This window comes from Salipiger sp. 1_MG-2023 (assembly GCF_030547555.1).
Lineage (GTDB): Bacteria > Pseudomonadota > Alphaproteobacteria > Rhodobacterales > Rhodobacteraceae > Salipiger.
Genome location: NZ_JAUOQN010000030.1, coordinates 1 through 56465 on the forward strand (window position 1 = coordinate 1; position 56465 = coordinate 56465).

The window sequence follows — 56465 nt, forward strand, 5'->3', positions numbered from 1 at the left end:
CAGCGCGACTGACAAGCTCGGCCCGCCGGTGAGCGCGAGGCCCGTCGTGAGCTACACCATCAGTTGGGACATCATCGATGCTGCTTGCCGATCCTTGCCTAGCAGACGGGTGCGCGCCGCACCGGTAGCAGCTGACGGCGGCCCACCGCTCGGGCGATTCCCTTCCAGAACTGGCGTTGTCCGGCACACAAGGTGCTTTGCCTTCGGGCCGCTGCTGCGTCACAAAGGGCAGGCCCAGACACGCCCAAAGGACCGCGCTCGCATGACCTTTGCCACCTTCCACTGGCACCCCGAAAGCCGCCTGTGGCGACATGGCGATGCGTGCGCGATGCATTTGCTGGACAGGCTGCAGGCTGCGCTGGCGCAGGGCGCTTCGCTCGCCATCGGACCGAACGGGATCGACGCCCTGCCCGGCGCGCCGCGCGGGCTGTTGCAGACCCGATCCTCGGGGACGACTGGCAGGGCCAAGGCGATCCGGCGCAGCCATGGCTCGTGGATCTCCAGTTTTGCGGTGAACGCTGACGCGCTGGGGATCACGCCGCGCGACAGCTATGGCATCCTTGGCACGCCCGCCCAGTCGCTGGCGCTTTATGGCCTCGTCGAGGCGGCATTTCTGGGCGCGGATCTGCACTGCCTTCAAGGGCTGCGACCGGCGCGGCAGGCCGCGCTTATGGTAGAGGGTAGCGTGACCATCCTCTATGCCACGCCGACCCAGCTGCGGCTGCTGTGCGAGGTCGGCCACCCGATGCCGAGCCTGCGGCACATCCTGTGCGGCGGCGGGCGGATGCCGGACGGGCTGCGCGCGCGGGTTGCGCAGCTGTGCCCCGGCGCGGCGCTGCGCGAATTCTACGGCGCGGCCGAGACCAGCTTCATCGCCTGGGGCGACGCGGAGACGCCAGAGGGCGCCGTGGGCCGCGCCTATCCCGGAGTCGAGATCCGCATCGACGCCGCGCCGGGCGGCTTTGGCGAGATCTGGGTGCGCAGCCCCTATCTGTTCGACGGTTATGCCGAGGGCGACAGCGCCGACACCCGCTGGCAGGACGGATTCCTCACCGTGGGCGAGATCGGTCGGATCGAGGGCGGTGTTCTAACCGTCGCCGGGCGGCGCTCTCGCATGGTCACCATTGCCGACACCAATGTCTTTCCCGAGGACATCGAGGCGCTCTTGCTTGGCGATCCGGCTGTCAGCCATTGCGCGGTGATCCCTCGCCGTGATCCGCGCCGCGGCACGCAGCTGGTGGCAGTGATCGCCGGCAACTGCCCTCCTGCGCTCGAGGATCATTTGCTGAGGCTCTGCCGCGCCGGGGTCGGGGCGCTTGCCGCGCCGCGCCGGGTGATCGGCATCAGCGACTTTGACTTGACCGCGACAGGCAAACCCGACCTGCGCGCCCTCGCAAGGCGGCTGGAGGATCTGCCATGAGCGGCGTGCGCATCGTTGCGGCGCTGCGCACGCCGGTCGCCCCGCGCGGCGGCGCGCTGTCGCGGATGTCGTTGCATGAGCTTGCAGCGCCCGTCTTGAACGCGGCTTTGGCGGCGGCAGGGCTGGCGCCAGAAAATGTGGATGAGCTGGTGCTTGGCAATGCGCTTGGCGCAGGCGGCAACCCGGCGCGGCTGGTGGCGCTTGCCGCCGGGCTGCCCGAACGCGTCGCAGGCCTGACCATCGACCGGCAATGCTGCGGCGGGCTGGATGCGCTGGTGCTTGGGGCGGCGCTGATTGCCTCGGGGCAGGCGGAGGTGGTGGCGGCTGGCGGGGTGGAATCCTATTCCCGGCGACCCTTGCGGCTGCGCACCGATCCGGATGGCGGCACACCGCAAGCTTACGACCGCCCGCCTTTCACCCCCTTTCCAGAGCGTGACCCGGATATGGACGCCGCCGCTGATACGCTGGCGCAGCAGGCTGGCTTTGATCGCGCCGCGCAGGACGATTGGGCCGTGGGCAGCCATCGCAAGGCCCGCGCCGCCGATCTTCGGGACGAGATCGTGCCTCTGGCGGGGCTTGCGCGCGATGCCTTCACCCGCGATCTGTCGCCTCGGCTTGCGGCGCGGGCGCGGGTGCTGACCGGCAGCATCACTCCGGCCAATGCCGCCGTCGCGGCTGATGGCGCGGCGATCTGCATCATGGTGTCGGATCGCGTCGCCGCGCGGCTGGGGCAGGGCGGCCTGCGCTGGTGCGGTGGTCTGACCCTTGGCGCGCGCCCCGATCTGCCCGGCCTTGCGCCGGTTGCCGCCATCAAGGCCTTGCTGAATCGCAACCGGCTTCACCCGCAGGACTTGCGCGTGGCCGAGATCATGGAGGCCTACGCCGTGCAGGCGCTGGCCTGTATCGCGGGCGCGCAGATCGACCGGCAGATCGTCAATCCCGGCGGCGGCGGGCTGGCGCGCGGCCATCCGGTTGGCGCTTCGGGGGCGATCAACGCGGTGCGGCTGTTTCATGAACTGCGGGGCAGGGGGGGCAGCGGCATCGCCGCCATCGCGGCGGCGGGTGGGCTTGGTAGCGCGGTGCTGATGTCCGCCGACTAGAACCCCCTGAGAGTTGCGAACTCTTCAAGGGGCGCGCGCTCGGTTCGCACGGTATTGGCCGGGGCGTCCGGATCGGCCCGCCCGAGCGCGAGGCCGCATACCACCATCTCGTCAGCGCCAAGGCCAAGCGCTGCGTGGGCGACATCGGCATGATTGGCCAGCGCGCCGATGCCGCAGCTGGCGTAGCCCATGCCTTCGGCGGCGATCATCAGCGCCATCAGCGCCAGGCCCAGATCCATGAAGCAGCCCTTGCCCATCGCCGGGTCGATGGTCACGACGATACCGACCGGCGCATCGAAGAAGCCGTAGTTGCGGGCAAACTGGGCGCGACGCCCCGGCAGGTCGCGCCGTTCGATCCCCAGCGCCGCGTAAAGCGCATGGCCCGCCGCGCGCTGGCGGGCCTTCAGGGCGGGCGGCATTGGCTGCGGAAAATACGAATATTGCGACACTTGCGCCCGGCCCGCGCTGGCCGCATCAACCAGCGCCGCGCTGAGCTTTGCCAAGGGCGCACCGGTCAGTGCATGGAACCGCCCGGGCTGTAGATTGGCCCCGCTTGGCGCGGTGCGCGCGGCGCGCAACATGCGTTCGACATCGCCGCGCGGCACTGGACCCGGCAGAAACCCGCGGACAGAGCGCCGCGCGAACAGCAGCGCCTCCGCCGCGTTCAGGCTCATGCGCGCGACAGCACGCTGGCCGGGCGCGCCCGCGCCAGCGCCGAGGTGATCAGCCCGGCCAGAACCGCCTTGATGACATCGCCCGGCAGGAAGGCGGTGACCAGAAGCGCGGCCTCGGGGAGGGTCTTGCCAAGCGTCACCGACATGCCGACGATGCCGAAAGCGTAGACCACAGCGATGCCGCCGATCAGCGAGGCCACCGCCGCCACCAGCGCCAGCTTGCCGCGCCAGCGTTCGACGATCAGCCCGGTGACAAAGGCGGCAATCGGCCAGCTCACCAGAAAACCCACGGTGGGCGAGGCAAACACCCCAAGCCCGCCGCGCCCGCCCGCCAGCAGCGGCAGCCCCAGCGCCACCAGCGCCACGAACAGCAGCGCTGCCAACGCGCCGCGCCGCGCCCCCAGCACCGTGCCGCACAGCATCACGCCCAGCGTCTGCGCGGTGATCGGAACGCCAAAGGCGAGGGTGAATTTCGGGATCAGTCCGAGCCCGGCGATCAGCGCGGCAAACAGCGCGATCATGGTAAGATTGCGTTCCAAGGGCGGTCCTCCTAACGGTTCATATCAGGCGGCTCCAGCCCGCCCCGGGCGCGCAGCGCCTCGGCGACCTGTTCTGCATCATCGATGGCCAGTGCCGCAAGGGGCATTACGATGCGCCAGCCTGCCCGCCGCCGCGACCGCGCCCGCCATGCGTCGGACAAAAGCCCGCCCTTGCGGGCGATCGCCGGGGTGAACCGCACCACCAGCGCCACCGACAATTCCAGCGCGCGGGTCGACAGGCCGAAGCGGCGCAGCGGCGCCAGCACTGCGGATGCCACGGCGATCATGTCGGTCAGCCGCGTCGTCATGGTGACGAAATTGGCAAGGCTCAGCGCCGCCATCAGGCGCAGCGCCACCTTGATGCCTTCGCCGATCTGCCCGGTCAGCCCGTGCCACAGCGCGATCAGCGCAAGGAACGGCAGCAGGATGCGCAGGCTGGCCGCGGCGGCGCGGGCAAAGCGCCACCCGCAGCTAAGGATCAGCGCCAGCACCGCCGCGCAGGCCAGCGCCAACGCGCCGGGCGAGGGCAGGGCGAACAACCCCACCGTCGCCGCCGACAGCGCCGCCAGCTTGAGGCCGGCGGGCAGCCGGTGCGCCCATGTGTCAACCGGCGAGGTCAGAGAGATCATCGCAGCCCCCCCAATCGCGCATCTGCGCTTCGAACCCGGGCAGCACCGCGCCGGGCGGGCCATCAGCCCGCAGCGCGCCGTCGTCGATCCAGATGATCCGCTCGTAATCGCGAACGCTGTCTGGATCATGGGTGATCTGGATCAGCCGGGCCTCTGCCTGATCAAAGGCACGCGAAAGCTGCATCCGTGTCGGGATATCCAGCCCCGAGAACGGCTCGTCGAGCAGGATCAGCCGAGGGCGCATCGCCAGCACCGCCATCAGGCAGACCAGCTGCTTTTGCCCCTGCGACAGCCCGTGGGTCGGCGCATCGGCCCAATGCGCCTTGCCAAATTGCGCAAGGATTGCGGCGGTCTGCGCCGCAGCATCCGGTTTCGACTGGCCAAGCTGGGTCAGGCCAAAGGCGATCTCTTCGCTGACGGTGGGAAAGATGATCTGATGGTCGGGGTTCTGGAACAGGATGCCAACGCTGCGCAGCGCCGCCTTGCGATCACGCGCCATGTCGCGCCCGTCGATGCGGGCGCTGCCGGTGTCCGGGGCCTGAAGCCCGGCAATGATCCGCGCCAGCGTCGTCTTGCCCGATCCGTTGCGCCCGACGATGCCAATGCGCCGCTCGTCCGCACGCAGCGAGACGTCGCGCAGGGCCAACGTCTCTCCGAGGGTCACCGAAACGTTGCTGAGTTCCAGCATTTGCGTCGTGTTCCTTGCGCTGCACAGACCGCCCGCGCGCCGCGAAGATCCGGGCGCAACCGCAAGCCTGCAGGGTCGCGACCGCTTATGCCCCGCAGCGTTGGCAAGGCCAAGGCAGAACGCGCGATGCAGGGGGTCAGAAACTCAGCCGGTAATTCGTCGTCAGTTTCAGCGGCTGGGCCGGGTCGAACACCTGCCGCCCGTCCAGTTGCACCGACACCGAATGTTTCTGGCGCGACCACAGCAACCCGGCAGCAAGGGTCTGCGCGCTGTAATCGCCTCTGCCGTCGGCGTTGCTCCACTGGCCCTGCGTCATGCCGAAATCCACATAGGGGCGCAGGGCGTTCTGCGGCAGAAAGGTGGCGCGGGTCGACAGCGTGCTGTCGAGCTTGGTGATGCCAAACCCCCCGAGGCTGCGGCGCCCCGGCGTCACCTGCCGCGAGAATTGCAGGGTCGCGGTGCTGCCCAGCCGGACATCGCCGAAATCGCGTTCCAGCCTTGCGCGCGCTCCGGCGCCGAAGCGGGCGGCACGCAGGGTGGCTCCGGCAATGCGGTAGACAGGGCGCGAAAAGCTGGCCCAGCTTTTGAGATTCAGATACTTGCCGACCGGTGTCTTGAAATAGGGGCCAAAGGAAAAGGTGCGGCTCTGCACGGTTTCGCCGTTGCTCAGCTCGGCGCTGCCAAGGCTGGCCACAAGCCCAAGCCGACTGGCATTCATCACCGGCACATCGTAGCCCAGCAGCAGGCGGCGGCTGACCCCGTGCGGGGTGCCGTCGTATTCGGTCATGCGAAACGCTGTCCAGGCGCGGGCGGTGTTGGCCCCGGCCTGCGTTGCAAGATACAGCCCGTTGCCGTTGAGGCTGACATGGCCAAAACCATCCATCACATGCCCCAGCGCCGCCTCATGCGCGGCGATATCGGCGGCCAGCGTGGTTGTCGCCCCGAGCCGGAGCGCGGCGCGCAACTCGGCATCTTCCGCGCGGAGCGGCAGGGGGGCAAGCGCCAGAAGGACGGCGCACATGGCTTTGGCGCTCAGCGCGTGCATGACAGCGGGGCTCTTTTGGTCTGGGCGTTGGGTCTTCGGGGTGTCCTGTAGATACCCGCCGCGCGGCGTGCGATCAAATCACAATGCCGGCCTGTCTGGTGATACCGTTTGGTAACGTAACGTTAACCATGCTGCCGGGTCGCATCGCAAGATGTCGCCTTGCGGGATAGGCCAGATACAAAGGGGGCGCCCCACGCACAGAGAGGCGACCCCGGAACGCACAGGCGCGGGTGATCAGACCAGCGGATCGCTCAGCACGAAGGTCATGCTCAGATCGGTTTGCGTGGTCAGCACGCCGCTCAGGGTGACGGTGGCACCGTCGCCATAGGACACGACGGTGTCGCCAGCCAGTTGCGCGACATCGTCAATCCCCACGTCGAAGAAGCTCAGCACATCGGTTGCCACGTCGAAATCGGTGATGGTGTCATCGCCGCCAGCGGTCTCGAAGACAAAGACATCGACGCCGGTGCCGCCGGTCAGGATATCATCGCCGGTGCCGCCGGACAGCAGGTCATCGCCGATCCCGCCATCCATCCGGTCATCGCCGCCGCGCCCGTACAGCATATCGTCGCCGGCATAGCCTTGCAGGGCATTGCGGTAGTCGTTCCCCGACAGCGCGTCGTCATGGATCGTGCCGCGCAGCGCCTCGATCGACAGCAGGATGTCGCCCGCCGCATCGCCGGTGTTGGCGCTGGCATCGGCAAGATCGACGGTGACGCCGCTGCTGGCGCCCAGATAGCTGGCCACGTCGCGCCCGATGCCGCCGCGGATCAGGTCAGCGCCGCTGCCACCGTTCATCGTGTCGTTGCCGAAGGAGCCGATCAGCGTGTCGTCGCCTTCCCGGCCTGTCAGGCTGTCATCGCCCGCAAGGCCGATCAGCCGGTTGTCCTCGGCATCGCCTGCGATGGTGTCGGCCAGATCGCTGCCCCGGATGTTCTCTATGCCGGTCAGCACATCCCCAAGCGCTGCGCCAGCGTTGGCCGCGCTGTCCTGAAGATCAAGCATCAGCGACATCGTCTGATCGTCATAGGCGGCCAGATCGATGCCCAGCCCGCCATCCATGCTGTCGGCGCCCACGCCGCCCACCAGCGTGTCGTTGCCCTCGCCGCCGATCAGCGTGTCGTCGCCGATCCAGCCCGACAGGAAATCCCGCCCGCCGCGCCCGTCGAGCAGATCGTCGCCGATCCAGCCCAGCAATTCGTTGCGATAGGCGTTGCCCGAAAGGTCATCGTTCGCGGCTGTGCCAAGCAGGGTTTCGATACTGCTCAGAACGTCGCCCGCCGCGGCCCCGGCATTCAGCGTCTGGTCGTCAAGGTCGATCACCGCAGCCTGGGCTGCGCCGGAATAATCTGCCGTATCCCAGCCATTGCGCCCGTAAATCATGTCGGCACCGGCGCCGCCGATCAGCGTGTCGGCGCCGCTGCCCCCCCGTAGGGTGTCGTTGCCATTGCCGCCGCGCAGCAGGGCGGAATTGCTCCAGCTTGTCAGGTCGTCGTCCCCGTCACCGCCGTTCAGCGTGTGCTCACCCCAATCTGCGTAAAGCGTGTCATCGCCGCCTTCGCCGAACACTGCGCTGCGGGAGCCATATGCATAGATCTCATCGCCGCCGTCGCCGCCAAGGGCGATGGTGTTGGTGCCGCTGGCATAAATGGTGTCATCGCCCGCGCCGCCCTCGATGTGGTCGGTGCCGCCATTCGAATCGATTTGGTCGTTGCCGTCGCCGCCAAGCAGCACGTCGTTATCGCTGCCGCCGATCAGCGTGTCCTTGCCATCGCCGCCGATCAGCGTGTTGTTGCCGCCCGCATAGCCCGCAAGCGAGTCATCTCCCGCGCCGCCATCAAGCAGATCGTCGCCCGTGCCGGACAGCAGGCGATCGTTGCCGTCGCCGCCCAGCAGCGTGTCATCGCCGTTGAACCCGGCAAGCAGATCATCGCCTGCGCCGCCGTCAAGGCTATCGTCCCCGGCCTGGCCACGCAGTGTATCGTCAGCGTCCGAGCCGATCACCGTGTCATTGCCCGCCAGCGCATCGACGTCGCCGCCCCCGGCCTCTGGCATCTCGTAGAAATCGTCGCCATTGGTCAGGCTGAGCTGGGCGGTTGCCTGCAGCACATAGGCGCCCGTGCTGCTGCTGTAGCCACCGGCGGCGATATAATAGGTGCCGGTATAGCCAGTGGTGTAGACGATGCGCGAATTCAGCCCCGGCCCGGAGTCGTCGTTCTGGGTGAGCAGATTGCCGCTGCTGTCATAGAGATAAAGATACGGGTCGCTCATCCATTGGCTGTAAGGGGCGTAGGTGCCATCCAGCGTGATGGTCACCTCTCGCCCCTCGGTGAGTTCAATGCCGACCCAGTCGGTTTCACGCGACGTTTCCACAATGCCGTAGAACCTGTCGTTCAGGTTTATGGAATAGGGGGTTGTGATATCGCTCGGCGCGTCGCCGGCGTCTTCGTTTACAATCGCCATTTTGATTAAATCCTCCGCTAATTGAAAGGATCATGGGCTCAAGCTTGCAATTTTTTCAACCTAAAGTTTATTGCGCACACTCTATGGTTCATCATTTTGCGCTTATTATTTGTCGGTTCGGATCGCGCGCGTGATGTCTGGCGTCAGCACGGTCGCAACGATGCGGTCGCGAAACAGGTCGACATGGTCGGCGGCAACCCGTTCGGCTGCGGCGGCATCGCGGGCGCGGATATGGGCGATCAGCTCACGGTGGTGACAATTGGTCTGGGCAAGATGTTCGCGCAGGCGGGTCTCATGACCGGCATGTTCGACAAAGCTGACATGGCCGACCCGCATCCCCTCGATCAGTGCGCGCTCGTAGGAATCGTGCAGATGCGATGATCCGGCGGCGGCGCTGATGGCGAGATGAAAGGCGCAGTTGGTCTCGTTGATCTCTTCGACATCGCGAGCGGTGGCGGCGGCTTCAAAGGCATCCTGCGCCGCTTCGATGGCGGCCAGTTGCGCGTCGCTGCGGCGCAGGGCGGCAAGATGGGTCTGGGCGCGCTGCAGCAAGTCGAGCGCCTCGAAGAAATCGCGCAAATCGAACAGGTTCATCGCCGCGACCCGCGCGCCGCGCCCGCGCACCACCTGCACCAGCCCTTCGGAGCCGAGCCGGATCAGCGCCTCGCGCACCGGCGTGCGCGACACCTCGTAGCGGGCCGAGATCTCCAGCTCGTCGAGATCCGATCCCGGTGTCAGTTCCATGCGCAGAATCGCGCGTCGCAGCATCCGGTACACATGTTCCGCCCCGCGCGCCGCGCCGGGGTCTGCCGGTTTGCGTGCCATTCCTGATCCCTTCCTGCCCGGTTTTGATGCCTTTGTATGCGCAATGCGCGGATGATGCGTGGGAAAACGACCGTCACTCGATATTTGGTTTGACTCATTCTTTGCATACTTTGTGTATTACAAAGCAATACCGAAGGAAGACAGACGATGGCGGAACACTGGACAATCGGCGTGGACGTGGGGGGCACCTTCACCGACCTGTGCGCGATCGAAGCGCAAACCGGGCGTATCGCGCTGCACAAAGTGCCCAGCACCCCGGCGAATCCGGCGCTGGCCATCGTTTCGGGGCTGGATGGGCTGGCCGACAAGGCGGGGTTCGATCTGGGTGATGTGCGCGCCATTGGCCATGGCACCACGGTGGCCACCAACGCGCTGATCCAGCGCACCGGCGCGCGGGTGGCGATGCTGACCACCCAGCATTTCCGCGATCTGGTCGAGATCGGCCGCCAGACCCGCCCGCTGATGTATGATCTGCGCGCCGATTACCCCGCGCCGCTGGCCCCGCGCCACCTGCGGCTTGAAATCACCGAACGCATCGGCGCTGCGGGCGAGGTGGTGACCCCGCTGGATATGGCCACGGTCGATGCCGCCATCGAAACGCTGAAGGACGAAGCGGTCGAGGCGGTGGCCATCGCCTTCCTGTTCTCCTATCTCAACCCGTCGCACGAACAGGCCGTCAAGGCGCGCCTGACCAAGGCGCTGCCCGGCGTCGCCATCAGCGCCTCGTCGGACGTGATGCCCGAATTCCGCGAATACGAACGGTCTTCGACCACGCTGCTCAACGCCTATCTGCAACCGGCCTTCGGCGATTACATGCGCACGCTGTCGGCCGAGGTCGCCGCCCGCTCGCCGCGCGCCAGCCTTGGGGTCAACCAGTCGAGCGGCGGCCTGATGTCGGTGGACAAGGCCCGCGACTTCCCGATCCGCACCGCCATGTCGGGCCCTGCGGCGGGGGCGAATGGCGCGATCCACACCGCGATGCAATCGGGCATCGAGAATGTCATCACCTATGACGTTGGGGGCACCAGCGCAGACGTGGCGCTGATCAAGAGGCAGGCCATCGGGCTGGCCTTTGACCGCGACGTAGCGGATTTCCCGGTGCGCATGCCGATGGTCGACATCAACACCGTCGGGGCCGGGGGCGGCTCCATCGCATGGTTCGACCGGGGCGGGTTGATGAAGGTCGGCCCAGCCTCGGCGGGCGCCCGGCCCGGCCCGGCCTGCTATGGCCACGGCGGCAGCCGCGCAACCGTGACCGACGCCAACGTGGTGCTGGGCCGGCTATCGACACGCGGCCTGCTGGGCGGCGACATGTCGCTGGATGTCGAGGCCTCGTTTCGCGTGGTGGGCGAGGTGGCCCGCCAGCTTGGTTGCCCGATCGAAACCGCGGCGCGGGGCATTCTGGATATCATGGCGGCCAATTCGGTGCGCGCGATCCGGGCGATTTCGGTCGAACGCGGCCATGATCCGCGTGATTTCGCGCTGATGCCCTTTGGCGGCGCCGGCCCGCTGCATGCCGAAGCGGTGGCGCGGGCGCTTGGCATCCGCACCATCCTCGTGCCGCTGCTGCCCGGCATTCTCTGCGCCGAAGGTCTGCTGGTCGCGGGCCGCTCCGAAGCGCTGGTGCGCTCGCAGCGCCTGCCGCTCGACGCCGCCGCGCCGGATACGCTGGCCGCCCTGTCGGCAGAGCTGCGCGCCGAGGCCGAGGCCTGGTTCGACGCCGAAGACATCGCGCCGCAGGACCGCAGCGTCAGCCTTGTGGCCGACATGCGCCATGCCTCGCAGAATTACGAATTGCAGATCCCGGTGGGGGCGAATGTCGGCGATCTGGAGGCGCTGAAAAACGCCTTCTTCGAGGCCCACACCCGCGCCTACGGTTTTCACAACTCTGAAGATCCGATCGAGATCATCGCCCTGCGCATGACCCCGCAGGGGGCAAAGCCACAGGTCGGAACGCCGCCGCAGGGGGCAGGGGCCTCGACCACCCCCGCGCCGCGGTCGCGCCGCCCAGTCTGGTTCAACGGACCCGAGGCCATCGACACCCCGGTCTTTGATCGCGCCGATCTTGCGCCCGGAACCGCGCTGCACGGCCCCGCCGTGATCGACCAGTTCGACAGCACGCTGCTGCTGTTCCCCGGCGATGCCGCCCGCATCGACGACGCGCTCAACATTCTCATCACCCGTGGAGGCCTCGACCAATGAGCGCGCCCGATCCAATCACCGTCGAAATCGTCGCCTCCGCCTTTCGCTCGGTGGTGGATGAAAGCTTCATCGCGCTGATGAAAAGCGCCTATTCGACCAATATCAAGGAACGGCACGACCATTCCTGCGCGATCTGCGATCCGCGCGGACGGCTGATCGTGCAGTCGGAACAATCGCTGCCGATCCATCTGGCCTCGATGACCGGGCTGATGCAGGCGGTGCTGGCGCGCTACCCGCTGGACCAGATCCACGAGGGCGATATCTTTGTCGCCAATGACCCGCATGTGGCGGGCGGCACCCACCTGCCCGATATCAACTACGCCGCGCCGATTTTTGCCGAGGGGCGCATCCTTGGCTTTGTCTGCAACATCGCCCATCACGCCGATATCGGCGGCATGGTGCCCGGCTCGATGGCGGGCGGCATGTCCGAGATCTGGCAAGAGGGCCTGCGCATTCCGCTGGTGCGCCTGTTCCGCGCCGGGCAATTGCAGCAGGACATTCTGGATATCCTGCTGCTGAACGCGCGCATTCCAAGCGAGCGCCGGGGCGATCACTTTGCCCAGATCGCCGCCTGTCGCCTTGGCCTGCGCCGGGTGGACGAGATCGTCGCCCGCTACGGCGCGCCGCTGATCGAGGCGGTCTGGGATGAATTGCTGATCCGCACCCACACGCGGATGCGCGCGGCGATTTCAGACCTGCCCGACGGGACCTACCGGTTTCAGGATGTGATGGACGACGACGGGTTTGGCACCCGCGACATTCCTCTGAAACTGGAAATCCGTGTCAGCGGCGAACGCGCGGAGTTCGACTGGACCGGCAGCGCGCCGCAGGTGCGCGGCAACATCAACCTGACCTTCGGCGCGACCAAGGCGGCGGTGGCCTATGCGCTGCGCACCTTGCTCGATCCGGAAATCGCCAACAACGAAGGCGTGCTCGATTGTTGCGAGCTGGTGACCCAGCGTGGCAGCATCGTAGATTGTGTCGCGCCCGCGCCGGTGGCGCAGCGGCTCAACACCTCGCAGCGTCTGGTCGACATCATCATCGGCGCGCTGGCGCCCGCCATCCCCGATGCGGTGGTTGGTGCCTCGAACGGGGCCAACACCACCGCCGTCTTTTCCGGCACCGATCCGCGCAATGGCCAGCCCTATCTCTATCTGGAAACGCTGGGCGGCGGGGCCGGAGGGCGGTCTGACCGCGATGGCAAGGACGGGGTGCAGGTGCACATCACCAACACCTCGAACCTGCCGATCGAAGCGATCGAAACCGAATATCCGCTGCGCGTTCTGGCCTATGGCTTTGCCCCCGACAGCGGCGGGGCAGGGCGGTTTCGCGGCGGCGCGGGGCTGCGCCGGGTGATCGCGCCGGTGGGCCATGATTGCACCTTCAACGGCGCGGGCGAGCGCTTTGCCAACGCGCCATGGGGGATCTTTGGCGGCGGCGAAGGCCGCCCCGGACGCTTCGTGCTGCAGACCGGCGCGCAGGACCAGCTGCTGGCGTCGAAGCCCACGGCGGTGCCGCTGCCCGAGGGCAGCGCCATCGTTGTCGAAACCCCCGGTTCGGGCGGCTACGGCCCGGCGCAGGACCGCCCGCAAGAAGAGGTCGCCGCCGACGCGCTTGCCGGGAAGTATTCTGATGAGTTTCTCGATCGCAATTACCCCGCGCAACGACGCGGGCAAGACCGGGCCTGACCCGGAAATCCAACCAACAGGGAACCAACACCATGAAATACATCGCTTTTGCGGCCATGACCCTTGCCGCGCCCGTCTCAGCGCAATCGATCAGCTGGGATCTGGCCAATGAATACCCGCCCAATTCGGTGCACGCCCAATCCGCCGACACCTTCATCGCCGCGCTGGCCGAGGCCTCGGGCGGCGACATGAAGATCACCGCGCATCACGGTGCGGCGCTGGGGTATAAATCGCTCGATCAATACGATGCGGTGGGCGACGGTGCGCTGGACCTTGCCTCCAGCTTTGCCACCCCGTGGTCGGGGATCGATCCGGTGTTCATCCTGTCGTCGATCCCCTTCCTCGTGAAGACCCCCGCCGAAGAGCGCCAGCTTTATGAGATCGCCAAGCCCTATTACGAAGCCGTGCTCGAGGCCGACAACCAGGTGCTGCTGTTCGCCACGCCCTGGCCGCCGTCGGGCCTGTGGGGCAACAAGGCGCTCGACAGCCTCGAGGCGCTCGATGGGGTCAAGCTGCGCACCTATGATGCCAATGGCACCATCAGCTTTGGCAACACCCCCGCAACCCCGGTGCAGCTAAGCTGGGCCGACACCGTGCCGCAGCTGTCCACCGGCGCGGTCGATGCAGTGCTGACCTCGGCCGATGGCGGGGCGTCGGCGATGCTCTGGGAGCAGCAGTCGCATTTCACCGAAGTCAACTACGCCATGCCGCTGCAATTCGTGCACCTGAACCGCGATGTCTATGACGCGCTGTCCGATGAGCAGAAGGCATGGATCGCACAGGCCACCAAGGCAGCCGAGGATTTCGGCTGGGGGCTGCTGGAAAACCGCGTGGCGCAGAATTACGCCGACATGGAAAGCCACGGCATGACCATCGTCACCGATGTCGATCCGGCCTATCTCGCGGCGCTGTCCGAAGCGGCCGCCCCGGCGCTTGAGCAGTGGAAGGACAAGATGGGCGAAGACGCCGAGTCTATCCTTGCCGCCTTCGAGGAAAGCCGCGCGCAATGAGCGAGGCCAAGCCTGTCGCCGGCCCGATCGGGCTGGCGATGCGCGTCGTCTGGGGCCTGTCGCAGGCGGCGGCAATCATCGCGGCGGGTCTTGTCGCCGCGATGACGCTGCACATCCTGCTGGAAATCGTGCTGCGACTGCTCGACCGCTCGACCTTCGTGCTGGACGAGATGGTTGGCTACGCGGTGGCCGGGGCCACGTTCCTGTCGCTGGGGTATGCGTTCGAACATGGCGCGCTGGTGCGGGTCGGCCTGCTGATCGACCGCTTTTCCGACCGCCCCCGCCGCCTGATCGAGGCGCTCTGCGGCCTGCTCACCTGCGCCATCGCCGCTGGCATCGCGCAGGTCATCGCCAAGACCGCGCTGCGCAGCTTCGAGCGTGGCCGCACGTCAAGCTCCATCGCCGAGATCCCGCTGTGGATCCCCGAGGCGATCTGCGCCATCGGGCTTGGCATCTTTGCCCTGCAGGTCGCGGCCTATGTGCTGCGGCAGCTGCTCGGCCTGCCGGGGCCGGTGGCGGCGCCCGCCCAACCTTCGGACCTCTAAGGACATCTCATGGACCCAGCTGTTTCCGGGCTCGCCCTTGTGGGCTTTCTTATCGTAACGCTAGGCAGCGGGGTCTGGATCTTTGCCGGGCTGCTGGTCGTGTCGTTCCTCGGGCTGTATTTCCTCGTGGACATGCCGCTGAGCCGGGTGCTGTCGGTGGCGGGTTCGATCACCTACCGCAGCGCCTCGACATGGGAACTGGCGGCGGTGCCGCTGTTCATCTGGGTGGCCGAGCTGATCTTTCGCTCGACGGTGTCCGAACGGCTGTTCCGGGGGCTGGCGCCGTTTGTCGACCGGGTGCCGGGGCGCTTGCTGCACACCAACGTGCTGGGCTGCACGCTGTTCGCGGCGGTCAGCGGATCGTCGGCGGCGACCACGGCGACGGTGGGCAAGATCACCTCGAGCGAACTGGTGACCCGCGGCTATGACGCGCGGCTGGCGGTGGGGTCTCTGGCCGGGGCGGGCAGCCTCGGGCTGCTGTTGCCGCCGTCAATCGCGATGATCATCTATGGCATTCTTGCCGAAGTGTCGGTCAGCCGGCTGTTTGCCGCCGGCGTGCTGCCGGGGCTGATGGTGGCAGGGCTCTATTCGGGGTTCATCATGCTGATGGCGCTGGTGAAACCGTCGATTGCCCCCGCCGGGCACGAGACCTATCGCCTGCGCGACTACCTGCGCGGGCTGGTCGATCTGGCGCCGGTGATCACGCTGATGGGCATCGTTCTGGGAGCGATCTACAGCGGCATCGCCACGCCGTCCGAGGCGGCAGCCGTGGGCGTCTTTGCCGCCTTCGTGGTGCTGGGGCTGATGCGCGAACTCAGCTGGGGCTTGCTGCGCGACAGCCTGATGGGCACGGTGCGCACCTCGGTGATGGTGTGCATCATCCTTGTCAGCGCCTCGCTGCTGTCGACCACGCTGGGCTATCTGCACCTGCCGCAGGAACTGGGCGCGGCCATCGCTGGCATGGGGCTCGACCCGCTGACCCTGATCGCGCTGCTGGCGTTGTTCTATCTGGTGCTGGGAGTGTTCGTCGACGGGGTGGCGATCATCGTGATGACGCTGCCGATGACGCTGCCGCTGATCGTGGCGGCGGGCTATGATCCGGTGTGGTTCGGGGTGTTCCTGATCCTGATGGTGGAAATCGGCCTGCTGACGCCGCCGGTCGGCATCAACCTGTTCGTGCTTCAGGGGCTTACCGGCTGGACGCTGGGCCGGGTGTCACGGGCAGCGGTGCCGTTTTTCCTGCTGTTCGGGCTGGCGGTGGCGATTCTGGTCGCCTTTCCGCAGATCGCGCTGTGGCTGCCGGGGTTGCTATATGATTGATGCGCGATCCGCGCAGCTGATGGCGGAAGGATGCATGATCTGCGCATCCTGACGCCCTAAAGCACCGCAACACGCGCGCCACGTGCGGCGCCGCCGCGCTATCCTTGCCCCAAAGCAAGGAGCGCCCCATGTACGATCAGCAGACCGCCACCATCCCGACCCATCAGGCGCTGGCCCGGGGGCTGCATCACCACGGCATCGACACGATGTTCGGCCTGATGGGCGATGCGAACCTGTTCCTTGCCGATTACTTTGCACGTGAGTGTGGCGGGCGTTTCGTTCCCGCCGCGCAAGAGGGCAGCGCCGTGCTGATGGCGCTGGCCTATGCCCATGTTACCGGCCTCCCCGGCATCGCGACGGTGACCCATGGCCCGGCGCTGACCAATTGCATGACCGCGCTGACCGAAGGCGTGCGGGGCAAGCTGCCGCTCGTGCTGCTGGCCGGAGACACCCCCGCCATCAACCCCCGCCACCTGCAAGGCATCGACCAGCGCGCCGTGGTTGCCGCCACCGGCGCGGGGTTCGAACAGCTGCGCGCCCCGGAAACCGCCGCCCGCGATCTGGCCCGCGCCATCTGGCGGGCGCGGGTGGAAAAACGGCCCGTGGTGCTGAACATGCCCGCCGATTTCATGTGGGCCGAGGCCGAATACGTTCCGCATAAGCTCGACGTGTTCGAAACCCGCAGCTTCGTGCCCGAAGGCGATGCGCTCGATCAGGCCATCGGCATGATCGCCAGCGCGCGCCGCCCGGTGATCCTTGCCGGGGGCGGCGCGGTCGATGCGCGCGCGCAAATCCTGCGGCTGGCCGAACGGCTTGAGGCTCCGGTGGCCACCACGCTGCGCGCCAAGGGGCTGTTTCGCGGGCACCCCTATGATCTGGACATCTTCGGCACGCTCAGCACACCCGCCGCCTATGATGTCATCGCCAAGGCCGATTGCATCGTCGCCTTCGGCGCGGGGCTGCATGATTTCACCACCGACCGGGGCAAGCTGATGGCGGGCAAACGGCTGGTGCAGATCGACACCGATGCCTCGGCGATGGGGCGCTCGGTGCATCCGCACGCGGCGCTAGTGGCCGACGCCCGGCTGACCGCCGACAATTTCGTGCATTGGCTGAACGAGGCCGAGATCGCGCCGTCGGGCTTCACCCCCGAACTGGATCCGGACAGGCTGCGCCAGCACGTGCCGGGGCGGCGATCCAAGACCTGTGTCAGCTATGTCGAAGCGCTTGAAAAGCTTGAGGCCGCCCTGCCGCAGGATCGTATCCTTGTCACCGACGGCGGGCGTTTCATGACCGAGGTCTGGTGCCGCATCGGCGTGCGCGACCCGCAAAGCTTTGTGGTCACGGCACATTTCGGCTCGATCGGGCTGGGCCTGCCCGAGGCGATCGGCGCGGGCATCGCCGCACCGGATCGCCCCGTGGTGCTGTTTTCCGGCGATGGCGGCTTCATGATGGGGGGCTTGGGCGAATTCAACACCGCCGTGCGGCTGAAACAGGATCTGGTGGTGATCCTGTGCAACGATGCCGCCTACGGCGCCGAGCATATCCAGTTTCTGGACCGGCAGATGGACCCGTCAATGACCGAATTCGACTGGCCGTGCTTTGCCGAGGTGGCGCGCTCGCTGGGCGGCAAGGGGATATTGGTCACCGACGATGCCGGGCTCGATGCGGCGCTGGACGCCATCGCCACCCGCGACGGCCCGCTATTGATCGAGCTCAGGCTTGATCCCAACGATGTTCCCCGGATGCGGATCTGAGCATTCGGCGACAAAGGCATCCAGCAGCGCCACCAGTTGCGCGTAGCGTTCGGGGCCGAAGCGCGCGGTGAACGCATCGGTCACCGCGCGCGACACTGGCGCAAATTCGTCGATGATGGCGCGGCCCTCGGCGGTCGCCGTCACCACCTGCCGCCGCCGGTTGGCGCTGTCCTGCCGACGCAGGACAAGCCCGCGCTCCACCATGGATTGTAGGATGCGCGACACCGACGTGGCTTGCAGACAGGCCTCTGCCGCCAGATCCTGCACCGACAGCGCACCGCGCTGGGTCAGCACCCGCAGGATGCGCCATTGCGGTTCCGACAGCCCCGCCTTGGCCAGCATCGGGCGCAGTTCGCGCAACATGGTTTCGCGGGCGAGGATCAGCAGGATCGGCAGCGAGGCCCGGATCGGGGGCAGATCGCTCAAAGCAGGCATAGCGACACCCAAGGCACCAGCACCAGCAGCGCAAGCCGGAAGATATCGGCGATCCAGAACGGCAGGATGCCGCGAAAGATCGTCGACAGCGCGATGTCGGGCATGACGCTGCGCAGAACAAAGACGTTCATCCCGACCGGCGGGGTGATCAGGCTGATCTCTGTCACCACGACCACCACCACCGCGAACCATGTCAACAGCATCTCGGGGTCGGACAGCAGCCCGGTGCCGAAATCCAGCTGGATGATGATCGGGTAGAACACCGGCACCGTCAGCAGGATCATCGACAGGCTTTCGAACACGCAGCCCATGATCAGGTAGATCAGCACCATGATGCCGATCACCGTCCACGGGCTGACGTCGAGCTCGTAGATCATGTCGACCAGCCCGTCGGGCAGCCCGGCGAAGTTGACGAAGGCGGAAAAGATCTCGGCCCCGATGATGATGGCGAAGATCATCGCAGAAGCCAGCAGCGTCTCGCGGCAGGCGCTGACAAACCCTTTCCAGCTTAGCGCCCGCATCGCCATCGCCAGTGCCAGCGACGCAATGGCGCCCATGCCAGCCGCCTCGATCGGGGTGAAGAAGCCGCCGTAGATGCCGATCATGATGAAGGCGAACAGCCCCAGCGTGCCGGCGACGCCCAGCTTGTCGGTCTTTGACATGGGTTGCGATTGCCCCGCCTCGGGGGCCAGCGACGGGTTCAGCCGCACCGCGACCATGACGGCGATCAGATAGAAGATGATGCCGATGGCGCCCGGGATCAGCCCGGCGATGAACAGCTTGCCGATGTCGCTTTCGGTCAGCAGCCCGTAGATGATCATGATCACCGACGGCGGGATCAGGATGCCCAGCGTGCCGCCGGCGGCGATGGACCCTGCCGCCAGACTGTCGGAATAGCCGAACTGGCGCATCGGGGGCATGGCGACGCGGCTCATGGTGGCGGCGGTGGCCAGCGAAGACCCCGACACCGCCGAGAACCCGCCGCAAGACAGCACGGCGGCCAGCGCCAGCCCGCCCTTCATGCGACCAAACAGCCGGTCGGCCCCGGCGAACAGCCCATGCGCAATCCCCGAGCCCGCCAGCACGTTGCCCATGAAGATGAACAGCGGCACCACCGACAGCGAATAGCTCAGCCCGGTTTCGAACACCGCCGCGCCGACCATGGCGCTGGCCGGTTGCCAGCCGCGCAGCAGCGCAAAGCCGACACCGCCGACCAGCGCCATGGCAAAGGCGATGGGCACGCGGGCAAAGACCAGCATCAGCAGGATGATGATGGCGATCAGCGATTCAATCATTGCGCAACCCTCTCAAGACGCCGAACAGCGCCGCCAGCAGGCAGGCCGCCGCCCCCAGCCCCGCGAATGGCGCCAGCGGCACCCCTAGCGACACCGAGCGCGCGCCATCCGCCGCCTGCGTTTGCATCAGCGTCAGCAGTGTCCATGCGAACCAGCACAGCATCGCGGCCGAGACCAGCGCCGCGAACACCCCGAGCGCGCGATTGACCCCGCGCGGCAGCAGGGTTGCGACCAGATCGACCTCGACATGCGCACCGTGGTGGCTGACCAGCGGCAGCGCCATGAACACCAGCGCGCCCAGCAGCAATTCGGTCATCTCGAACGCGCCCGACAGCGGCGCATTCAGCAGGTAGCGCCCCACCACATCGATCCCGGTCACCGCCATCAGGGCCAGCAGCAGCAATGCCGCCAGCCCCAGCAGGACCGTTTCCAGCCTTTGAAGGGTCATTGTGTCGCTACGGTCCCCAACCCGGTCATCGACCGGAAGCGTTGCAGCGCGGCGGTGCCGTCCGCGCCTTCGGGCAGCGTTGCGGCCCAGGCGTCTTCGTGGATCGTTGCCGCGGCGCGCACCGCCTCGACCACGGCATCCGGGGCTGGGTACAGGTCAATCCCTGCCTCGTTGATCTCGGCTTCGGCGGCGGCATCGGCATCGTTCCACGCCTGGCCGACGCGTTCGGCAAAGGCTTCGCCCGAGATGGCGTCGATGGCGGCCTGATCTTCGGGCGAGATCTTGTCCCACTTGTCCTCGTCCATCACGAGGAACCAGCTGGTGTTGTAGAGGCCCCCCGGCACGGTCATCGAATATTTCAGATCGTCGGTCAGCTTGAACGCGGTCAGCGCCTCGTAGGTAAAGGTGACCCCGTCGATCACCCCGCGCGAGAGCTTTTCATAGACCTCGGGCGAGGACATGAACAGCGGCGTCGCCCCCAGATCTTCCATCAGCGCGGCAACATAGCCGCCCGGCACGCGGATCTTCATGCCTTGCAGGTCGGCGGGGGTTTCGATCTTGCGCAGGTTGTTGTGCAGCAGGCCGGGACCATGGGTGAACAGGCCCAGAAGATGCGTGCCCTCATGTTCGGCGCGGGCGTTCAGATCTTCGGTGTAGACGGTCCAGAAGGCCTTGGACGCGGCGATGGCATCATCGCCAAGGAACGAGAACTGCCCCAGCTGCGAGCCGGAAAAGCGGTCGTCCTGGGTAAAGCTGTGCAGCCCGTAGGTGATGTCGGCCACGCCGTCGCGGGCCATGTCGAAATGCGCCGGCGGGCTGCCCAGCGGCTTGCCAAGCACGCGCACGCGCACGCGCCCTTCGGTGACCTCTTCGATCTGCTTGGCCCATGGCTTGATGGCATTGACCACGATGGGATGGCGCGGCGGCAGCCAGCTCGACAGCGCCAGCGTCACGTCGGCGGCCTGCGCCGCGCCGCTCATCGCCAGCAGGGCAAGGGCCGACAGGCCGGTTTTCAGATATGTCATTGTGTTTCCTCCCTTATGGGCGTTCCTCTCGCCCGAATTGGTTCAGGTCGTCTGCGGTGCGCGGGCTTCGGCCTTTTGAAACGCATCGAGCGTCGCGCAATGCGCCGCCACGCGGGTCAGGCGCGGCAGGTCATTGGTTTGCACGCCCCAGCGGGCGGCGTTGTAAAGCTGCGGCACGATGCACAGATCGGCCAGCGTCAGCGTGTCTCCCATGGCAAAGGGGCCTTGCGCGTCCAGCATCGCCTCGATGGCCTCAAGGCCGGGGCGGATGAAGGCGCGCATCCATTCTGCCTTGGTCTCGTCGCGTCCACTCAGCGCGGCGGCATGGGCCACAACGCGCAGATTGCACACCGGGTGAATGTCGCAGGCGATGCCAAGCGCCACGGCGCGGGCGCGTGCCGCCTGCGCCGGATCGGCCGGGGTCAGGGCGATCCGCCCCGTCGCTTCGAGATAATCAAGCATCGCAAGGCTTTGCGTCAGCCGGATGCCGTCGATGTCCAGCACCGGCACCAGGCCCTGCGGGCTGCGGGCCAGATGCGCCGCCGCGCGTTGATCGCCGTGCAGCAGATCGACGGCGCGGCTTTCAAAGGCGATCCCCGCCAGATGCAGCCCGATGCGCACCCGCCATGACGCGGTGCTGCGCCAGTAATCGTAAAGCACAACCTCAGCCATCGGCGGCGACCGTCAGCAGATCCTTGAGCGTATCGACATCGCCGATCCGGTTGGCAAGGATCAGCACGATCCGCGCGTTGAGCGCATGGCTCTCTGGCTCCTCTAGCCCGTCATGCACCGCCATCAGCGCCTCGTAGAATTCATCTCCGCGGGCGCCAAGGCCCATCTCCTGCACACTCATGCCGACACCTTTTCAGCCCGTTTCCCCATGGCGCGGGCCAGTGCCGCCCGCGCCTCCCCGGCGGTGCAGCGGCCCTCGAAGCTGGCCGCCACATGGCCATCGGGGCGCAGCAGAAGCGCCCGTCTGGTGCCGTAGCGTTGCAGCGCATAGCCATTCAGATCGTCGTGGCTGTCATAGCCCTGCGCGGGCCCGCCAATGCCGACGCGGCGGATGCCGATATCGGGCAGGGCGATATCGCCAAAGCCCACCAGCGTGAACTGCCCCTGCACCAGTTCCAGCAGCCAGCCATTGCCCACCGGCGCATCGACCATCGGCAGGCCGACGCCCGCGCCCGGGGTCTGCAAGGAAAAGCCTTCCAGCGAGCAGGGCAGCGACAGCCGCCCCGAATTGATCAGCCGCCGCGCAAAGGGATGGCGATGCGCCAGCCGCAGGGTTTCATGGCGGAACATCGCCTCGATCGGGCTTTTCGGGGTCATGAAATTGGTGGCGCGGGCGGAGTTGGCGATATTCTCCGCCGAGCCATGGGAGCGTTCCTCGTGGTAGGTTTCGATCAGCGCCGCGTCGGCGTCGCCATGGATCACCGCCGCCAGCTTCCAGCCAAGGTTGTCGACATCCTGAATGCCGCCATTGCCGCCGCGCGCCCCGAACGGGCTGACCACATGGGCGCTGTCCCCGACAAACACCACGCGGCCATGCACGAAGCGATCCAGCTTGATACAGCGGAACTTGTAAACCGACAGCCAGTCGAGCCGGAACGGCCGCTCGCCGACGATGGCCTTGATGCGGGGGGTGACCCGCTCTTCGGTGGCCTCGGCTGCCGCATCGGCGCCCAAATCCAGTTGCAGATCAATGCGATACAGATTGTCGGGCTGCATGTGCAGCAGGGCCGACTTGCCGGGGTGGAAGGTCGGATCAAACCAGAACCAGCGCTCGGGGGTGCCCTGTTCGAAGGGGCTGTCTTGCATCTCGATATCGGCGATGAGGAACTGTTCCTCAAAGGTCTGTCCGGTGAAATCAAGGCCCATCCGGGCGCGCGTCTGCGAGCCTGCCCCGTCGCAGGCCAGCAGCCAGTCGGCGTTCAGCGTGTAATTGCCTTCGGGGGTTTCGACCTGCAAGGCGACGCCCTGCGCGGTGGCGTTGTGGCCGGTGACCTTGGACAGGAAGCGCAGGTCGATCAGTTCGGGGAACTGGCGGGCGCGCTCGAGCAGGTATTCCTCGACGTAATATTGCTGCAGGTTGATGAAGGCGGGATACTTGTGGCCGTCTTCGGGCAGCAAATCGAAGCTGTAGACCTCGGCGTCGCCGTGGAACAGCCGCCCCACCTTCCATGTGACGCCCTTGGCCAGCATCCGCTCGCCCACGCCCAGCCGGTCGAAAATCTCCAGCGTGCGCTTGGCCCAGCAGATGGCGCGGCTGCCAACTGACACCACATTGTTGTCATCGAGCACGATGCTGCGCACCCCGTGCAGCGCAAGGTCAACCGCCATGGCAAGGCCGATCGGCCCCGCCCCGACGATGGCAACGGGCGCGCCGCTGGTGCCGCCGTCAAGCTCTGGTGGGCGCACAAACGGCTGTGGCGCATAGGAATAGGCTGGCATGTCGGTCTCCTCCCTCCGGTGGGGCGGCCCCTCCTCCGGGGCCGCCGCCATGGCTCAGCTTTGCAGGTCGGTCCACATCTGCTGGTCGCGCTCGGCGGTCCAGACGCGGGGCGTGTCAATGCCGCGCGCCTCGTCATAGGCACGGGCAACGTTGAACGGCAGACAATGCTCATAGATGGCGTAATCGGCGAATTTCGGATCGCATTCGGCCCGCACCGCGTCCCACGCCTCTTTGAGGCTGCCGCCCCGCGCCACCACCTTCGCCACCGGGCGATAGGTCGAGCGCACGAAATCATCGGTGCTGGCCAGCGCCTCTGCCACGGCCTCCTCGCCGATCAGCGCATCGCCGCGCCCCGGCGCGATGGCCTGCGGCTCGTAGGCGGCAATCTGCGCCAGCGTTTCCGGCCAGTCGGCGAAATGCCCGTCGCCGCAATAACAGGCCGAGTGGAATTCGACGATGTCACCGGTGAACATCACCTCTTGGTCGGGCACCCAGATCACCGCGTCGCCCGCGGTATGGGCGCGCCCCAGATGCATGATGTCGACCCGGCGGCGCCCAAGATAAACCGTCATCCGGTCGCTGAAGGTGGTCGTGGGCCGGGTCAGGCCGGGAATCTCGTCATGGCCTTGAAACAGGCGCGGGAAACGGCCGAATTCGCTGTCCCAATCTTCCTGCCCGCGCTCTTCGACCATGGCGGCGGCGGTGTCGCTCATGATGATCTCGCGCGCGCCATAGGCCGATGCCCCGAGCACCCGCACCGCGTGGTAATGGGTCAGCACCAGATGGCTGATCGGCTTGTCGGTGACGCTGCGCACGCAGTCGATCACCTTGCGGGCAAGGCGCGGCGTCGCCTGCGCCTCGACGATCATCACCGACTCATCGCCGATGATGACCCCGGTGTTGGGATCGCCCTGCGCGGTAAAGGCATACAGCCCATCGCCCACCTGCGTGAAGCTGATGGTCTTTTCTTCCATGTCGCCTTGCGATGCGAATGCTCGTGTCATTGGGTGTCCTCCCTCATGCCCAGTCCGGTTTCGGCAGCGCCGGCAAAACCTTGCCCGCACAGGCGCCAAACCCGATCCGATAGCCGTTGCCCTCTGCCGCGCCATAAAGCGTCAGCGTGTCGCCATCTTCCAGAAAGCGGCGTTCCTGCCCAGCGATGCTCAGCGGCTCCTTGCCGCCCCAGCTCATTTCCAGCAGCGAGCCGCGCGCATCCTTCGCCGCCCCCGAGATGGTGCCCGAGCCCAGCAGATCGCCGCTGCGCATGGCGCAGCCGCTGCTCGTGTGATGGCAAAGCTGCTGCGCGGCGGAATAATACATCTCGCTATAGTTGGTGCGCGCGATGATCTCTTCGTCGCAGCCGTCCGGCGCCAGCCCCACCGACAGCGAAATGTCATAGAGCATCGGCTTCGGCTCGCTCAGATAGGGCAGCAGCTCGCGCTCGCGCTCCGGCGTGCTCACCCGGAACGGCTCCAGCGCCGCCGCCGTCACGATCCATGGCGAGATGGTCGTCGCCGTCGCCTTGGCCTGAAACGGTCCCAGCGGCTGATACTCCCACGCCTGAATATCGCGCGCCGACCAGTCGTTAAGCAGTACGTAGCCAAAGATCATCTCATCGGCCTGCGCCACCGACACCATGCCTTCGGACGGCACGCCGACAATCGCCCCCAGCTCCAGCTCAAGATCGAACCGCGCACAGGGCGCAAAGCGCGGCAGCGCCTCGTCCGGCCCCTTGAGCTGCCCCCAGGGCCGCCGCACCTCGGTGCCAGACACCACCACCGAGGTGGCCCGCCCGTTATAGCCGATGGGAATCGACAGCCAGTTCGGCGGCAAGGCGTTCTCGGCCCCACGGAACATCGTGCCGACATTGGTGGCATGATGCTTCGAGGCATAGAAATCCGTGAACTCGCTCACCGTAAACGGCATCTTCAGCGCCACGTCGGCCAGCGGCAGCAGATGCGCCTCGACAGCGCCCCGATACGCCGCATCCCCAAGCAGCTCCAGCAGCCGCCCCCGCAGCGCCGCCCAAGCATCCGGTCCCGCCGCCATCACGGCGTTCCACGACGGCGCGGCAAACAGCGCCGCATCCAATCCATGATCCACCGCGGCCACGTCCAGCACGCAATCCCCGATGGCAACACCCATCCGCGCGCCGTCTCCGGCGTCAAATACCCCATAAGGCAGATTGTTCAGCGGAAATTCACAGCCGGGCGCATTTGCGCTCTCCAGCCAGCTCGTCATCAAGCTCATTCAACCCTTCCACGGACGCGCCGCGCCCTGTCTTCTTCTGGCCCAAAATATCCCGGGGGGAGCGCGCAGGCGCGGGGGGCAGTGCCCCCCTCGGCCCTCTCCGCCCGTCGCAGCCTCAGTCCCAGTTGCCCTCGATCGTGCCGTCGAACCGCTTCTTCAGGCTCTCCCAGCAGTCGATGTAATCGTCCTGCAACGGCGCCTCCGATGCGGCAAAGCCGGTCAGATGCTGCGGAAACCGCGTCTCGAACATGAAGCTCATGGTATTATCGAGTTTGCCCGGCCCCAGATCCGCAAGGCTCGCCTTTTCGAACGCCTCGTTGTCCGGCCCATGCGGCAGCATCATGTTGTGAAGGCTCATGCCGCCGGGCACAAAGCCCTGAGGCTTGGCGTCATATTCACCGTAGATATTGCCCATCAGCTCGGACATGACGTTCTTGTGGTACCACGGCGGGCGGAAGGTGTTCTCGGCCACCATCCAGCGCTCGCGGAACAGCACGAAGTCGATGTTCGCGGTGCCCGCCACGCCCGAGGGCGCCGTCAGCACGGTAAAGATCGACGGATCGGGATGATCGAACAGCACCGCGCCCACCGGGCAATAGGTGCGCAGATCGTATTTCACCGGCGCGTAATTGCCATGCCATGCCACCACATCCAGAGGCGAATGGCCGATCTTTGTCTCGTGAAACTGCCCCTGCCATTTGATGGTGACGGTCGATGGCACCTCGCGGTCCTCGAACGCCGCCACCGGCGTCTTGAAATCGCGCCGGTTGGCCATGCAGTTGGCCCCGATCGGGCCGCGCCCCGGCAGTTCGAACTTCTGGCCGTAATTCTCACAGACAAAGCCACGCGCCGGGCCGTCCACCAGCTCGACACGGTAAACCAGCCCGCGCGGCAGGATGGCGATCTCCGACGGCTCAAGGTCGATCACCCCGAGCTCGGTGCAGAACCGCAGCCGCCCTTCCTGAGGCACCACCAGCAACTCGCTGTCGGCGCTGTAGAAATAGGCGTCCTGCATCGACTGCGTCACAAGATAGATATGCGATGCCATGCCAACCTGCGTGTAGACATCGCCAGCCGTGGTCATGGTGCGCATCCCCGTCAGCCAGGTCAGCGGCGCGTCGGTATGGGGCACCGGGTCCCAGCGGTACTGGCCAAGGCTGGTCACGTCCGGGTCAACGCAAGGCGCGCTTTTCCAATAGGGCAGGGCGATCTTTTCATAGCGGTGCGAATGCTTCACCGACGGGCGGATGCGATAGCACCATGTGCGCTCGTTCTGATGGCTCGGCGCAGTAAAGGCGGTGCCCGACAGCTGTTCGCCATAAAGCCCGTAGGCGCAGCGCTGCGGCGAATTCATCCCCTCGGGCAGCGCGCCCGGCAGCGCCTCGGTTTCGAAATCATTGCCGAAACCGGGCATGTAGCCGTCGTGCAGCGCGCTGATGCCAGCGGCCCGTGTGAGGCCGGAAGTCTTGCTCAGATCGTTCATGAGGTCTCCTCCCTCGACTGATTGCTGACATGATGTTAGTTACTTTTGTAACTAACAAGAGGCTGTGACAGAAAATATGAAATCCGAAGATGCTTTTGAAATCGGCGAGTTTACGCCCTATCTTCTGAACCTCGCTGCCGAAGCGCAAAGTGACGTCTTTTCAAAAACATACCGGGACAGATACGGGATGCTGCGCACCGAATGGCGGGTGCTCTATCACCTTGGTCGCTATGGCGAGCTGAGCGCCAAGGAGATCTCGGACCGGGCCCGGATTCACAAGACAAAGGTGTCGCGCGCCGTTCGTGCGCTTGAGGAAAAGCGATTCCTCGCCCGTGTCATCAGCCCGCAGGACCGTCGCAGCGAGCGGCTGTCGCTGCGCCCGCCGGGGCGCGAGGCGTTCGACTATCTCAGCGGTGCGGCGCGCGACTACGAGGCGGCGCTGGAAACCCGGCTGGGCAAGCGCGACGCCAAAACACTGCGCCGCCTGCTCGAACAGCTTTGCGTCACTCCAGCGGCAGGCCGCCGCGATCCTTCAGGGTCTTGAGCACCAGTTCAGAGCGCACCTGCCCGACCTGCGTCTGCGGCAGCAGCCAGTCGTGGATGAAGGCCGCGTAGGCATCCAGATCGCGCACCCGGATATCCAGCACGTAATCCGCATCGCCCGATACCGAAAAGGCGGCGCAGATCTCGGGCCGTCCGGCGACAAAGCGGGCAAAGTCGCGGTCGCCGCCATGGCCGTGGCTGCGCAGGTTGACCCGTGTGATCGCCCGGAGGCCAAAGCCCAGCAGTCCGGCGTTCAACCGCGCCGTATAGCCAAGGATCACCTGCGCTGCCTCCAGCGCCGCCCGCCGGCGCGAAATCTGGCTCGCGGACAGGTGCACCACCTCGGCCAGCGCGGCGTTCGAGACGGTTGCATCCCGCTGCAATGCAACAAGAATGGCATGATCGAAGCAATCAAGCTGCATGAGGCGCACTTTTCAGGCTAAATCTGCAGGTTTCCTGCGCCACTCTGCCTTTCTTTGCGCGCAACGTCCAGAGGTGGGCAGGGCCGGCGCCGGGTTTGACTATCAACGCCGTGCATTTGCGGCTATCACTCTAAAAGGTTGTTCTGAACGGTACCGTACCCGTTATGCGCGTTTTTTGCCTGTTCATGATGTTGCTTTGCCTGGGTCCGGGCCTTGCCTCGGCGCAGGATGCCACGCGCCCCGTGCTCACCGTGCCATGGACCGCAACGCCCGGGCTCAGCTTCTTGTCCGAAAGCGGCGAGGTCAGCAGCTTTTCCGCCGATCTGCTGCGCCTTGTCGCGCAGGACGCGGGCTTTGATCTGCGCTTTGTGCGTTACGACACGCCCGCTGCGGTGCTTGGTGCGGTCGCGCAGGGCGACACAGACCTGAGCCTGCTGGCCGCGATGCCCATGCTCGAGACGCAGAACCTGACCCTGTCGGCGGTTTCTGATGTCGAACTGATGCTCTACCTGCGCCGCGACGCGCCCGCCGACATCACCATCGACACGATTTCGCAAGGGCGGATCGGGGTTCTGCGCGGAACGATCTCAAACCGGCTCTCGCTGCCCGAAGCGGTCGAGATCGTGCCCTTCGATGACGAGGCCATCGCCTTTACCAGCCTGCTGACCAAGGAGCTGGACGGCGTCATCATCCTGCACAGCTTTGCCGAACCGCTGCTGCGCACCACCGGGCTGGATAATCTGGTGCGGGCGAGCTTTCCGGCGGTGCGAACCGGCGAACTTCACGCCATCCTGAACAAACGCCATGCGGGGCTGGCACCTCGGATCGACGCCGCCATTGCCGCGCTCAGGGCGAGCGGTGCGGTGGATGCCTTGCGCCTGCGCTGGTTTCTGGTGCCGGCTGCGCCGATGCTCGATGTGCTGACCGTGGGCGTTTCGCCCTTCCCGCCCTATCAGGTCATCGGCCCGGATGGGCGGGCAAGCGGCTTTGCGGTCGAGCTTCTCCGGGCGCTGGCCGAGCGCGCCGACCTGACCTTGCGCTTCACCGAAGTCAGCCGCGACAGCTGGGCCCGCGGCCCGCGCGCCGGGGTCTTCGACATGGTGCCCGCGCGCAGCATCAACCCGGTCGAAGCCAAGTTCCTGCATTTCTCGTTGCCGGTGCAGACCATCGAATATGCCACCTTCGTTCCGGCGGGCGGCCTGCTTGGGGCAAGTGGCGGGCGCATCGGCGTGCTGTCTGCCAGCCCGATCCGCGCCGAGATCGAGGCCGCGCTGAACCGCCCGCTTGTCCCGGTGTCCAGCGCCGCCGCCGGGGCCGAGGCGCTGCTCGACGGCACGCTCGACGCGCTGGTGTTTCCCCGCCTGTCCTTCGGGCAGTATCTTCAGGAGATCGCGGCGCAAGAGCGCATCACCAGGCTGGACTCGCCGCTGTTTTCGGCGGAACTCGCCGTGGCGCTGCGCCCGGATCTGGGCGAGATCCGGCGGCGGCTTGACGTGGTGATCCCGGGCTTTCTGGGCTCGGCGCAATATCGGGCGCTGGCGCGCGACTGGCTGGAGCCGACACCGTTCTGGACACAGGATCGGGTGCGCCTGCTGCTACTGCTGGCCGGCGCTGCCATTGCGGCGGGCGGGGCGCTGTTCGTGGCACAGATCCTGCGCGCCGCGCGCCGGGCCGAGCGCCTGAGGCGCGAAACCGCGGCGGCCCGCGATCGCCTCTCGGCGATTCTGGAGGGCACGCGTCACGCCATCATCGGCTTTGCCAAAGGCGGGCACATCGCGGTGACCAACCCCGGCGCGCGCGCGCTGCTGCATCTGCCCGACGGCGCGGAGCCTCGGCCATGGCCCGCCGACGCGCAGTTTCTCGACCCGATCACCGGCACCGAACTGCCCCCCGACAGCAACCCCGCCCACCGCGTGGTCAATGGCGCCGCCACCGACGGGCCGCTTTATCTGTTCCGTGCCTCGACGGCAGATCCACCGCGCTATGTCCGGGTCACGTCGGATCAGCTCAGCGCCCGGCGCACCGGCCTGACCGCGCTGATGATCGTCGAGGACGACAACGACAACGAGCTGAACCGGCGAAAGCTGGACCGTTCGCAGCGGTTGTCCTCGCTTGGCCTGCTGGCGGGCGGCATTGCGCATGATTTCAACAATATCCTTGCCGCGATCCAGTATCGCGCCGAACTGGCGCGGCTGACGGCGAGCGATGCGCTTGCCGAGACCTTCACCGGCATTCTTGACTCGGTCGAGCGGGGCAGCGATCTGACCCGGCGCCTGCTGGGCTTTTCCCGCCAATCGCCGCAGGCCCCGGGCGCGATCAATCTGGCCAGCTGTTTCAGCGCCCTGCGTGAGCTGTCGCGCCCTGTGGCGGGCGCCGGCGTCACGCTGGACATCCCCGACCCCGATCCCGACCTGTTCGTCTGGTGCGATGGCGGCGAGCTGGAAAACGCCTTGCTGAACCTTGTCATCAACGCGCGGGATGCCATCCTCGGGGCCTCGGGAAAGGGCCGGATCTCGTTGCATCTGCGCTGCTATGACTGGAGCGACGACGGCGCGCCGCCACGGGCGATGATCGAGATCGCGGTCAGCGATACCGGCCCCGGCATGCCCGAAAGCGTACGCCGCCGCGCTGCCGATCCGTTCTTTTCCACCAAGCGCGACATCGGCGGAACCGGGCTTGGGCTGGCGATGGTCGAAAGCTTCGCGCAGCGGGCCGACGGCCATCTCGCGATCTATTCCGAGCCCGGGCATGGCACCACGGTGCGCCTGCGCCTGCCGCGCGCGACCGGCGATGCGCCCCTTGCGATCGCGCCCGCAGACCCCGCGCCAGAACCGGGCAACGGCGCCCACATCCTGCTGGTCGATGATCAGGAGGATCTGCGCCGCTGCATCTCGGGTTCGCTTACGCAGCTCGGCTATACACTGGAAGCCGCCCCGACAGCGGTGGCGGCGATCACGATGCTTGAAACCGGCACGCATTTCGATCTTGTGCTAAGCGATATCGTCATGCCGGGGGGCCTGTCGGGCATCGATCTTGCACATCATCTCAGAACACACCACCCCGGCACCGCCATCGTGCTGATGACAGGGTTCGCCAATGTCGAGACGGTGCATCTGGACGGGGTGCAAGTGCTTCAAAAGCCCTTCCCGCTGTCCCATCTGGCGCAGGCGATCCGCGATGCGCTGGACACGCCGGGCGGCTAGGCGCACAGCAGGCCCCCGGTTCCCCGTGGGCACCCGCCTGTTGCGATCACGGCGACAGGGGGCGTTATCTACAAAGATTACATAAGTCGGATTAGGCGTGATCGTCAGGCCAGTAGGCTGGAGGCGACAGGCCCGGCTATTTGGCCAAGGCCCACTGTCACTTTTCGCAGCAATATTATACCGCCGCGCCGCCGCCGCGTCTCGTGGCACAACGCCTCAAGCACGCCAGTTGACCGGCCGGATGGCGTTGCCAGACAAAGGAACGCCCGCCCGCTACACGAAATAGCGGGCGGGCTTGTGACGGGTATCCGGGCTGCGCGCGGGCCCATCAGCGCCGTGGCCGCGCGGGTCTTTCGCGCAAGCCTGACAACAGCCGGTCGTGACGGCGAGTCTCAGCTATAGGCGCCGGCGGAATAGGTCAGCTCGTAGCTATGCGAGTAAAGCTCGAAGACGATGCCGAACGGGTCTTCGACATAGACCATGCGGTAGGGCTTCTCGCCCGGGAAATACTCCCGCACCGGCATGCGCTGCTTGCCGCCCGCCGCGACGATCCGTGCCAGCAACCCTTCCAGATCGGGGTCCTGAATGGCGAAATGAAACAGCCCGGTCTGGCGGTAGGGAAGGTTGTTGTCGGGTTGGTGGTTTTGCGGGAATTCGAACAGCTCGAACCCGATCCGGTCGGCAGTCGAGAGATGCGCGATGCGGAACTTGCCCCAGCCGGGGCCGAAGACATCGTCGCACATCACGCCGATGTCGCTGTCATCCTGAGCAATCTCGGTCGGCTCCATGATGACGTAAAAGCCCATTACGTCACGGTAAAATTCGACGGCCTTGTCGAGATCGGGAACCGACAGGCCGATATGGGAAAAGGTTCTGGGGGTGGTCATGGTCATGATGTCCTTCTTTCGTGTCTGACTGTCATCTGGGGTGACTGGAGCATAAACTCCAATTATCATTTGCTTTCGAAATCATAACGAAATGGATCAACCCTTGATCAACGCAACTTGGCTAGAGACCTTTGTGACGCTGTGCGACACCGGCCATTTCACCCGCGCGGCCGGCGCGCTGAACATGACGCAGCCGGGGGTCAGCCAGCATCTCAGGAAGCTGGAAGCGCAGCTGGGCCAAGCCTTGTTGTCACGCGATGGCAAAAGCTTCACCCTGACGCCGCTCGGCGAGACGCTGCTGGCCATCGGCCAGCGCCGCCGCGCCGAAGAGCGCGAGCTGCGCCAGTCGCTGCGCTTTGACGACCCGGACAAGGGCGAGGTCAGCGTGAGCTGTTCGGGCTCCATCGCGCTGTTGCTCTATCCCCGCTTTCTGAAGCTGATGGGCGATGCGCCGGGACTGAGCCTGATGCTGAACGCCGCACCAGAGGCACGCATTCTCGAAGACGTTCTGGACGGCGCGGTCGATCTGGGCATCGTCAGCCACCCCCCGACCAATCCCCGGCTCGAGGGCCACCGCGCCGGGCAGGATGAATTATGCCTGCTGCTGCCGGTCGGGCACCCCGCGCCGCAGAGCCTTGCCGATCTCGACCAGCTTGGCTTCATCGCTCATCCCGACGGTTACGCCCATGCGGATGAGCTTCTTGGTGCGAATTTTCCGCAGGATTATCGCGGGTCCGAAACCCTTGCGCGGCGCAGCTTCGTGAACCAGATCGGCCAGATCCCCGAGCCCGTGGTGCGCGGCCTTGGCTATACGATCCTGCCCAGAAGCGGCGTGGACGGGTTTCGCGACAGCGCGCGCTTGTCCATCGCCGCGCTGCCGCACCCGGTTCGACATGATCTGTGGCTGATCCAGCGCCGAAACCGGGTTGCCGCCGCCCGGACAGAGCGGGTGCGCGGTGAAATCATGGCAGTGCTCGAGGTGCTGTGAGCATGGCCCCGGGGCCGAATGCCGCGGAAAAGCTGCCCCTGTCAGGCCCGCGGCCCGGGCACCCCAAGCCGGCTGCGATACCATTCCCGGCACAGCGGCGGCACCCACAGCAGCACCACCGTGTAAAGCGCCAGCAGCGTGTTGAAACCTTGCCCGCTCGGCCCCCAGAGGCTGTCGAGATAGCGCACCGCATAGACCAGCACGACATGCCATGCGTAGACCTCGAGCGAGTGACGCCCGAGCAGGCACAGCATCGGGCGCGTGAACACCCAGCGCAGGGCGCGCGACACCCCCCGCAGCCATGCGCTTGCGGCCTCGCGTCCCGCGATCACCACCCATGCGAACAGGAACGCCGCCGGGATGAAGTTAAGCAGGTAGACCGGGCCAAAGTTGCTGCGGTGTTCGAACGGGGCGAACAGGCGGTACATCTCTTTGCTGAAAAGCCCGTGCGCCGTGGCGATGCGCAGCGGCGCGAACAGCAGCACGAACAGCAGCGCCACCAGCGCAAGATCGCGGCTGCGCGGGCCAAAGACCTGCCCCCAGTCGATGCGCCCGTCGGCCCAGAGCGCGCCCAGCACCAGCCCCGCCATGAACGGCACCTGCCAGCCCAGAGGGTCGAACGCCATGCGCACGCCTTGCTTGTCGGAGGCGGTCAGCAGGACGTCGAGCGGCGCCGACACCAGCCCCGGCAGTTCAAGCTGACAGATCGTCCAGACCAGCGCCGACAGCCCCGCCGCCAGCATCCAGCGCCCGGCGAGAACCCAGCGGATCACGAAGGGCGCCACCCCCATGAACAGAATGTACATGGGCAGGATATCCAGAAAGGTCGGCTGGAACAGCAGCGAGAGAATCGCCAGCACCCGCACCGGCTCGCTCGCCGAGGCGGTGCCCAGCCAGTTCTGCCACGCCACGATGCCGCCGGGCGCCAGATCGCGCATCAGCAACCCGAGGAAAATAAGCCCGATGGTCCAGATCCAAAGCTCGACCATGCGCGCGCTGACCGCTCTTCGCATCGCATCATAGCCGCTGCGCAGGTAACGCCGCGCCTGCGTCAGGCCGAACATCAGCCCCGACATAAAGACGAATCCCTGCGTGCTTTCAACGAACATCAGCTCGCGGAAGTGCAGATGCTGAAGCCAGAGCCCGTCCCGAAGCACAAGATGCGACAGAACCATCGTCAGCAGGAAGAACCCCCGGAGCCCATCCAGGAAATCGAGGCGTTTCATCACATCATCGTCCGAACGAGGCGGTTTGGCACCGGCCAGAATGGCCGGAATCGCTCCGCGCGACTGATGGTCCGGGAAAGAGCCGGTCCCAAAGGAGAGTTTAGATACCTGCTACAACGAGCTTGCTCAATATCGGTTGCATGGCCGGGCACGTTACGGCGTATCACCGCCGAGGCAATTTCAGGCATCATGGTTAAGATGCACTCTTCCGCACGAAACGCTGCCCCCCGGGAGTTGGCAAGGCATTCGCATGATCAAGGTTAGAACTGCGAGCGACCTCGACTCAGCCCGTTGCGGTCACGATCCGGTCGCGCGCGGGCTTTGGACACGAAACTCGATGATAGATTAGACCCCATGATCGCGGAGTGAGCCTGACTGGGCTGGTGGCCTCTCGCGCGGCATTCTCCTTTCGAGGGTTGCGTCCGGTTGGCGAGCGCCGAGCCTCAAGAATGGGGGAGAGACCACATGCAGGGTAGCAGGTTCATCGGATTGGATGTCCATAAGGCGACGATTTCAGTCGCGGTTGCGATGGGAGAGCGCGGCGGAGAGGTCCGGCATTGGGGGACGGTGCCGCACCGCCCTGATCATGCCTGATCATGTCCGTAAGCTGGTGGAAAAGCTGGCTGCGAGCGGAGGCCGGTTGTGTTTGTGCTATGAGGCCGGGCCTTGCGGCGACGGTCTGCACCGGCAACTCGTCGAGATGGGGCATGACTGCATCGTGCTCGCACCCTCGCTCATTCCGGTGAAGGCGGGCGATCGTGTGAAGACCGACCGCCGCGATGCAGTGATGCTGGCCAAGCTGCATCGAGCAGACGAATTGACAGCTGTATGGATTCCGGACGCGGCACATGAGGCGATGCGCGATCTCGTTCGGGCACGGGCGAGCGCGATGCGGGTTCTGGAAAAGGCGCGCCAGCATTTGCAGGGGCTCCTGCTGCGGCACGGCCGCATCTATCCCGGCAAGAAGGGCTGGACAGTCGCCTGCCGTCGCTGGCTGACCACGGTGCGCTTTGAGCACCCTGCCCAGCAGATCGTGTTCCAGGAGTATGTCGATGCTGTCTGCGACGCCGAAGCCCGTGTCGAGAGGCTCACGACACAGATTGCCGACCTGCTCCCGAGCTGGTCGCTGGCCCCGGTGGTCGAGGCGGTTCAAGCGATGAGGGGCGTGGCCTTCATCGTCGCAGTAACCGTGGTGGCCGAGGTCGGCGATTTCCAGCGGTTCGACAATCCGCGTCAGCTGATGGCCTATCTCGGGCTCACGCCTTCGGAATTTTCCAGCGGTGCCACCGTGCGCCGCGGAGGTATCACGAAAGCCGGCAGCGGCCTCGCCCGGCGGGCGCTGATCATACTCTCATGCGGCCCTGCAAGGCCAAGCTTGCTGCGATGCAACCGCCGCCACTGCCCGCCATAAATGCCGTGGCGGGCAGTGGCTTCCAATTACCGGGAAGCCCGATTCTGGATAGGACAAGCTTGCTCAACCGTCGTCTCAGTTCCGTCTCCTACCTTGCGCATCTACACTACATTGCGCCCGGCCTCGCCGGATTATTTGACGTGAACCAAAGGGTTGACAGCGGTCATGAGAGCAGGCCGCTGAAAAACTCCGATGGAGAGAGAGAGAGAGGAGGTGTATATATACCCCACTCAGCCGCGCCCTCGTGGAGATGATCATTTTCGCCTTGGTCACGCCCCAACAAGGCTGGCAAAATCAGATGTATCCGGGGAGTTTATCAGCAGCCTGTTAGGCCATCAAATAGATTAGGCCATCAAGAAGCCGCCGCACAGGCGATACCGAACGGGTTCCGCGTGGACGAAACGGCTTTGGCGCGGTTTGCCACCGTCGCGCAGACGGCCGGGTATTCAGTCTGTTCGGGCGCGCCGGGTCAACAGAACATAGCCGCTTCAGGTCTCTGGCTGCATCCGACAAAGGCAGGACGCGCCCGACAGCAAGCGCGACAGCCTCGTTACGAGGATGAATTCCCGACATCGCCGTTTCGCTCGGCCCCGGTTGGCATTAGACTGCCCCGCGAGGCATATCATACGGGCAAACCGAAGGAGTGGAATGATGCGCAGATCCCTTGGCGCGCTGGCGGGCGCCATGCTGATGGCCGCGTGCAGCGGCTCTCCCGCCGATGTCTTTGCAGACCGCTACGAGGTGCATGGCGTCGAATCCGGCGACATGCTCAAGATGCGGGGCGGGCCGGGCACCGGCTTCAACATCATCACCGGGCTGCCGAATGGCACCGTGGTGCGGGTGCAGGAGTGCACCCAGACCGGCGGCACCCGCTGGTGCGAAGTGGTGATGGACCGGCCGGGCGGGCTTAGGGGCTATGTCTCCTTCGCCTATTTGCGGGCGGTCTGATCCGGCCTGGGCGAGGGCCTTGGCGGACTTGAAGACCGGCGGCACTGTGCGCGCCGCTGCCGGTATGAACCGAAGGGTCGCCGCGCAAGCCGCATCAAGGCGCGGCCCCTTTTAAACGCCGAGCATCCGCTTGCCCGCCGCGCGCCCCGCGAGGGCGCTGATGGTGATGCCCAGCCCGTACCAGAGCAGGAAAAACGCCGGGGCGTCCTCGTTGCAATGAAGCGCGTAAATCACCGTCGCCGCGGCCCCGGCGAACAGCCCCGCCATCAGCCCGGCCTGCGCCGGGCGCGGCTCGATCCGGTGGCGCAGGCCCAGCAGCAATGCAGTCGCCACCGGCAGCGCAAGGAACGGAATCGACACAAGGCAGATCAGGGCGCTGTCGCCCATCACGTCGCCGCCGCGCAGCACCGACGCCCCCCAGCCAATCGCCGCCAGCCCCGCCACCGCGGCAAAGGGCAGCAGCGGCAGTCGCCGGTCGGGCGCGGGGCGGATCAGCAGCACCCATGCCAGCAACGCCAGCCCCAGCGGCAGCATTTGCTTGACCAGCGCCGGCCCCCGCGCGACCGCCTGCGCCCAGTCCGGACGCACATGCCAGAACAGCACCAGCAGCAGCGCCGAGATCATCAGCCCCGACAGCACCCGCGCTGCAAGGCGCGGGCGCGTCGGGCTTGTCTCGTCTGCCACAAGGGCGGCAATCAGTTTGTCGGTCTCCATTCCTCATCCTTTCTGGCGGCCTCGGCGAGCCGTCGCAGCGCCCGGTGCAGCGCCACCCGCAGAGCGCCCGGCGACAGGTCGAAGCGCGCGCTCAGCGTTTCCGCATCCGCCCCCATCACCGCATGTTCGCGTACCAGCTCCGCATCGCGCGGCGCCAGCCGGGCCAGCGCCTGTTCGATGTGCAGCCCCTCGAGCGGGTCGACCTCGGGCGCGCCGATCTGCGGGTGATCCTCGATCGGTTCGTGCTGTCGGCGGGCCCCGGCGCGCAGCGCGTCGATGGCCTTGTGCTTGACGATCACCCGCACCCAAGGCAGCAGCGGGCGCGATGGCTCCCAGCTGCCACGCTTGAGATGGATCGACAGCAGCGCCTCTTGCACCACATCCTCGGCCATATGCGCCATGGTCTGCGGCAGATCGCGCGACGCCATGGCGCGCATCCTTGGCGCCAGCAGCGCAAGCGCCCGCCCATAGGCCTTGCGATCTCCCGCAAGGCCCTGCCGCATCAGTGCTTCGATCTCGGCATCCGGTCCCGTCATACGCTTGTATACGCCAACCTGCGCCCCCCTGTTACAGCGCCCCGTAAAAAATCTGCGCGATCATTACAGCGCATCACGAGACCGCGAGCAGCGTAACATCCTTGCCACTCCATCCGAAGACCACTGTGCAGACAATGATCTGCAAGGTTCAACATCGGAGACAGACCATGACCGCACGTACACCCCTTGCTCTCGCCATCGCCGCCGGCCTCGCCCAGATGGCCCTGCCCGCCCATGCCGCAGGCCAAGAGAAATGCTATGGCGTCGCCATGGCGGGCGAAAACGGCTGCGCCGCCGGCCCCGGCACCACCTGCGCCGGCACCTCTAAGGTCGATTATCAGGGCAACGCATGGTCGCTGGTGCCCGCCGGCACCTGCACCGAGATCGAACTGCCCGCGATGGCCGATGGCACGGCCCGCATGGGCTCGCTCGAAGAGCTCGATCGCGACATCCCGATGTGACCCCGACCGGCGCGGCGGCTCCCGCCGCGCCATTTTCCCCGGTCAAGCCCCCACGCAAGGAGACCGCCATGCCCCTGCCCCCCTCTGCCGGGATCGGCTTCAAACCGCAACATGCCGCGGCGCTGGACAATCCCGGCGCCGTGAACTGGCTGGAGATCCATGCCGAGAACTACATGGTCGAAGGCGGTCCGCGCCTCGCCCTGCTCGCGGAGATGGCGCAGCGCTTCGCGATCTCGGCGCATGGGGTCGGCCTGTCGATCGGCGGCGAAGACCCGCTGGACGGCGCGCATCTGGCCCGGCTGCGCCACCTGCTCGACTGGCTCAAGCCCGCGCAGTTTTCCGAACATCTGGCGTGGTCGTCGCATGGCGGGGCCTATTTCAACGATCTGCTGCCCCTGCCCTATACCGCAGCTACGCTGGACCGGATCTGCGCCCATGTCGATACCGTGCAGCAGGCGATCGGGCAGCGGATGCTGCTGGAAAACCCCACCAGCTACCTGCGCTTTGACGACAGCACGCTGAGCGAAACCGCCTTTCTGGCCGCCATCGTGCAGCGCACCGGCTGCGGGCTGCTGCTTGATATCGAAAACGTCTTTCTGTCGGCGCAGAACCTTGGGTTTGAAGCGCGCGGCTACCTGTCCGCCTTTCCGCTTGATGCGGTGGGCGAAATACACTTGGCGGGCCATTCCCCGGGCGAGGATGTGCTGATCGACAGCCACAGCGCCCCGGTCGGCGATCCGGTCTGGGCCTTGTATACCGATGTGATCGCACGCAGCGGCCCGTTGCCGACACTGATCGAATGGGATGCCGATCTGCCCGAGTTCGCCATCCTGCAAGCCGAGGCTGCCCGCGCTGCGCATATACTGCAAGGCGTGCCGGCATGAGCGAGCCCGCCTTCGCCGCTGCGCTGCTGTCAGACGCGCCGCCCCCGGTTGGTGCGGATCGGTTCGAGGTCTACCGCGGCTCGGTCACCGGCGCGCTGACCGCCACCCTGCGCGAGGCATTCCCGGCGGTGCGACGCCTTGTCGGCGACGCTTTCTTCGATGCCATGGCGCGCGAATTCCTGCGCGCCCACCCGCCGCGCTCGCCAATCATGGCGCTCTACGGCGACGCCCTGCCCGGCTGGCTGGCGCGCTTTGCCCCGCTGAGCGCGCTGCCATGGCTGCCCGAGGTGGCCGCCATCGAACAGGCTCGGCGCGAGGCGACCCACGCCGCCGATGCCGTCTCTCTGGATCCGGCGCGGCTTGCCGAGGCCGACCCCGATGCGCTGCGCCTTGCGCCGCACCCTTCGGTGCGGTTGCTGCGCACCCGCTATCCCGCGCTGTCGATCTGGGCGCGCAACGCCGACCGGCCCGATCTAGAGGCCGCGCCCGCAGGCGAAGTCCTGATCACTCGGCCCGCCCTGTCGCTGCAGATCGCGCCGGCCCCGAACGGCACCGCCGATACCCTCGCAGCCCTGTCGCAGGGCACCGCGCTTGGCGATGCGCTGCCACAAGGCACCGACCACGCCGCCATCCTTGCCTGCCTGTTCTCGGCGGGCGCCCTGATCGAAAGGCCAATGCCATGATTGCCCAGCTCCACCGTATCGAAACCGCGCGAATCGACGCCGCTCCCCTGATCGGGCTTTCGGCGCGACTGGTCTTTGGCGCGGTGCTTGCCGGATATTTCTGGGCCTCGGCGCGCACCAAGCTTGACGGGCTGACGCTGTCGCCAAACGCCTATGCGCAGGTGTTCCCGCGCCAGCTTGAAGCGACGGGCTATGACCCCTCGGCGCTGCCGTTTCTGGCGCATGTCATCACGGCTGCGGGCACGGCGGCGGAATTTGTCCTGCCTTTGCTGCTGCTGCTGGGGCTGTTCACAAGGCTAAGCGCGGTAGCGATGCTGGGGTTTCTGGCAGTCATGACCCTGACCGATCTTTACGGCCATGGCGTTGGCCCCGAAACAATCGGCGCGCCCTTTGATCGCGACCCCGCCGCGCCGCTCTGGGATCAGCGGCTGCTCTGGGCCTGGCTGCTGGGCGTGCTGGCGCTGAGCGGGGGCGGCGCCTTGTCGCTTGACCGGCAGTTGCCACGGCTTTGGTCAGGAAAGGCCGATATATCCGGATAAACCCCCTGTACTTGTGAAGGGACATGCCTTAAAGGGAATGATCCGGCGCCGTGCATGGCGCCCCCCGGCATCTTGCCCCCTTTTCGCTGCCCCTGGAATTCCCTGTCATGATCACTTCCTTGTCCGAGGCGCTCGCCGAGCGTGGCTTCGACACGCTCACCCCCGTTCAGGAGGCCGTGAGCAACCCCGACCTGGCCTCGTCCGACCTGCTGGTCTCGGCCCAGACCGGCTCTGGCAAGACGGTGGGCTTCGGCCTTGCCATCGCGCCGACCCTGCTGGGCGAGTCCCCCAGTTTCGGCCCCGCCGCCGAGCCGATGGCGCTGGTTATCGCGCCGACGCGCGAGCTGGCCTCGCAGGTCAAGGCCGAGCTAAGCTGGCTCTATGCGCGCACCGGCGCCTCTCTTGCCTCTTGCGTTGGCGGCATGGACGCGCGGCAGGAACGCCGCGCGCTGGAACGCGGGGCGCATATCGTCGTCGGCACGCCGGGCCGTCTGCGCGATCACATCCAGCGCGGCGCGCTCGATCTGTCGGGCATCCGCGCCGTGGTGCTCGACGAGGCGGACGAGATGCTCGATCTCGGATTCCGCGAAGACCTTGAATTCATTCTTGGCGAAGCCCCCGAAGACCGGCGCACGCTGCTGTTCTCGGCCACGGTGCCGCCGGCGATTGCCAAACTGGCCGAGACGTTTCAGCGCGATGCGCAGCGCGTCAGCACCATCAGCAACAGCAAGCAGCATTCCGACATCGAATATCTGGCGGTGCGCGTTGCCGCCCCCGATGCGGAACATGGCATCTTCAACATGCTGCGCTTTCACCATGACAAGGGCGCGATCGTGTTCGCCAACACCCGCGCGCAGGTCAACCACCTGACTGCCCGGCTGACCAATCGCGGCCTCTCGGTGGTGAGCCTGTCGGGCGAGCTGAGCCAGGACGAACGCACCCGCGCGCTGCAATCGATGCGCGACGGGCGGGCACGGGTCTGCGTTGCCACCGACGTTGCGGCGCGCGGCATCGATTTGCCGAACCTCAATCTGGTGATCCACGCCGATCTGCCGACCAACACCGAAAGCCTGCTGCACCGTTCGGGCCGGACCGGCCGCGCCGGGCGCAAGGGCATCTCGGCGCTGATCGTGCCGCCGCGCGTTGCCAAGAAGGCCGAGCGCCTGCTGAAATGGGCCAAGATCGACGCCAACTGGGTCGAGGCCCCTTCCGCCGATGCGATCCGCGCTCAGGACGAGGCCCGGCTGCTGGCCGATCCGACTTGGGATGAAGCGATCACCGCCGAAGAATCCGCCTTTGCCGCGACCCTGCTGGCGCAGCGCAGCCCCGAGGTGATCGCCGCAGCCTATCTGCGGCTGCACCAGTCGCGACAGGCCGCGCCCGAAGACCTGCTGCCTGCCGATGCCAAGCCTGAAAAACGCGCGCCGCGCGAATTCGGCCCCAGCAAGTGGATCTCGCTGTCGGTTGGCCGCGACAACCGCGCCGAGGCGCGCTGGCTGCTGCCGCTGCTGTGCCGTGCCGGCAACCTGAGCAAGGATGACATCGGTGCCATCCGCGTGCAGGAAGGCGAGACCTATGTCGAGCTGACCCAGTCGAGCGTCGATGGTTTTGTTGCCTCGCTGGGCGATGGCGGGCTGCTCGAAGATGGCATCTCGGCCCGGGTTCTGGACAGCGTGCCGGAATTTGCGCCGCAGCCGCGCCGCGATGGCCCGCGCGGTCCGCGTCAGGATGGCCCGCGTGGCCCCCGGTCCGAGGGGCCGCGTGGCCCGCGCCCGGATCGCCCCCGCAAGGATCGTGACGAGGGCGAGCGCAAGCCGCGTCCGCCGCGGGGCGACGATGCAGACCGCGCTCCGCGCCCCAAGCGCGACGACGATGCAGGCCGCGCTCCGCGCGAGCAGCGGGCTGACCGCCCCGACCGCGAAGCACGTGGCCCGCGCCCGGAGCGCAAGCCGCTGGAAACCGGCCCTGACGCCCCGCATCGCGCCCCGCGCGTCAACCACGGCGGAGCCGGAAAACCCGCGCGCCCCGGCAAGCCGGACTGGGCAGCGAAGGGCGGCCCGAAATCCGGCCCCCGCGGCCCCAAGCCCGACGGTGCGCCGCGCGCCTCTGCCAATGACACCTCGAAGCGCTTTACGCCTCCGGGCGGCAAACCCGGCGGCAAGCCCGGTCCGAAGGGCCCCGGCAAACCCGCTGGCAAGTTCGCCAAGCCCGGCGGCAAGCCGAACCGCCCCGTGGGCGGGGGCGACACGCCCCGCCGCGGCAAGCGCCCCTGATCCCAAAACGCCCCGCAGCATCGCTGCGGGGCGTTTTGCTATTGTCCTTATCTGTCCTTTCAAGACAGACGAAGCATCCGATCCGGTCACCCACCGGGGCAGGCTATGTCAGCCGGCGGGTAGATCGCCATCGGCATCACTTGCGCCAGCATCGCCGATGCACGGCGATCTTGCGCCCGGCGATTATGTGCAACTGTCTGTGCGCGACAGCAGCACCGGTGGACGCTTACCCGTCAGGCCCGCGCCGCGCGGCCCGATCTGAGCATCATTTTCATGACCGACTACGACGAGTACGTGCCCGGCACCCCGGATCAGATTCCGGGGGCCGGTCTGGTGACCAAGCCGGTCGGCAACGACATGCGGATGCGCAGGGTCTCGCAAACGACCCTGCGCGGGCGATCAGCGTTTGCGCATCGCGTCCAGAAGGGCCGCACCAAAGGCGCCGGTCTGCTCTTTGGCCGGGGGTTTTGATGCAGTGCGCATCGGTTTGCCCTTGGCCGGACCGCGCGCCGCCTGCGCCTCTTTTGCAGAGTTGCCGCCGTCCTTGCGCATGGTCAGGCCGATGCGCTTGCGCGGCACGTCGACCTCGGTCACCCGGACCTGCACCACGTCGCCCGCCTTGACCACCTCATGCGGGTCCTTGACGAAACGGTCGGCCAACTGGCTGACATGCACCAGCCCGTCCTGATGCACCCCGATATCCACGAAGGCGCCAAAGGCGGCGACATTGGTCACCGTGCCTTCCAGCCGCATGCCGGGTTTGAGATCGCGAATGTCGTCGATACCCTCGGCAAAGGTGGCGGTCTTGAAGCTGGGGCGCGGGTCGCGGCCGGGCTTTTCCAGTTCCGACAGGATGTCGCGCACTGTCGGCAGGCCGAAGCGCTCGTCAGCAAAGCTTTGGGCATCCAGCCCCGACAGCACCTTGGGATCGGCCTGAATGGCACGCAGATCGCGCCCGCAGGCCTTTACGATGCGCCGCGCCAGATCATAGGCTTCGGGGTGAACCGACGAGGCATCGAGCGGCTCCTTGCCATTGGTCACCCGCAGGAAACCGGCGCATTGTTCAAAGGCGCGCGGGCCAAGGCGCGCCACCTTCAGCAGCTCTCGGCGCGAGTTGAAGGCACCGTTGGTGTCGCGATGCAGCACGATCGCCTCGGCCAGCCCCGGCCCAAGCCCTGACACATGCGCCAGCAGCGGCGCCGACGCGGTGTTGAGATCGACGCCCACCGCGTTCACCGCATCCTCAACCACCGCTTCAAGCGATTTGGCAAGGCGGTGCTGGTCGACATCGTGCTGGTACTGGCCGACGCCGATGCTCTTGGGTTCGATCTTGACCAGTTCGGCCAGCGGATCCTGCAGGCGGCGGGCGATGGACACCGCGCCGCGCAGGCTGACATCCAGATCGGGGAATTCCCGCGCCGCCAGTTCCGAGGCGGAATAGACCGAGGCGCCCGCCTCGGAGACGATGACCTTGACCGGCTTGGCCACCGCCGCAGGCAGCATCGCCAGCGTGTCACTTACCAGCTTTTCCGTCTCGCGCGAGGCGGTGCCATTGCCGATGGCGATCAGCTCGACCCCGTGTTTCGAGATCAGGTTCAGGATCGCCATCTGCGCGCCGCGGATGTCGTTCTTGGGCTGAAACGGATAGATCGTGTCGGTCGCCAACAGCTTGCCGGTGGCATCGACCACCGCCGCCTTGACCCCGGTGCGAATGCCCGGATCAAGCCCCAGCGTCGCCCGCGCCCCAGCCGGAGCCGCCAGCAGCAGATCCTTGAGATTGCGGGCAAAGACCGCGATGGCCTCGTCCTGGGCGCGCCCGCGCAGATCGGCCAGCAGATCGAGCATCATCGACGACGACAGTTTGACCCGCCATGTCCAGCCCGCAACGCCGCGCAGCCATTTATCGCCCGGAAAGCTCGCCCCCGACAGCCCCAGCCGCGCCGCGATCATGTCGACGCAGCGATCCGCCCCGCCTTCGGGATCGGGGCCGATGTCGATCTGCACCACCTCTTCCTTCCAGGCGCGCATCATTGCCAGCGCCCGGTGCGACGGCACATTGGCCCATTTTTCGGTATGGGCGAAATAGTCGGAAAACTTGGCGCCGGCCTCTTCCTTGCCGGGCACCACGGTGGCACTCATCACTGCCTCGCGCGCGAGATAGCCGCGCAGGCTGCCCAGCAGCTCGGCGTTTTCGGCCAGCTCTTCGGTCAGGATGTCGCGCGCGCCGTTCAGCGCGTCCTTGATGGTGGTCACCGTCTCGGTGATGAAGCCCGCCGCAAGCGTTTCGGGATCGGCGCTGCGATCGCCAAGAATGGCGTCTTTCAGCGGCTCCAGCCCGTTTTCGCGGGCGATCATCGCCTTGGTGCGGCGCTTGGGCTTGTAGGGCAGGTAGATGTCCTCAAGCTGGGCCTTGGTGTCGGCCTGCGCGATCGACAGCGCCAGCGCCTCGGTCAGCTTGTCCTGCCCGGCGATGGATTTCAGGATGGCATCGCGCCGGTCGTCCATTTCGCGCAGATAGCCCAGCCGGTCGGCCAGCGTGCGCAGCTGCGTGTCATCCAGCCCGCCAGTGACTTCCTTGCGGTAGCGGGCGACGAAGGGCACGGTCGCACCCTCGTCCAGCAGTTTGACGGCGGCGGCGACCTGCGCGGGGGTGGCGCTGATCTCGGTGCCGATGGTCCGGTTGATGCGGCTGGCGCGGTCCATGTGCTGTCTCTCCTGTTGGGCGCGGAGGCTCTTCATAGCCCCCCGTGCGCAGCGGTGGAAGACCCCGCGCCGAGCGTTCCCGCCAGCCAGCCGCGCAGGGCGCCAAGTGCAGCGTCCTCGTGCCGCGTCTCGGGCCAGACCAGCCAATAGGCGCCGCGCACCGGCACCGCCTGTTTCAGCACCGGCACCAGCCGCCCTTCGGCGATCTCGATCCGGGCGAGGTAATCGGGCAGCAGCGCGATCCCAAGGCCGGAACTTGCCGCCTGAATCATCATGGAAAACTGATCCATCAGCATCCCGGGCCCGCCGGGGGCGGCGCCGCCCTGCCCGGCTGTCCAATCCTCCCAGACAGTGGGCCGCGATTCCAGCCGCAGGGTCGGCAGATCGCGCAGATCATCAAGGCTGTGTACCGGATGCTGCGCGGCAAAGGCCGGAGAGACGCAGGCGGTGATCCGCTCGTCGAACAGCTTTAGGTGTTGCGCGCCGGGCCAGTCGGGCTCGCCGAAATAGATCGCCGCGTCGAACAGCTCGGTTTCGAAATCAAAGCGCCCGATGCGAGTCGACAGATTCAGCGCCACCCCCGGATGCCGCCCGAGGAAATCCCCCAGACGCGGCCCAAGCCAGCGGGTGGCAAAGGTCGGCAGCACCGCCAGCGACAGGGTGCCACCCTCGGGGTTGGCGACCACCGCCATCGAGGCGCGCTGCACCATATCCAGCGCCCGCCCGATGTCGCGCTGATAGCTCAGCGCAGCGGCATTGGGCACAAGGCGGCGCTTTTGCCGGGTGAACAGCTCGCGCCCGAGCTGGCTTTCCAGCGCGGCGATCAGCTTGCTGACCGCGCCCTGCGTCAGGTTCAGCTCGTCCGCGGCGGCGGTGACAGAGCGATGCCGCACCACCGCATCGAAGGCCAGCAGCAGCCGCAGCGAGGGCAGAAAGCGCCGCTGTCTCATCTATTCCTCCCTGGAATGTAATGATGTGGGAATATCGCTTTTTATCGGCGCTTGCCACTGTTATTCGGGCACAAACGGAATGATCCAACGGAGCCGCACATGTCTTCCTCGTCGCACAAGGGTATCCCCTTCAACTGGTCCGACCCTTTCCTGCTGGACGACCAGCTTAGCGAAGACGAGCGGATGATTGCGGACAGCGCCCGCGCCTTTGCGCAGGACAAGCTGCTGCCCCGCGTCGAAGATGCCTATCTGAACGAGACCACCGATCCCGAGATCTTTCGCGAGATGGGCGCGGCGGGCCTGCTGGGCGTCACCGTCCCCGAGGAATACGGCTGCGCCGGGGCATCCTATACCTCATACGGGCTTGTCGCCCGCGAGGTCGAGCGGGTCGATTCCGGCTATCGTTCGATGATGTCGGTGCAATCCAGCCTCGTGATGTTCCCGATCTATGCTTACGGCTCCGAAGAGCAGCGGCAGAAATACCTGCCCAAGCTGGGCAGCGGCGAGTGGATCGGCTGTTTCGGTCTGACCGAACCGGATGCGGGCAGCGACCCGAGCGGCATGAAGACCCGCGCCATCAAGACCGAGGGCGGCTACCGCCTGATCGGCTCCAAGATGTGGATTTCCAACAGCCCCATCGCCGATGTCTTTGTGGTCTGGGCCAAATCCGAAGCGCATGACGGCAAGGTGCGCGGCTTCATCCTTGAAAAGGGCATGAAGGGCCTGAGCGCCCCGAAGATCGGCGGCAAGCTCAGCTTGCGCGCCTCGATCACCGGCGAGATCGTTCTGGACAATGTCGAGGTTGGCGAAGAGGCGCTGCTGCCCAACATTCAAGGCATGGGCGGGCCGTTCGGCTGTCTCAACCGGGCGCGGTATGGCATCAGCTGGGGTGTTCTGGGCGCGGCCGAGGATTGTTTCCACCGTGCGCGTCAGTACGGGCTGGACCGGCACCAGTTCAACCGCCCCCTTGCGGCGACGCAGCTCTACCAGAAGAAGCTGGCCGACATGATGACGGAAATCACGCTGGGCCTTCAGGCCTCGCTGCGGGTGGGCCGGCTGTTCGACGAGGGCCGCTTCGCGCCCGAGATGATCTCGATGGTCAAGCGCAACAACTGCGGCAAGGCGCTGGATATCGCGCGCATGGCCCGCGACATGCACGGCGGCAACGGCATCCAGATCGAATATCACGTGATGCGCCACGCCGCGAACCTTGAGACGGTGAACACCTACGAGGGCACCCATGACGTGCACGCGCTGATCCTTGGCCGCGCCATCACCGACATTCAGGCGTTTGGCTGACTCATGACCTCTGACGCGCCTCTCAAGGGGCTGAAAGTCATCGAGCTGGCGCGCATTCTCGCCGGTCCGTGGATCGGCCAGACGCTGGCCGATCTGGGCGCCGAGGTCATCAAGATCGAGGCGCCCGAGGGCGACGACACCCGCCGCTGGGGGCCACCGTTCATCGAGCGGCCCACCGAGCAGGGCACCGAAACCGTCGCCGCCTATTTCCACGCCGCCAACCGCGGCAAGCGGTCGGTGACCTGCGATTTCTCGAATGCGGGCGATCTTGCCGCGCTGAAAGAGATGATCGCGGGCGCCGACGTGGTGATCGAGAATTTCAAGGTTGGCGGGCTGAAGAAATTCGGCCTCGATTACGACAGCCTGTCGGCGCTGAACCCGCGCCTTGTCTATGCCTCGGTCACCGGCTTTGGGCAGGATGGGCCTCGGGCCAAGCAGCCGGGCTATGATTTCCTGATACAGGGCATGTGCGGCATCATGGATCTGACCGGCGCGCCGGACGGCGAGCCGCAAAAGGTCGGCGTGGCGTGGATCGACCTGTTCACCGGGCTTTACGGGGTGATCGGCGTGCAGGCTGCGCTGGCTGAACGCGAACGGTCGGGCAAGGGGCAGCAGGTCGATCTGTCGCTGCTGGATTGCGGCGTCGGGGTTCTGGCCAATCAGGCGGCGAATTTCCTGCTGGGCGGCGTGACACCGACGCGGCTGGGCAATGCCCATCCCAATATCGTGCCCTATCAGGTGTTTCCCTGCGCCGATGGCCACCTGATCGTGGCCTGCGGCAACGACCGGCAATTCGCCGCGCTTTGCGCCATGCTCGGGCTGGAGGGCCTCGCCAAGGATCCGCGCTTTGCCACCAACCCGGCGCGGGTTGCGCATCGCGACACGCTGTGCCCGATGCTCGAAGCCGCCATGGCAGGGCGCCCCAAGGCCGATCTGATCGCCGCGCTGGAGGCTGCGGGCGTTCCCGGCGGGCCGATCAACACCGTGGCCGAGGCGCTGAGCGAGCCCCAGATCGAGGCCCGCGCCCTGCGCATCGCCCCCGAGGGCATCGCCGGGCTGCGCACCCCGATCGGCTTTTCGCGCAGCGATCTGGTGCTGGACCGCGCCGCACCGGCGCTCGGGCCGAAAGTCTCGGCCGACTAAGCCTCTCGGCGCAGGGTTTTCTTGCGCCGGGGCATTCACATTCCCCCCCATCTGCCCCATCTGTCCCTTGACGCGACCGAACGGAAAGGCCGACCACAGGTGCAGAAACTAGACTTGCCGGAACGGCCCGATTGGCGCGACAAGGCCGAAGAGCTGGGCTTTACCTTTGCCGACATGCACGGCGAGCCCTATTGGGAGGAAAGCTCGGCCTATGCCTTCGGCCTTGCCGAGATCGAAGAGCAGATCGAAGACCCCTGCACCGAGTTGCACGGCATGTGCCGCGAGGCGGTGGCGCGGGTTCTGCAATCCGAAGAACTGCTCGACCGGCTGAACATTCCCGCAGAGCACCGCGATTACATCGCGCAAAGCTGGCAGGACGGCGAACCCGAGCTTTATGGGCGGTTCGATCTGGCCTATGGCGGCGACGGACCGGCCAAGCTGCTGGAATACAACGCCGATACCCCGACATCGCTTTACGAGACGGCCGCGTTTCAGTGGCAATGGTTCGAAGACAATCAGGCGCTTGGCGTGCTGCGCGCCGATGACGACCAGTTCAACGGCGTGCACGAAGCGCTGGTTGCCCGCTTTGCCGAGATCTTCCCGCAAGGCGAAAACCTTCACTTTACCGCCGCCGCAGGCGCGCCCGAAGACTATGCCACCGTCGAGGCGCTGGCCTGGGCCGCCCGCGAGGCGGGGATGGGCGCGCATTACACCGATCTGCAAAAGATCGCCATCAGCGACGAGGGCCAGTTTCTCGACGACGAGGACCGGGTGATCGGCACGCTGTTCAAGCTCTACCCGTGGGAAGACCTGCTGCGCGACGATTACGCAGAGCACCTCGCCACATCGCAATGCCGCATGATCGAGCCGCCGTGGAAGGCGATCCTGTCCAACAAGGGCATCCTGCCGGTGCTCTGGGAGATGTTCGAGGGCCACCCCAACCTGCTGCCCGCCTTCTTCGAAGCGGATCTGGCCGCCGGGTCCGCGCTGATCGACCGGGCCCTGGTGCCGATGCAGCGCCATGTTCTCAAGCCGCTGTTTTCGCGCGAGGGCGCATCGGTGACCATCGTCGAGAACGGCAAAACCACCGAGACCGCCAAATCCAGCGATTACGACGCCCATCCGCGCATCGCGCAGGCCTATCAGCCGCTGCCGGTGTTCGGCGGGTTCCGTCCGGTGATCGGCGCATGGGTCGTCGGCGAGACCTGCTGCGCCATCGGCATCCGCGAGGATCAAAGCCGCATCACGCAGGACCTGTCCCGTTTCAAACCGCATTTCATCCGCGACTGAGGATTTCCCCGATGACCAAACGCTCTCGCACCGCAGCCCTTGCCATCGTCGGCGCCGCCTCGTTCGCCCTTGCGGGCTGCCGCGAGGAACAGGTCGACGCGCGCGCCTTTCCTGACGTGAACAGCTGTCAGGCGGCGGTGGGCCCTGACAGCCTGTTCTCCGCGCAGGATTGCACCGATGCCTTTGATGAGGCGCAACAGCTGCACGCCGAGACCGCGCCGCGCTACGACAGCCTTGAGGTCTGCGAGGAACAATACGGCGAGGGCAACTGCGGCTCCGAGGCGCAGGCGACGAGCGGTGGATCGGGCAGCATCTTCATGCCGCTGATCGCCGGCATGTTGCTGGGCAACATGCTGGGCGGGCGCGGCGTCGGGGCGCAGCCGATGTATCGCAACAGCGATGGGCGCTTCACCACGCCGGGCGGCGGGACCAGCTATGCCAACAACACCGGCAAGGCCAAGATCGGCGCGCAGGCGTTTGCCAAGGCCCCCACGACGATTGGCAAACCGCCGATGACCCGCGCCACCGCCACCACGCGCGGCGGCTTTGGCTCGACCGGCGGGCAACGCGGCTTCGGCACCTGACGCCAGCCTGTGAACGGCCCGCTCCGGCGCGCGTAGACTCGCAGGGCCGATCCTGCCCGCCCCCTGCCCCGGCCCTGCACCGGGCAAGGATCGACCGACTGCCCGGCACCATCTTCGACCTTCTTGCAAGACTGAAAGCCCCCATGACCGACCCCTGCCCCTCTGGCGCCGCGCTGTCCGAAGCCGAGGCGTTTCTGGCGACCCATCCCGACGTTCAGGCCATCGACATCCTGCTGCACGATTCCAACGGCATCGGGCGCGGCAAGATCATCCGGCGCCACGAGCTGGAATCGCTGTACCGCAGCGGGCGACACCTGCCGATCTCGATCCTCGGGCTGGATGTGGTGGGCGAGGACGTGCATGAAACCGGCCTGATCTGGGATGCGGGCGATGGCGATCTGCGGGCATGGCCGGTGCCCGGATCGCTGGTGCGCCAGCATGGCACCGACCCCGCCCGCGCCGAGCTGCTGCTGTCGCAATACCACCTCGATGGCACGCCGATGCTGTCCGATCCGCGCCACGCGCTGACCCGGCAGGTGGCGGCAATGGCGCAACTCGATCTGCACCCGACCGCCGCCTTCGAGCTGGAATTCTTCCTGCTCGATCCTGAACGCGATGCGCAGGGCCGCGTGCAGCCGGCCCGCGATGTGCTCGACGGGCGCCGCTCGACCCGCACCGAGGTCTATTCCGTCGACCAGTTGATCGGCATGCAGCCGCTGCTTGATGACATCTACGCCGGGGCGGCGCTGGCCGGGATCACCGCCGAAACGGTGATCTCTGAATACGCGCCCGGCCAGTACGAGCTGACACTTCGTCACCGTGACGATATCCTGCAAGCCGCCGACGATCTGGTACGGCTCAAGCGGATCGTGCGGGCGCAAGCGCGCCGCCGCGGCGTGGTCGCCTGTTTCATGGCGAAACCGCTTGCCGATTTCGCCGGGTCGGGGATGCACCTGCATGTCAGCCTGCGCGATGGCACCGGAAGCAACGCCATGGCCGAAGCCGAGGGCGCGCCCTTTGCCGACACGCTGCGCCATGCCATCGGCGGCACGCTGGCCACCATGGCCGAGTCGATGCTGGTCTTTGCACCGCACGCCAACAGCTGGCGGCGCTTTGCCGATCAAAGCTACGCGCCGGTCTCGCCGGTCTGGGGGGTCAACAACCGCTCGGTCGCGGTGCGGGTTCCGGTCGGAGAACGGCGGGCGCGGCGGCTGGAACATCGCCCCGCAGGGGTCGACGCGAACCCCTATCTGGTCGCAGCGACGGTGCTGGCCGCAATGCGCAAGGGCATCACCGAGCGCATCGACCCCGGCCCCGAAACCACCGGCAACGCCTATGCCTCTGAGGCGGGGGCGCAGATCCCGCGCGACTGGAACGCCGCCATCGCCGCCGCCAGCGCATCGGCGTTCCTGAAAGACGCACTTGGCACCGAGATGCACCGGACATTCACCGCCGTGAAGGCCGCCGAATACGCCCGCGTCGCCCGCACCATTCCGGATGTGGATTTCGAGCTGTATCTGCACCGGGTGTGATCCGGGCTTTTTCGGCACTTCGAGCGTCTTGCTGACCGGGCAGACGCCATTTCAGACAGGATGCTTCGCATGTCCATGCCGTCAGGGCTGTCCGCCTTTCCGATCACCCCCGCCGATGCGGATGGCCGCGTCGATCTGGCCGCGCTTGGCCGGATCATCGATCGGCTTGTCGCCGCTCAGGTCGGTTCGATCGGGGTGCTGGGAAGCACCGGCATCTACATGTACCTCAGCCGCGATGAACGCCGCCGCGCCGTCGAGGCGGCGCAGGATCGCTGCGGCGCGATCCCGCTGGTGGTTGGTATCGGCGCGCTGCGCACCGATGAGGCGATCGACCTTGCCCAGGACGCAAGGGCCATGGGCGCGGCGGCCGGGCTGCTGTCGGCGGTGTCCTACGCGCCGCTGAGCCAAGACGAGGTGTATGAGCATTTCTCTGCCGTGGCCAAGGCCAGCGGGCTGCCAATCTGCATTTACGACAACCCCGGCACCACGCATTTCAGCTTTTCCCCGGATCTCGTCGCCCGTCTGTCGCGGGTGCCGGGCATCGTCGGGATCAAGAACCCCCCGCCGCCCGATGGCCAGATGGCGCACCACCTTGCCAGCCAGCGCAGCGCCACCTCGCCCGGTTTTAGCATCGGCTACAGCGGTGACTGGTGCTGCCCCGAAGCGATGATCGCCGGGGCGGATACGTGGTATAGCGTGCTGGGCGGGATCTTTCCGCGCATCTGCGTCGCGCTGAGCCGCGCGGCGCAGGCAGGCGATGCCGTTCAAGCCCGACGGCTCGATGCGGCGCTCGCCCCGGTCTGGGAGGTCTTTCGCAGCCACAGCAGCCTGCGCGCGGTCTACGAGATCGCCCGCCAGATGGGCCTGACCACCGCCGAGCCGCCGCGCCCGATCCTGCCCCTTGGTGCCGAGGGGCGGCGCGACATCGCACAGATGCTACGCAGCCTTCCCCCGGATATCTGCGGCTGAATGCGCAAGTTTGTTTTGTCCGGTCACGATCCGGGCAATACTGCCCGCGCCAGACCGGTTTGGAGAGCAAGATGCAGCCGTCGCAAGAACATGACGCACAAACCGTGACCGCGCGCATCGACGCCTTCGTGCGTGCCAACTTCCGCCTTGCCGGAACCCTGCGCCTGCACCGCGCGGCGCTTGGCTGGGATCTGCTGCGCGCCCCGCTGAACGTGATGCTGGCGCCACTACACCTGCTGGTCATGCTGATGGGGCTTTGCGCGCGCATGGTGGGGCTGCACCGGCTGGGGCGCTGGCTGGCCAGTCGGCAACTGTTGATGAAGACCGCCGTCGCGCGCGAGCTTGAACTGCGGCTGCTGGGTGATCTGCTGCAAGGCGCGCCGCTCAGCCCGCAGGGGCTGGCGCGGCTCGACGCCTATTGCGCCGTGCGCTCTGCCATTGCCGAGATCACCACCTCGCTCTTCGTGCTTTGCGCCGGGCTGGCGCTGTTCGGCAGCGCCACGCCGGGCATCATGTCGCTGGCCCCAAGGGTGTCGGATTATTTCGGCCACGCCAGCGCGGTTGCAGCCTTCCCGCTTGGGGCGGGGTTGGGGGGCCTGTGGTACGGCGTGTTCCCGGTCGCGCTTCCGGTGTGGTTCGTGATCGCCACCGGGGTTGCGTTGGCGATGACCGGCGCACTGGTGACCACCTTCGCCGGAATCATCGCCGATCCGGTGCAGGCGCTCGTCGGCATTCACCGCCGACGGCTGGCGCGTTTGCTCGAGGCGCTTGCGAGAATCGACGGTAACGCCGCGGGCATCGCCCCAGAGCATATTCTGGCAAGGCTGGCAGACCTGACCGACGCCGGCATCAGTCTCGTGAGACTGCTAAGATCGTGACCACCGCCCGAGCTGGGCCTAGCTTAGCGCATTCCGTCGGCACCGGGACGCAGCGCCCCGGCCAGCGCCGCCGCCAGCAGCGCACAGCAGCCGACAAGCGCGAAAGACACCCGCAACGAGGTCAGCTGCGCGATAAAGCCAATGGCCGGCGGGCCGAGAAGCATGGCGCCATAGCCCAGCGTCGCCACCGACGCGATGGCCTGCCCCGGCGGGATCTGCGGATCGTTGGCCGCCCGGCTGAACGCCATCGGCGTCATCGCCGCCAGCCCCATGCCGATCAGCACAAAGCCAAGCACTGCAAGCGATAGCTGCGTGGTCAATGCGCACAGACCATAGCCCGCTGCCGCCAGAGCACCGCCGATGCGCGCAACCCGAACCGGCCCGATGCGCAGGATCACCCTGTCGATGGTCAGACGCATCGCCACCATCGTCATCGAAAACGCGGCATAGCCCAGCGTCGCGCGGCTGTCGGCTGCGCCAAGCACATCTCGCAGGAACACCGCGCTCCAGTCGACCGCGGCGCCCTCCCCCAACCCGGCGGCCATGGCGATCAGCCCCACCAGCACAAGGGCTCCGCGCGGCAGGGAAAACATCTGCCCTCCGCCCTGTGCCCGCCGGATCGGCGACACCCAAGGCAAACGCAGGAATGGCCCAAGCACGCCCCCGGTGATCAGTGCCGCAAGGCAGAAATGCAGCGCCACGCCCAGCCCGGCGGTGGTCGCGACATAGCCGCCAGCGACCCCAAGACCCGCGCCAAGGCTCCACATGGCGTGAAACGATGACATGACGCTGCGCCCGAGGTGACGTTCGACCTCGCTTCCCCAGCTGTTCATCGTGACATCCATCGCCCCGTGGCACATGCCAAAGACAAACAGCGCGACGGTCAGCGCCAGCGGCGACCACGACAGCCCGACCAGCAGGATGCTCAGCAGATAGACCACTGCGAGCCAGCGCGTCACCAGCGCGGCTCCGAAATGATCCGACAGCCGACCGGCCAGCGGGAACGACAGCAGCGCGCCGCCGCCCATGAACAGCAGCAGGATGCCAAGGCCGCGCTCGTCCAGACCGAGCCGGTCGACAAAGGCCGGGATGCGCCCGGCCCAGCTGCCCAGCAACACGCCGTTGAGCGCAAAGGCGGCGGCAACGGCGCGCCAAGGGGTGTTCAGTTGCACCATGATCGGCCCCGGATGTCTGCCCGGCTAGGGCAGCGTGCAATCGGATTGAAAGGCAACAGGCGGGCCGCGTTCAGGCACATGGCGCAGAAAATTCCGCGAGGCGCATCGCCTTGCGTCTGCCGCGAAGACTGCGGGTCAGATGCAATTCTCCGATGCCGGCCTTGCGGATCATGCCGCGCAGATATCCGGTTGGCGAGGAAACCTCTCCTCGACAGAACTTTTCGAAGATCAACGCCAGGGCAGCGGTTGCGGTGCCTGACCTGCCCCCTGCTGGTCCCTCGTTCATAATGAGAGTCTGCAGGTTGGATTGGGGTATTCTGGTTCCCCGTCTGGCGCAAGCGCGCCGGGCGCGGAGCTCTCAAATTGCTCAAGCGCTCGGCGCGCTTGCTGCGGCGTCTGGTTGGCCAGTGACGAGTGTGGCCTGACCGTATTGTAGTCGTAGCGCCAGAGGGCCAGCTTACGGCGAGCGTCGTCCAGGCTGTCGAATATCTCCTCGTTCAGCAACTCGTCCCGCAGGCTGCCGTTGAAGCTTTCGATGAAAGCGTTTTGCTGCGGCTTACCCGGATCAATGTAGTGCCACGGCACCTCGTTCTCGTCGGCCCATTTCAGGATGGCACGACTGGTGAACTCGGTCCCGTTGTCGCTGACAATGCAGCCGGGCTTGCCGTAGACCCGGATAAAGGCGCAGAGCTCCCGGGCAACCCGTGTGCCGGAGAGGCTCGTGTCCGCGACAAGACTTAGGCATTCCCGGGTACAGTCGTCGATTACCGCCAAGATCCGGAACTTCCGCGAGGCGCCGAAGCTGTCGGACACGAAGTCCAAGGACCAGCGCGCATTGGGTTGTCCCGCGACCGGCATCGGCGTCCTCGTCCCACGTGCGCGTTTCCGGCCACGCCGCCGCTTCACGGACAGCCCTTCTTCGCGATAGATC

At 66.4% G+C, this 56465-nt stretch carries 50 protein-coding genes and 2 pseudogenes (1 of these 52 running past the window's edge); 25 read left to right on the plus strand and 27 right to left on the minus strand.

Annotated elements, in window-relative coordinates; genetic code table 11:
• Positions 1–262 precede the first annotated feature (262 nt).
• The gene (locus tag Q4543_RS14505) at positions 263–1420 is read left to right on the plus strand and encodes an AMP-binding protein (protein ID WP_303439232.1); all 1158 of its coding nucleotides are present in this window, start codon (positions 263–265) and stop codon (positions 1418–1420) included.
• Positions 1417–2520 (plus strand): thiolase family protein, encoded by a 1104-nt coding sequence (locus Q4543_RS14510; protein ID WP_303439234.1) that lies wholly within the window; start codon positions 1417–1419, stop codon positions 2518–2520. Before Q4543_RS14505 ends, Q4543_RS14510 begins: the two co-directional genes overlap by 4 nt.
• Here Q4543_RS14510 and Q4543_RS14515 read toward each other — a convergent pair.
• From Q4543_RS14515 to Q4543_RS14545, 7 genes are all read right to left on the minus strand, one after another.
• Positions 2517–3194 carry a nitroreductase gene (locus Q4543_RS14515; protein WP_303439236.1) on the minus strand — a complete coding sequence of 226 codons (678 nt, stop codon included), beginning with the start codon at positions 3192–3194 and terminating at the stop codon, positions 2517–2519. The two genes, Q4543_RS14510 and Q4543_RS14515, sit on opposite strands and share 4 nt — an antisense overlap.
• On the minus strand, positions 3191–3733 hold the full coding sequence (locus Q4543_RS14520) for a biotin transporter BioY (protein ID WP_216006014.1): 543 nt from the start codon (positions 3731–3733) through the stop codon (positions 3191–3193). Before Q4543_RS14520 ends, Q4543_RS14515 begins: the two co-directional genes overlap by 4 nt.
• A gap of 11 nt (positions 3734–3744) precedes the next feature.
• Positions 3745–4362, minus strand: a complete 618-nt coding sequence (locus Q4543_RS14525) for a CbiQ family ECF transporter T component (RefSeq protein WP_303439239.1) — start codon at positions 4360–4362, stop codon at positions 3745–3747.
• Positions 4337–5050 (minus strand): energy-coupling factor ABC transporter ATP-binding protein, encoded by a 714-nt coding sequence (locus Q4543_RS14530; RefSeq protein ID WP_303439241.1) that lies wholly within the window; start codon positions 5048–5050, stop codon positions 4337–4339. The genes Q4543_RS14525 and Q4543_RS14530 overlap by 26 nt, the downstream gene beginning before the upstream one ends.
• Positions 5051–5186: 136 nt before the next feature.
• Positions 5187–6095, minus strand: a complete 909-nt coding sequence (locus tag Q4543_RS14535) for a hypothetical protein (protein WP_216006017.1) — start codon at positions 6093–6095, stop codon at positions 5187–5189.
• Positions 6096–6329: 234 nt separating this feature from the next.
• Entirely contained in the window at positions 6330–8558 is a 2229-nt protein-coding gene (locus Q4543_RS14540) for a calcium-binding protein (RefSeq protein ID WP_303439242.1), read from the minus strand.
• 105 nt (positions 8559–8663) lie between these two features.
• Positions 8664–9383, minus strand: a complete 720-nt coding sequence (locus Q4543_RS14545; RefSeq protein ID WP_303439244.1) for a GntR family transcriptional regulator — start codon at positions 9381–9383, stop codon at positions 8664–8666.
• 147 nt (positions 9384–9530) lie between these two features.
• On the opposite strand from Q4543_RS14545, the gene Q4543_RS14550 reads away from it, so the two are divergent.
• The 6 genes from Q4543_RS14550 (at position 9531) to Q4543_RS14575 (ending at position 17905) form a co-directional block, all read left to right on the plus strand.
• Positions 9531–11585: a hydantoinase/oxoprolinase family protein gene (locus Q4543_RS14550; RefSeq protein ID WP_303439246.1), complete on the plus strand. Its 2055-nt coding sequence runs from the start codon at positions 9531–9533 to the stop codon at positions 11583–11585.
• Positions 11582–13273 (plus strand): hydantoinase B/oxoprolinase family protein, encoded by a 1692-nt coding sequence (locus Q4543_RS14555; RefSeq protein ID WP_303439248.1) that lies wholly within the window; start codon positions 11582–11584, stop codon positions 13271–13273. The genes Q4543_RS14550 and Q4543_RS14555 overlap by 4 nt, the downstream gene beginning before the upstream one ends.
• A 32-nt stretch (positions 13274–13305) precedes the next feature.
• Positions 13306–14283 (plus strand): TRAP transporter substrate-binding protein, encoded by a 978-nt coding sequence (locus tag Q4543_RS14560; RefSeq protein ID WP_303439249.1) that lies wholly within the window; start codon positions 13306–13308, stop codon positions 14281–14283.
• Complete coding sequence (locus Q4543_RS14565) at positions 14280–14828, plus strand: TRAP transporter small permease subunit (protein WP_303439250.1); 549 nt, start codon at positions 14280–14282, stop codon at positions 14826–14828. The genes Q4543_RS14560 and Q4543_RS14565 overlap by 4 nt, the downstream gene beginning before the upstream one ends.
• 9 nt (positions 14829–14837) lie before the next feature.
• Positions 14838–16148: a TRAP transporter large permease gene (locus tag Q4543_RS14570; RefSeq protein WP_303439252.1), complete on the plus strand. Its 1311-nt coding sequence runs from the start codon at positions 14838–14840 to the stop codon at positions 16146–16148.
• Positions 16149–16276: 128 nt separating this feature from the next.
• The gene (locus tag Q4543_RS14575; protein ID WP_303439254.1) at positions 16277–17905 is read left to right on the plus strand and encodes a thiamine pyrophosphate-binding protein; all 1629 of its coding nucleotides are present in this window, start codon (positions 16277–16279) and stop codon (positions 17903–17905) included.
• On the opposite strand, the gene Q4543_RS14580 is transcribed toward Q4543_RS14575, so the two are convergent.
• From Q4543_RS14580 to hmgA, 10 genes are all read right to left on the minus strand, one after another.
• A complete protein-coding gene (locus Q4543_RS14580) occupies positions 17852–18340 on the minus strand; it encodes a MarR family transcriptional regulator (RefSeq protein ID WP_216006026.1) in 489 nt (162 codons plus the stop codon). The genes Q4543_RS14575 and Q4543_RS14580 overlap by 54 nt on opposite strands.
• A complete protein-coding gene (locus Q4543_RS14585) occupies positions 18328–19635 on the minus strand; it encodes a TRAP transporter large permease (RefSeq protein ID WP_303439256.1) in 1308 nt (435 codons plus the stop codon). Before Q4543_RS14585 ends, Q4543_RS14580 begins: the two co-directional genes overlap by 13 nt.
• Complete coding sequence (locus tag Q4543_RS14590; RefSeq protein WP_303439257.1) at positions 19628–20083, minus strand: TRAP transporter small permease; 456 nt, start codon at positions 20081–20083, stop codon at positions 19628–19630. The genes Q4543_RS14585 and Q4543_RS14590 overlap by 8 nt, the downstream gene beginning before the upstream one ends.
• Entirely contained in the window at positions 20080–21108 is a 1029-nt protein-coding gene (locus tag Q4543_RS14595) for a TRAP transporter substrate-binding protein (protein WP_303439259.1), read from the minus strand. Before Q4543_RS14595 ends, Q4543_RS14590 begins: the two co-directional genes overlap by 4 nt.
• A gap of 42 nt (positions 21109–21150) precedes the next feature.
• The gene (gene maiA / locus Q4543_RS14600; protein ID WP_303439261.1) at positions 21151–21780 is read right to left on the minus strand and encodes a maleylacetoacetate isomerase; all 630 of its coding nucleotides are present in this window, start codon (positions 21778–21780) and stop codon (positions 21151–21153) included.
• Positions 21773–21961 (minus strand): DUF2783 domain-containing protein, encoded by a 189-nt coding sequence (locus Q4543_RS14605; protein WP_216006031.1) that lies wholly within the window; start codon positions 21959–21961, stop codon positions 21773–21775. The genes maiA and Q4543_RS14605 overlap by 8 nt, the downstream gene beginning before the upstream one ends.
• Positions 21958–23559, minus strand: coding sequence for an FAD-dependent monooxygenase (locus Q4543_RS14610; RefSeq protein ID WP_303439264.1), 1602 nt, complete (start codon positions 23557–23559; stop codon positions 21958–21960). The genes Q4543_RS14605 and Q4543_RS14610 overlap by 4 nt, the downstream gene beginning before the upstream one ends.
• Before the next feature lie 54 nt (positions 23560–23613).
• Positions 23614–24564 carry an MBL fold metallo-hydrolase gene (locus tag Q4543_RS14615; protein ID WP_216006033.1) on the minus strand — a complete coding sequence of 317 codons (951 nt, stop codon included), beginning with the start codon at positions 24562–24564 and terminating at the stop codon, positions 23614–23616.
• Positions 24565–24577: 13 nt separating this feature from the next.
• Positions 24578–25810: a fumarylacetoacetase gene (gene fahA / locus Q4543_RS14620; RefSeq protein ID WP_303439266.1), complete on the minus strand. Its 1233-nt coding sequence runs from the start codon at positions 25808–25810 to the stop codon at positions 24578–24580.
• A 115-nt stretch (positions 25811–25925) separates the two neighbouring features.
• Positions 25926–27293: a homogentisate 1,2-dioxygenase gene (gene hmgA, locus Q4543_RS14625; RefSeq protein WP_216006035.1), complete on the minus strand. Its 1368-nt coding sequence runs from the start codon at positions 27291–27293 to the stop codon at positions 25926–25928.
• A 76-nt stretch (positions 27294–27369) separates the two neighbouring features.
• Here hmgA and Q4543_RS14630 point away from each other — a divergent pair, with 76 nt between their 5' ends.
• Positions 27370–27837, plus strand: coding sequence for a MarR family winged helix-turn-helix transcriptional regulator (locus tag Q4543_RS14630; protein ID WP_216006036.1), 468 nt, complete (start codon positions 27370–27372; stop codon positions 27835–27837).
• On the opposite strand, the gene Q4543_RS14635 is transcribed toward Q4543_RS14630, so the two are convergent.
• Complete coding sequence (locus Q4543_RS14635) at positions 27797–28258, minus strand: Lrp/AsnC family transcriptional regulator (protein WP_303439269.1); 462 nt, start codon at positions 28256–28258, stop codon at positions 27797–27799. The two genes, Q4543_RS14630 and Q4543_RS14635, sit on opposite strands and share 41 nt — an antisense overlap.
• Positions 28259–28443: 185 nt before the next feature.
• Here Q4543_RS14635 and Q4543_RS14640 point away from each other — a divergent pair, with 185 nt between their 5' ends.
• Positions 28444–31461, plus strand: a complete 3018-nt coding sequence (locus Q4543_RS14640; RefSeq protein WP_303439271.1) for a transporter substrate-binding domain-containing protein — start codon at positions 28444–28446, stop codon at positions 31459–31461.
• Between the two features lie 392 nt (positions 31462–31853).
• On the opposite strand, the gene Q4543_RS14645 is transcribed toward Q4543_RS14640, so the two are convergent.
• Entirely contained in the window at positions 31854–32348 is a 495-nt protein-coding gene (locus tag Q4543_RS14645) for a lactoylglutathione lyase family protein (RefSeq protein WP_216006039.1), read from the minus strand.
• Positions 32349–32451: 103 nt separating this feature from the next.
• Here Q4543_RS14645 and Q4543_RS14650 point away from each other — a divergent pair, with 103 nt between their 5' ends.
• A complete protein-coding gene (locus Q4543_RS14650; protein ID WP_303439274.1) occupies positions 32452–33336 on the plus strand; it encodes a LysR family transcriptional regulator in 885 nt (294 codons plus the stop codon).
• A 41-nt stretch (positions 33337–33377) separates the two neighbouring features.
• On the opposite strand, the gene opgC is transcribed toward Q4543_RS14650, so the two are convergent.
• Positions 33378–34562, minus strand: a complete 1185-nt coding sequence (gene opgC / locus Q4543_RS14655; RefSeq protein WP_303439276.1) for an OpgC domain-containing protein — start codon at positions 34560–34562, stop codon at positions 33378–33380.
• Positions 34563–35027: 465 nt separating this feature from the next.
• Between opgC and Q4543_RS14660 the strand changes: the two are divergent.
• Both Q4543_RS14660 and Q4543_RS14665 read left to right on the plus strand, forming a co-directional pair.
• Positions 35028–35886, plus strand: a pseudogene (locus Q4543_RS14660) (IS110 family transposase); the annotation flags it as partial.
• A 738-nt stretch (positions 35887–36624) separates the two neighbouring features.
• Complete coding sequence (locus Q4543_RS14665; protein ID WP_216006066.1) at positions 36625–36921, plus strand: SH3 domain-containing protein; 297 nt, start codon at positions 36625–36627, stop codon at positions 36919–36921.
• Positions 36922–37032: 111 nt separating this feature from the next.
• On the opposite strand, the gene Q4543_RS14670 is transcribed toward Q4543_RS14665, so the two are convergent.
• Positions 37033–37635 carry a DUF1109 domain-containing protein gene (locus Q4543_RS14670; protein ID WP_303439279.1) on the minus strand — a complete coding sequence of 201 codons (603 nt, stop codon included), beginning with the start codon at positions 37633–37635 and terminating at the stop codon, positions 37033–37035.
• Positions 37617–38171, minus strand: a complete 555-nt coding sequence (locus Q4543_RS14675) for a sigma-70 family RNA polymerase sigma factor (RefSeq protein WP_303439281.1) — start codon at positions 38169–38171, stop codon at positions 37617–37619. Before Q4543_RS14675 ends, Q4543_RS14670 begins: the two co-directional genes overlap by 19 nt.
• A 167-nt stretch (positions 38172–38338) precedes the next feature.
• On the opposite strand from Q4543_RS14675, the gene Q4543_RS14680 reads away from it, so the two are divergent.
• From Q4543_RS14680 to Q4543_RS14700, 5 genes are all read left to right on the plus strand, one after another.
• Positions 38339–38632 carry a DUF2282 domain-containing protein gene (locus Q4543_RS14680; protein WP_303439283.1) on the plus strand — a complete coding sequence of 98 codons (294 nt, stop codon included), beginning with the start codon at positions 38339–38341 and terminating at the stop codon, positions 38630–38632.
• A 68-nt stretch (positions 38633–38700) separates the two neighbouring features.
• Entirely contained in the window at positions 38701–39516 is an 816-nt protein-coding gene (locus tag Q4543_RS14685) for a DUF692 domain-containing protein (RefSeq protein ID WP_303439285.1), read from the plus strand.
• Complete coding sequence (locus Q4543_RS14690) at positions 39513–40199, plus strand: DNA-binding domain-containing protein (protein ID WP_303439287.1); 687 nt, start codon at positions 39513–39515, stop codon at positions 40197–40199. Before Q4543_RS14685 ends, Q4543_RS14690 begins: the two co-directional genes overlap by 4 nt.
• Positions 40196–40738 carry a DoxX family membrane protein gene (locus Q4543_RS14695; RefSeq protein ID WP_303439289.1) on the plus strand — a complete coding sequence of 181 codons (543 nt, stop codon included), beginning with the start codon at positions 40196–40198 and terminating at the stop codon, positions 40736–40738. The genes Q4543_RS14690 and Q4543_RS14695 overlap by 4 nt, the downstream gene beginning before the upstream one ends.
• 107 nt (positions 40739–40845) lie before the next feature.
• Entirely contained in the window at positions 40846–43011 is a 2166-nt protein-coding gene (locus tag Q4543_RS14700) for a DEAD/DEAH box helicase (RefSeq protein ID WP_303439291.1), read from the plus strand.
• A gap of 399 nt (positions 43012–43410) precedes the next feature.
• Here the strand turns inward: Q4543_RS14700 and Q4543_RS14705 are convergent, their stop codons facing one another.
• Together Q4543_RS14705 and Q4543_RS14710 are read right to left on the minus strand one after the other, a co-directional pair.
• A complete protein-coding gene (locus Q4543_RS14705; RefSeq protein WP_303439293.1) occupies positions 43411–45714 on the minus strand; it encodes a Tex family protein in 2304 nt (767 codons plus the stop codon).
• Positions 45715–45746: 32 nt separating this feature from the next.
• Positions 45747–46664 carry a LysR family transcriptional regulator gene (locus tag Q4543_RS14710; RefSeq protein ID WP_303439294.1) on the minus strand — a complete coding sequence of 306 codons (918 nt, stop codon included), beginning with the start codon at positions 46662–46664 and terminating at the stop codon, positions 45747–45749.
• Between the two features lie 99 nt (positions 46665–46763).
• Between Q4543_RS14710 and Q4543_RS14715 the strand changes: the two genes are divergently transcribed.
• From Q4543_RS14715 to Q4543_RS14745, 7 genes are all read left to right on the plus strand, one after another.
• Positions 46764–47963, plus strand: coding sequence for an acyl-CoA dehydrogenase (locus Q4543_RS14715; protein WP_303439295.1), 1200 nt, complete (start codon positions 46764–46766; stop codon positions 47961–47963).
• A 3-nt stretch (positions 47964–47966) separates the two neighbouring features.
• The gene (locus tag Q4543_RS14720) at positions 47967–49106 is read left to right on the plus strand and encodes a CaiB/BaiF CoA-transferase family protein (RefSeq protein WP_303439296.1); all 1140 of its coding nucleotides are present in this window, start codon (positions 47967–47969) and stop codon (positions 49104–49106) included.
• Positions 49107–49205: 99 nt separating this feature from the next.
• On the plus strand, positions 49206–50396 hold the full coding sequence (locus Q4543_RS14725) for a glutathionylspermidine synthase family protein (RefSeq protein ID WP_303439298.1): 1191 nt from the start codon (positions 49206–49208) through the stop codon (positions 50394–50396).
• An 11-nt stretch (positions 50397–50407) separates the two neighbouring features.
• Positions 50408–50980: a DUF1190 domain-containing protein gene (locus Q4543_RS14730; RefSeq protein ID WP_303439300.1), complete on the plus strand. Its 573-nt coding sequence runs from the start codon at positions 50408–50410 to the stop codon at positions 50978–50980.
• 143 nt (positions 50981–51123) lie between these two features.
• Positions 51124–52512 (plus strand): glutamine synthetase family protein, encoded by a 1389-nt coding sequence (locus Q4543_RS14735; protein ID WP_303439302.1) that lies wholly within the window; start codon positions 51124–51126, stop codon positions 52510–52512.
• Positions 52513–52581: 69 nt separating this feature from the next.
• Positions 52582–53481 carry a dihydrodipicolinate synthase family protein gene (locus tag Q4543_RS14740; protein ID WP_303439304.1) on the plus strand — a complete coding sequence of 300 codons (900 nt, stop codon included), beginning with the start codon at positions 52582–52584 and terminating at the stop codon, positions 53479–53481.
• Positions 53482–53552: 71 nt separating this feature from the next.
• The gene (locus Q4543_RS14745; RefSeq protein WP_303439306.1) at positions 53553–54359 is read left to right on the plus strand and encodes a DUF6635 family protein; all 807 of its coding nucleotides are present in this window, start codon (positions 53553–53555) and stop codon (positions 54357–54359) included.
• 23 nt (positions 54360–54382) lie between these two features.
• Here the strand turns inward: Q4543_RS14745 and Q4543_RS14750 are convergent, their stop codons facing one another.
• The 3 genes and pseudogenes from Q4543_RS14750 to Q4543_RS14760 all read right to left on the minus strand — a co-directional run.
• Complete coding sequence (locus Q4543_RS14750) at positions 54383–55534, minus strand: MFS transporter (protein ID WP_303439307.1); 1152 nt, start codon at positions 55532–55534, stop codon at positions 54383–54385.
• A 70-nt stretch (positions 55535–55604) separates the two neighbouring features.
• Complete coding sequence (gene repC, locus Q4543_RS14755; protein ID WP_303439309.1) at positions 55605–55820, minus strand: replication initiation protein RepC; 216 nt, start codon at positions 55818–55820, stop codon at positions 55605–55607.
• Positions 55817–56465: pseudogene (locus Q4543_RS14760) on the minus strand (IS3 family transposase) (it continues 714 nt past the right edge of the window). The gene repC and the pseudogene Q4543_RS14760 overlap by 4 nt, the downstream one beginning before the upstream one ends.

What these genes read in the sequence shown, in the direction of transcription:
- Q4543_RS14740 (WP_303439304.1), top strand. Translation starts at nt 52,582, where the DNA reads ATGTCCATGCCGTCAGGGCTGTCCGCCTTTCCGATCACCCCCGCCGAT.
- Q4543_RS14545 (WP_303439244.1), bottom strand. Translation starts at nt 9,383, where the DNA reads ATGGCACGCAAACCGGCAGACCCCGGCGCGGCGCGCGGGGCGGAACAT.
- Q4543_RS14635 (WP_303439269.1), bottom strand. Translation starts at nt 28,258, where the DNA reads ATGCAGCTTGATTGCTTCGATCATGCCATTCTTGTTGCATTGCAGCGG.
- Q4543_RS14750 (WP_303439307.1), bottom strand. Translation starts at nt 55,534, where the DNA reads ATGGTGCAACTGAACACCCCTTGGCGCGCCGTTGCCGCCGCCTTTGCG.
- maiA (WP_303439261.1), bottom strand. Translation starts at nt 21,780, where the DNA reads ATGGCTGAGGTTGTGCTTTACGATTACTGGCGCAGCACCGCGTCATGG.
- Q4543_RS14675 (WP_303439281.1), bottom strand. Translation starts at nt 38,171, where the DNA reads ATGACGGGACCGGATGCCGAGATCGAAGCACTGATGCGGCAGGGCCTT.
- Q4543_RS14540 (WP_303439242.1), bottom strand. Translation starts at nt 8,558, where the DNA reads ATGGCGATTGTAAACGAAGACGCCGGCGACGCGCCGAGCGATATCACA.
- hmgA (WP_216006035.1), bottom strand. Translation starts at nt 27,293, where the DNA reads ATGAACGATCTGAGCAAGACTTCCGGCCTCACACGGGCCGCTGGCATC.
- Q4543_RS14640 (WP_303439271.1), top strand. Translation starts at nt 28,444, where the DNA reads ATGATGTTGCTTTGCCTGGGTCCGGGCCTTGCCTCGGCGCAGGATGCC.
- Q4543_RS14670 (WP_303439279.1), bottom strand. Translation starts at nt 37,635, where the DNA reads ATGGAGACCGACAAACTGATTGCCGCCCTTGTGGCAGACGAGACAAGC.
- Q4543_RS14560 (WP_303439249.1), top strand. Translation starts at nt 13,306, where the DNA reads ATGAAATACATCGCTTTTGCGGCCATGACCCTTGCCGCGCCCGTCTCA.
- Q4543_RS14695 (WP_303439289.1), top strand. Translation starts at nt 40,196, where the DNA reads ATGATTGCCCAGCTCCACCGTATCGAAACCGCGCGAATCGACGCCGCT.
- Q4543_RS14665 (WP_216006066.1), top strand. Translation starts at nt 36,625, where the DNA reads ATGCGCAGATCCCTTGGCGCGCTGGCGGGCGCCATGCTGATGGCCGCG.
- Q4543_RS14525 (WP_303439239.1), bottom strand. Translation starts at nt 4,362, where the DNA reads ATGATCTCTCTGACCTCGCCGGTTGACACATGGGCGCACCGGCTGCCC.
- Q4543_RS14590 (WP_303439257.1), bottom strand. Translation starts at nt 20,083, where the DNA reads ATGACCCTTCAAAGGCTGGAAACGGTCCTGCTGGGGCTGGCGGCATTG.
- Q4543_RS14530 (WP_303439241.1), bottom strand. Translation starts at nt 5,050, where the DNA reads ATGCTGGAACTCAGCAACGTTTCGGTGACCCTCGGAGAGACGTTGGCC.
- Q4543_RS14575 (WP_303439254.1), top strand. Translation starts at nt 16,277, where the DNA reads ATGTACGATCAGCAGACCGCCACCATCCCGACCCATCAGGCGCTGGCC.
- Q4543_RS14685 (WP_303439285.1), top strand. Translation starts at nt 38,701, where the DNA reads ATGCCCCTGCCCCCCTCTGCCGGGATCGGCTTCAAACCGCAACATGCC.
- Q4543_RS14680 (WP_303439283.1), top strand. Translation starts at nt 38,339, where the DNA reads ATGACCGCACGTACACCCCTTGCTCTCGCCATCGCCGCCGGCCTCGCC.
- Q4543_RS14720 (WP_303439296.1), top strand. Translation starts at nt 47,967, where the DNA reads ATGACCTCTGACGCGCCTCTCAAGGGGCTGAAAGTCATCGAGCTGGCG.
- Q4543_RS14700 (WP_303439291.1), top strand. Translation starts at nt 40,846, where the DNA reads ATGATCACTTCCTTGTCCGAGGCGCTCGCCGAGCGTGGCTTCGACACG.
- Q4543_RS14690 (WP_303439287.1), top strand. Translation starts at nt 39,513, where the DNA reads ATGAGCGAGCCCGCCTTCGCCGCTGCGCTGCTGTCAGACGCGCCGCCC.
- Q4543_RS14615 (WP_216006033.1), bottom strand. Translation starts at nt 24,564, where the DNA reads ATGACACGAGCATTCGCATCGCAAGGCGACATGGAAGAAAAGACCATC.
- Q4543_RS14735 (WP_303439302.1), top strand. Translation starts at nt 51,124, where the DNA reads ATGACCGACCCCTGCCCCTCTGGCGCCGCGCTGTCCGAAGCCGAGGCG.
- Q4543_RS14595 (WP_303439259.1), bottom strand. Translation starts at nt 21,108, where the DNA reads ATGACATATCTGAAAACCGGCCTGTCGGCCCTTGCCCTGCTGGCGATG.
- Q4543_RS14710 (WP_303439294.1), bottom strand. Translation starts at nt 46,664, where the DNA reads ATGAGACAGCGGCGCTTTCTGCCCTCGCTGCGGCTGCTGCTGGCCTTC.
- Q4543_RS14715 (WP_303439295.1), top strand. Translation starts at nt 46,764, where the DNA reads ATGTCTTCCTCGTCGCACAAGGGTATCCCCTTCAACTGGTCCGACCCT.
- opgC (WP_303439276.1), bottom strand. Translation starts at nt 34,562, where the DNA reads ATGAAACGCCTCGATTTCCTGGATGGGCTCCGGGGGTTCTTCCTGCTG.
- Q4543_RS14535 (WP_216006017.1), bottom strand. Translation starts at nt 6,095, where the DNA reads ATGCACGCGCTGAGCGCCAAAGCCATGTGCGCCGTCCTTCTGGCGCTT.
- repC (WP_303439309.1), bottom strand. Translation starts at nt 55,820, where the DNA reads ATGAACGAGGGACCAGCAGGGGGCAGGTCAGGCACCGCAACCGCTGCC.
- Q4543_RS14730 (WP_303439300.1), top strand. Translation starts at nt 50,408, where the DNA reads ATGACCAAACGCTCTCGCACCGCAGCCCTTGCCATCGTCGGCGCCGCC.
- Q4543_RS14570 (WP_303439252.1), top strand. Translation starts at nt 14,838, where the DNA reads ATGGACCCAGCTGTTTCCGGGCTCGCCCTTGTGGGCTTTCTTATCGTA.
- Q4543_RS14585 (WP_303439256.1), bottom strand. Translation starts at nt 19,635, where the DNA reads ATGATTGAATCGCTGATCGCCATCATCATCCTGCTGATGCTGGTCTTT.
- Q4543_RS14550 (WP_303439246.1), top strand. Translation starts at nt 9,531, where the DNA reads ATGGCGGAACACTGGACAATCGGCGTGGACGTGGGGGGCACCTTCACC.
- Q4543_RS14515 (WP_303439236.1), bottom strand. Translation starts at nt 3,194, where the DNA reads ATGAGCCTGAACGCGGCGGAGGCGCTGCTGTTCGCGCGGCGCTCTGTC.
- Q4543_RS14505 (WP_303439232.1), top strand. Translation starts at nt 263, where the DNA reads ATGACCTTTGCCACCTTCCACTGGCACCCCGAAAGCCGCCTGTGGCGA.
- Q4543_RS14630 (WP_216006036.1), top strand. Translation starts at nt 27,370, where the DNA reads ATGAAATCCGAAGATGCTTTTGAAATCGGCGAGTTTACGCCCTATCTT.
- Q4543_RS14705 (WP_303439293.1), bottom strand. Translation starts at nt 45,714, where the DNA reads ATGGACCGCGCCAGCCGCATCAACCGGACCATCGGCACCGAGATCAGC.
- Q4543_RS14510 (WP_303439234.1), top strand. Translation starts at nt 1,417, where the DNA reads ATGAGCGGCGTGCGCATCGTTGCGGCGCTGCGCACGCCGGTCGCCCCG.
- Q4543_RS14745 (WP_303439306.1), top strand. Translation starts at nt 53,553, where the DNA reads ATGCAGCCGTCGCAAGAACATGACGCACAAACCGTGACCGCGCGCATC.
- Q4543_RS14580 (WP_216006026.1), bottom strand. Translation starts at nt 18,340, where the DNA reads ATGCCTGCTTTGAGCGATCTGCCCCCGATCCGGGCCTCGCTGCCGATC.
- fahA (WP_303439266.1), bottom strand. Translation starts at nt 25,810, where the DNA reads ATGAGCTTGATGACGAGCTGGCTGGAGAGCGCAAATGCGCCCGGCTGT.
- Q4543_RS14610 (WP_303439264.1), bottom strand. Translation starts at nt 23,559, where the DNA reads ATGCCAGCCTATTCCTATGCGCCACAGCCGTTTGTGCGCCCACCAGAG.
- Q4543_RS14565 (WP_303439250.1), top strand. Translation starts at nt 14,280, where the DNA reads ATGAGCGAGGCCAAGCCTGTCGCCGGCCCGATCGGGCTGGCGATGCGC.
- Q4543_RS14555 (WP_303439248.1), top strand. Translation starts at nt 11,582, where the DNA reads ATGAGCGCGCCCGATCCAATCACCGTCGAAATCGTCGCCTCCGCCTTT.
- Q4543_RS14605 (WP_216006031.1), bottom strand. Translation starts at nt 21,961, where the DNA reads ATGAGTGTGCAGGAGATGGGCCTTGGCGCCCGCGGAGATGAATTCTAC.
- Q4543_RS14645 (WP_216006039.1), bottom strand. Translation starts at nt 32,348, where the DNA reads ATGACCACCCCCAGAACCTTTTCCCATATCGGCCTGTCGGTTCCCGAT.